The organism is Flavobacterium tagetis, assembly GCF_016735615.1.
Taxonomy (GTDB): Bacteria; Bacteroidota; Bacteroidia; order Flavobacteriales; family Flavobacteriaceae; genus Flavobacterium; species Flavobacterium tagetis.
Window position 1 is genome coordinate 57,672 of sequence record NZ_JAERSF010000002.1, and the last position, 57,671, is coordinate 115,342.

Sequence of the window (57,671 nt, forward strand, 5' to 3'; positions counted from 1 at the left end):
GGAGATTGAGAGTTATTTCCATTGGATTGAATAACGATATCTCCGTTTAATATTAAACTTTCGGGGATAAAGACTCTGAAATTGGCGTAAGCGATTGTCGTGTAATCTTTTCGTTGAGCTAGATAAACTGGTTTTTTATATCTGTTTTTGTATTCATCATGTGTGTATACTTCCAGTTGAGGAATTAATAACTCGCCTTTTTTTATACCGCCACCTGGCAAATTGACATCAGGTTCGTAATATTCTTTATGGAGATATACATATTGCAAAGTAGGTTTTACAGATTCATCAATATAGATTAGCTTGTTTAATCGTTTTTGCTCTGTGCTTAAGTTGGGATCGTAATTTGTATAGGGATTGAAAGCATCATTCAAAACCTTTTCTAAATAAATTATTTGTCCCGTATGTTGCATTTTATAAAGCGTTTCTTCGTAAATAGAACGAATAGGAGCAAGTAAAACATGGAGCCATTGTGCATGTGTACGCTTTCTAAGAATAGGAGGGATAAGCCATAATAATAGCTTTTCCCATTTCAAAATGGTGTATTTATTCATTGTATATAAATTAGACTATTGTTTATCTCGATAAAATGTATAAGGAATATAGTTTACCTCAATCTCGAGAGTGTCCATATCAAAATAGCCAGCTCTTGGAATGAAATATTCAATTTTGGTTACATCTGGAAGTGATGGGTTGGGCTGATCACTCGGATTTGTTGCAGGACCAGTTTGAACTTTTGTTAAAATTGGAATCTTAACTCCTTGTGCTTTTTGAACAGCATCAATTAAATAAGTTTTGACGAACGCTCCATTAAATTCGATATTTTTTAAATGATCTTTAATGGCATCTAAGACAGGAAATGCGTCGCTATTTGATATCAATGAACCATTCTTTGGGTCAAGCTTGTAAGCGGCTAATGGCATAACAGAATTTTCGTTTGAGCCGTTTAAAAGTTTTGACTGATAATATTCAATATCTTGCGGATTGATATAAATGCTCAAAGGATCAACATAAACATTCAGGCTTAATTTTAAGATGTCACCTTGATCAGAACTGATATAAACCTGATTTCCTGCATCTTTTATCTTAGCAATGTATTCCTTAAATGCAAAAAGTTCATTAGGAACATCAATTCTAGAGATTTTTTTGTCTTTTACAGTGGCAACTTTAATAAAAACAACTCCAACTTTATTATGAAAATAATCAGAGAATATTTCTTCTATTTTTGATTCAGGTTTAAGAACCGTTTCAAGATCAATTTCACTAACAGCGCAATGTTTTATAATTTTAGATTCTTCGATCTCCGATTCCGTAAGTCCCGTGGTATCAAATTGATACGAACCGTTTTGCCACGTAAGAGACATTCCGTTGTTCGAATCTGAATTTAAAGGAGTGCCGTAATGAAAATTTAATGCTTGTTCTCTGTACCAGTTTAAAGTATGCGGTCTCGAGACCAGAGCATTTTTTTCTACTATTTTTTCATGAATCCAAATCGCAGTAGCCACTATGTTGGTCCAAAGTTTCCAAATCGCAGTTTTTGAATCTGTTAAGCCGCTTAGGGAATCGTAATTTTCTTTTTCATCCAGAATTTCTTTCTGTATTTCAGCAATTGTACGTGCCATATTTTTATTTTTAGATATAGATTAGCCTGTAAGACATGTGTAATATGCTTATAGTTAGTTTTTTTATGTTTTGTTGTGTATTACTACAGAGCTGTAGTTTTCCTCTCAGAGATTTCTAAAGCAGATAGAAATTATAGAATTCGGGTAAGTATAATTATTCAAAAGTGAATAATTTTGATAAATGAGAAGAAAGCTTTTTATTAGTAAATGATAAAATCATCTTCAATAATCATATAGTCAATTCCAGAGAAATTATCTAGTAGAAATTGTTCTTCTTCAGTAAGTTCGGTTGCGGGTTTTAAGTTTCGAGAAGTATAATATTCTACAATATCTTTTTTAAAAGCCTCTCTGCCAACTTTTAAATCCTCATATACCGAAATATCTTCAGTAAGATTAAACTGGTCATTGTCTTCCAAAAGATCAAATACCGTTTCTATGCTTCCATACTCTTGCAAAGAGATGTCTAAAATGTTCTGATTTTGTTGTGGTCTAATAGTTCCCATCGATTTTAATGTTTTGTAAATCGTTGACATCTAGTGTTTTTACATAAAAGTTGTCATACGATAATTGTTTATCTATTTCGTTTTCTAGTCTTAGTCTAGATGTAGCATCTGGACTGTTAATGTATTTTTCAATTCCTACTCCAAGTATCGGAAACTCTTTATAACTTCCTTTTTGACTTAACAGTAAATGCTCGATGTTTTGCTGATCTGCTACATTAATGGCAAAATCACCATTTCCAGAAGCATCTGTTACAATTAACAAGTCGTCATCCATGATAAAATCTTTCATATGTTGTTATTATTTAAATTGATTTTTTCTTTTGAATTTGCGCGCCATACCCAAAAGATTTCCTTTTATTTGATACTGTAAAAATACGCTATGCTTATTCTTTAAACAAGATTTTGAAGCTTAGGAATCAGTAGTTTCAGTAAGTTTAAAATGTTTTTAATTTGCTTTAAATCAATTGGTTGGTTGTAGTTTTATTTTGAAAATTAATTCATTTTATCTCGTTGGAATAATCAGCCCGATAATCACATTAAAAATGATTTTGATAATGTTATTTTTAATCGTGTTCAATTTTATTTTTGATATTCCAGCAGTTTGAAGTCCTTGTAAAGACACCAAATCCAATTGACTTTTTAAGAGCCATTCTAACTCTTCTTCGGTTAAATCTCCAGAAGAAAAAAGAAAGAGCCAACGTTCCAATTTTGTTTTAGATTTTTCTAAAAATGTATTTAAATCTTTCTCCAATTGGGGCTTAATTTCCTTGTAATTTTCGGTTATTAAGGTTTTTAATTTGCTTTCTAACTCTTTTAATAATTTGTCGTTGTTCATGATTTTTAGCTATTATTGGTTGATTAAGTCTAAAAGAGCATCTTTAGATTCTTTGTCTTTTTTAATTTCATATTGTATCAATAAATCCAAAGCCTCTAAAACTTGTTTTTTTGATTCCTCAAGAAAAGCTGGAGATAGTGTTTCTTTGGTTTCCCAACTTTTAAAGAATGCGGCTAAAAGATTTTTTTCTTTATCAGTCAACATCTTCCACATTGCTAAAGTGATTTCGTTATTCGGTTTATTTTTTTCATATTCCACCAATTTTTCTATTTCAAGCAACAAGATTGTAACTTCTTTTTGATGAAGTACATAAGGACTAGTAGCTTCACTCATTAATTTTTCAGTTTCAACTTTTATTTCGGTAGTTTTTTGGTAAGAGTATTGGTCGTAAAGAGCCGTTTTTGTTGAAGAACATGAAGCAAATAGAAATGAAATGATGATTAAAAATGCTGTAAGTTTTAATTTTAAATGATTCATCAGTTTATTTGTATAAGATTACATAATTCTTTCTGTCTCGTTTGAGTTTACTTAGCACTTTCCAGTCGCTATATCCCTTTTTATCAAAATGAGGAAGATCTTTAAAGGTTTTCCAATCTCCGCCCCAATTCCAGCCATTTTTCTTGAAGATTTCTACACATTCCTGCCAATCAGAAATTTGATCGTTGTCCCAATCTTTTGCTGTGTCCCATGAAGCCGTTTTACCATCTATAATCAAACAGATATCTACTGCAAAACCATAATTATGAATAGATTGTCCGCCTTTGGCATTAGTTACTTTTTTTCCTGGTTTGGTTCTGCCAAAAGCATACAGATCTTCCTGTTCTTGAAAGGTTCTAAGACCTTGTGTAATGCGAACTTTTGCTCTTCCGCTCAAAGCGATATCGCATTGTTCGATAATTTTGGTAACTTCTTCTCTGACTGAGGGATGAAGCAAATCAATGTGTTTTTTTGTTGTTTGATCCATATTGTATGTATTAATGATTAAAGAATAGAAGACTTTCTCGGTTATTAAAAAACACCAAGGGAATTGATAATGAGATAAGATAAATTTGTGTTTTGAAATTATTTTGGAAACTGAAATTAGTTCCAAAATAAAATCGTGAAAGGTTCTTTTTTGAACTTGTTATTTTAGCTAAAACAGATGCTTCTAAGAACAGTGTAAAGATATGTCCAAATGATGGTTTTGAAAAACAATATAACTTTGTAAATCAGTAGTTTCAGTAGGAAAATATAAGCTTTTTATTTTGGTTTGTAGTTTTAAAATGCTATAAATTCAAAAAAAAACACCCATTTCTATGAAAGAAAAACGAGTGTTTTAATGCACTAATAACAGCTGTCAAATTAAAAATCAACTTTTGTTTTCATTCTAGAAAATTGTCAAAGTACAAAAACATTTTACTTAAAAATATTAAATTGATTATCAATAAAATTAGCGAGAAAATCAGATAGACTTTATTTTTAAAAGTTCTAAGAAATAAATAAGATAACCATCCAAAAATAATGCTAGTGATAGCATAAAGCAATTTTAGAAATCCGACAACATCTGCGTCAATTACGATGTCGTTTCCATCGTGGACAGTATAGGGATCAATAAAATAGCTGAATAGAAAGAGAAAAAGTCCAACAAAAAATAATATTCGTATTAAAATTTTCATAGTATTGGTTAATAATTGTTATTAAAGTAAAATGCAAGTTATTTTTTAAGTTGTTAAGTAAAACAGACTATGTCAAATATAAAATAATATTGAATAAGATTTTTTTAATAGTTTTAAACTTTTGAATTTTAGGAAAAAAGATGGTGGTTTAGAATAATTAATTCTGATCTCGTTAATGTATTATTAGTTCAAAGCATTATTAATTTCTTTTTGATGTTTGTAAATTGATCTTCCGTACGAAGTATCTTTCTTAATATTTTCTTTTGACAATTCTAATCCTCTATTATAGCGGCTGGCAATAATTTCTATATCTGGTTGTGTTAATTTATCTACTGGAGTATTTTTAAAATCTACATTTTTTAGCCTTTTTACGTGCATAGCAGCAATATAGATTCCAATTACAGGATCTAATAAAGACTCTTGTATGGCGTCTCTATCTGTTTTATTTATGCTTTCGTAACCTAACTCTTTGCCAGCTCTGCCTAATTGAATTGCCATGTCTCCAAAAGATGTTTTGTCTGGATGATTTGTTGTTGTTAGATTTCTATCTATGATATCTGGTCCACTCCAATCCAGCTCTCTAAGAGATCGAACTCCCTTTTTTAGCCAATCAGGTTTTCCTCCAAATTCTGTAAACGCAATACCTGCTAGTAAAAATGGTGGTATTCCATTCATTTTAGCAGCATGTTTTATTACTGCACTATAATACTTAACAAACTCTGCCTTTCTTTTAAATAAATAATCATTGTTTCCCGATTTTTTCCATTTTATTATATCGCTGTTTGTCCAGGCAACGGTGTCACGGTCGTATCTCCACAATTTAGAAAGATTATTAGTTTGAACATGTAAAGGTGTAATTGATTCTTTTGTGTCAGAATCATTAGAATATAAATTTAGTTGACTCAAATCTTTCCGATTTGTTTGAGAATTTTCAATATATTTAAGCATTTCTGCGCTATTTTTGTCGTCTTCAATCTGCTGACGCCAAATGCTCAGCATAATTTGTCTAAACCGAGCCATTTCTGAAGCACTGGTGTCTTTTAATTCTATATTATGGTTTTTAACAATCATGATGCTTGATGTTTTAAAAGAAATGTGTTTAGTTTTTTTAAAGTATTTCTACCTTAACGGGTTTAGGCTGAATATGATCTGAGAAAGCGGTTGTGATATTAAGACGTAAATCATCTTCTTGTTCGATTTTGCCATCACCTCCCAAATAGCAGTTTTTGAATAAGACTTCTAAAGCCTTGAATTCATCCATTTTAGAAGCTTGCAAAACAGCAGCACGAATGCTCATGTCTGGTTTTTTGAAATAAGCAAAAAGGGTTGTGTCGTCATCATCTTTAATGGTAAGCTTTACTACTTTTTTATGCTTATATTTCCATTGGTTTAATTGTGCTTGGGTAATATTTCCGTCTAAAACTTCGGTAGTTTCTGGTGTTGCTGTTTTCATGTTTAAAATCTTTTTGTTTTTAAAAAAAGAGGCTGCTCGAGCTTTATTTCAGGACGAAAATGCTCAGAGCAGCCTTCTGAAGTAAATAAGCTGTTTTAAACGGACTCCTAAAGAGCGGTTAAAATAGTTTGCTTGCAAAAATCATGTTGCTCAGAACTTCTTTTTTGCGTAACGCATGATAAAATTGGTTTTCTCTTCGGAGTCGGTTTTTAAACAATTTATAGTTTAGGTAAGTTGGTTTTTTGTACTAGATTAGTTCCACTCAATGTGTGAACAGATCAAGTCGAAAGAAACAGCAATTTTAGTATCTCCCTGACTGATTCCTCTACTGTTTGAATTGAATTCGCAGTTTCTCATAGTATGTGTGATAACTTCATTGCTGTCATCTAAATAACTTACAATGATGCTGAAAGGATTAATATCCTGCAGTCTTTGCCCTTTTGGTAAAGCAGCCAAAATCGCTTCTACTTCGTAGTTATATAAAGTAAGAGAAGCTTTAGCCTCATATTTTCCTCTTCCTCTATGTACTGGCATGTCTCCAGCTCCATAATGGTTTTCTTTAGATACCGAGTCACTGTAATTTACAGCTGTAATACCTGTTACGATATTACCTGCAATGCTTACTTCAATTGATGACCAGCTGTGTTGTTGTCCGTTAATTAATGGCAATTTATTCATAGTGTAGCTTTTGTTTGTTTTTTAATAATCCCGATAACGTTCAGGGGCTATCATCTGTTATTATTTGCTTTTCTAAGAAAAGAGTTAGGATGATAACATTTTGTGAATTTTTATTGTCTGTGAATTTTAAATTACGCTTTGTCGATTCCAAAAGGATTTTTGAATCCTAAATCAACCGTAATTTTGCGAGCAGTTCCAATTGGAGTAATTTCGGCTTTAATTTTTAGTTCAGAAGTTGCTAAAATATTTTGTTTTGGGTCTACATAAACATCAAAAACAGAAACCTCTTGGTTAGCCACCATTCCTTCTAAAGCAGATCTGCATAAGCCTTCAAAACTTTTTGAAACAGATTGCGGTAATTTACCATCAATATCAACTAAAACAGGAGATGCCAATTTTGGCAATAAGGCAGTACGCAATAAACGAGTTGCTTTGTTGATAGTACGGTTATTTTCGATATAAGCAAAGTCTGATGTATCTGTTGTACAAGTAGAGCTGTCGTTAAAATAAATACCTGCTAAACCTGTGTGTGTTCTTGCAAAAATGAATCTATTGTCATTTAGTTCTCTTAGTTGGGTAAGAGTTTTAATTTCTTCTCCACCAACAAATCCAGCTTGTGAAAAACCTTCACCAGCTAAGTTGAATTTTTCAATCCAGGCAATGTTTTCTGATACTTTTGCTTTTGAAACGGCACCTAATGCTAATCCAACCGCTGCCGAATTTGGATATTTCTCAGCTTTTTTAACATCCATAGCTACAACAACAGATACATTTGCTGATTTTCCAGCTAAAGATGGCACGTCTGTTCTATCAAAACCTTTTCCTTCAAGAATTACTTCAAATGGCATATAATCTGCAAAAGCAAGTTCTGCCTGAGTTTGCGCTACAGCAACTGCATCCTGAGTATCTTCAAAAGTGGTTGCTCCAGAATAGATAATTGCCATTTGGCGAATATTTCCATTTGCTTTTTGCTGCATATCAAAAGCTTTACCCGCAATATCTTCATAAGAATTGGCAGCTGTTTTCATGATGTACAAATCACCAGAAGGATTTAATCTGAAAAATTGCTGAACTTGATAATAAACAGATTGATCATTTAGATCATTATCTTCTGTAATGCCAAATTCTTTAGCATCTTCCAATGAAGCTAGGCGTTCAACCTTATCTGCTTCAAATTCTACCGTAGTTTCTCCATCAAAAAGTAATCCTGAAACCATGTCTTGTTCTGGAGTTCTTCTTCCTAATCCGCCAGATAGTTTGTTAATTACTACATCGTTTAATGTACTCATAATATAAAATGTTTAAATGTTTAAAATTTGTTTTTGGTTTTTGCTTGAAAAAAGGCAAAAAGGGGGCTGTAGCAAGTAGTTAAACTTGTTATAGTCAATGATTTATTTTTTTAAATGATATTTGTAATCAGGAATCCAAAAAAGGGAGAATTACTATTTTTGGACGATTTGCAAAACTGGTTTTTTATTGAACTTTACTCTTGGCCAAGAGATAAATTTGCTTTTGATATCGAGTACAAATTTAAAGTTTAATATCGTTTTTTACAATTTTAGTGATTGCTAAAACCAGTAGTTTCAGTAGGTTAAGCTTTAGCTTCTGTTGCCAATCCTTCGTTTATAATGGTATAAATAGTGCGCTCTGTTAAGAACAAAGTATCAGAAAGTTCGGCAACAACAACTTTCATTTGTTTAGCCTGATTGTTGTTAAGATAATTAATAACGTAATCTCTTCTTTTGTCTAGTAGTGTTCTGCTTCTTTTCATATGTGGTATTTATAGTAGGAGTTAATTTTGCCTAGGTTTGTTTTTGGCTTGTAATGTTTTAATTTTTTATGAGATCTGGGTAATACTCATATTTTGAAGATTACGAATTAGAGTTTAAATCGATATCTCCTTGAACTTGATTTGGGTTTATTTCGATTATTCCAGATGTTAAATCGTATCCTAATTCTTCTAGATCTTCATTGCTTAATCCGTTATTAAAGAGGATATATTTCTTTTTCAATGTATTTTCAACCAATGTTGTTTTATAAGTAATCTCCCAGATAAAGTAATCATTTATATTCCAGTAAGTGTGTTCATTGGTATATTGTTTTTCTCTTACCTTAAAGATCGAATTGCTATCTATAAGAGTATTATTATTGCTTCTAGACAATACAGCTTTGTCAACTCTTTGTGCAATGTCGAATGCATTTGCATAACTTGTTGAAGAAATCGTGTCTACAGGCAGCACGATATATAAACAAAAGGCAACATCTGCTTTGTAATTTTTCTCAGAAGAGGTCTCCCAAGAAATATTATCGTATTTAAACATCACAATTGGTTCTTCTATTGAAGATTTAAAAATAGCGTCACTATAAAGATGAACAGCTGGCGCACTAGAAGAAAACTCTGTTTCAATAGCGCTCTTTTTTTCGGTATAAAATTCTTTTAAAATCATATGTTGGATTATTTTTTAGCAAATATAAAACATATGTTTTGTTTTTGCAAACATATTACATATAAATATGCAGTAATTTCAGTAATATGATTTAACTATTTGACAGCTAATATGTATGATAATTCATATTTTTGTTAATTGTTAAGTGTTGATAATCAATGTATTTTGAAAAATTTAATATAAAATTGTGATTATTAGCCATATATTGTGTAGTTTTGCAACATATACTTGAAGTTTTGCTTTAAGTAAAACATATTACATAAAACCACAAACGATTTGCAACATGGAAATACATGATAAAATAAAACGTATTATAGATGAAATGAAGTTGAATAATAACTCATTTGCAAAATTAATAGGAGTTACCAGTACAACTATAGATAGTATCACAATTGGAAGATTACAAGCCGATGGAGAAAGAAAAAGAACCAAACCAGGTTTTGATCTACTTCAGAGTATTATTACACATTGTCATGTAAACCCTGAATATTTTTTTGGAGACAGTGAAGATATTTTTGCCAGTAAATCTAGTAATGCAGTTAGTTTGCATGTGCCAAAAATTATAACAGTAAATGAAGAGGGAGATGAAAATATCAATTTTGTGGGAGTAAAGGCTCGAGCAGGATATTTAGACGGATATGCTGATCCTGAATATATGGAAAGTCTTCCTTCTTTCAGCATGCCGATGCTTAAAAACGGCACTTACAGATGTTTTGAAATTAAAGGGAATTCGATGTCTACCACAATACATGATGGAGATTATCTTTTTGGAAAATATGTGGATAATTTTGATGATATATTAGACGGAAGAATTTATGTAATTGTGAGTAAGAATGATGGAGTAGTAGTAAAAAGGGTTTTGAATAGGATTAGAGAAAGCGGAAAATTGATATTAAAATCCGATAACCGAGACGGAAATTATCCAATGTATTCTATTTATGCCGAAGATATTCTGGAAGTTTGGTATGCGAGTATGTACGCGTCGAGACAAATGCCTGATCCAATTAATATTTATGAAAAGCTGCATGCACTAGAAAGTAAATATTTCGAATTGGAGGAAACGCTGAAAAAGAAACTGAATTAATATCATTTTCTAAAAAGTTTTAAAGTAAAAAAATGCCTCTTGTAATTTGTTACAAAAGGCATTTTAATTTTAGATTACATAGATTTAAGAAATATATCCTGTTCCAGTTCCTGTTTGTGCCGATGCTGAACCTGTTGTGGCTACCGTCGTAGTTACAAGTCCAGATCTAACAAAGGTATCAATGGCTTCGGCTAATTTTGATGCAATATTGTCTATAGAGGTACTGCCATCATCTGTTTTTGCTTTTTCCTTAATTAATAGATCTTTTATGGCTAGTTCTAAAGCTGATTTATTTAAAGGCATAATTTATTGTTTTAAGATTTCGTTTAAGTTTTGTTTTGTCTCTAAAAATTTACCTGCATTTATAGGTATTCCTGATGGACCAACTGGTGTAGTAACTGTTATTTTAGCAATTTCTTCAAGTAATTTCTCTAATTCGGTCCATAAATTTTTTCCTCCAGCACTAATTTTAAATTTATCATCCATTTCAAAAGTTAATTTGTCTTTTACTATTGAAACTTTTTTGTCTGTAATCGAGGCTTCAAAACCATCTTTGATACTTACTTTTACTTCTTTGTCTTTTAAATTGAAAATAGTATTTCCTTCATTAATGCTAATTTTCTGCTCATCGATGCTAAAACTGTTTTTAGAAATTTCTTTTCCATCTGCATCATAAAAAGCAATATTTATATTTGGAGCAGAATCGTTATTGGTGAATTCTAATTGAGCAATATTTCTGTAAGAAGGAGCAGAAGCTGAAGAAGTTCCATTATCCTTTTTTTCTTTAAATAGCATTTTAAATTTATCCACATCAGTATCAATTTCCAGATATCGATTTTGTTCATTTTTGAAGCGGATAAAAGTACGTTCGACTTCAGATAATTGCGAAATGAATGCTCTAGTTTCAATTCCATCAATAATTGTAGCCAAAACCCAACTGTCTTTTTTAGGAATAGAAATAATTCCTTGTTCCAAATCTTGAATTGAAGCTTTTAATCGTACATTTTTAATAATTGCTCCATCAGCGCGCATAACATTTACGCTATAAGCATCTTCGGGATCATGGAGCGAAGTTTTTTCGGTATTAATTTCGATGACTTTTGCCGCAAAGGTTTCAATGATTCTATTTTTGCTGGCGACATCTTTTATTAGGTTTGTTATATTCCCCATTTTTTTCTTTTTAAATTTCTACTCTTCTTCCAATATAAATGCGTTGTCTATAGCCGTTTTCACCATAACTTCGTTCTACTTTCTCTACCTGAAAAGTTCCATTTTTTTCTTTGTCCTTTGCGTTTTCAAGTATTACTTTATCTGTTGGTCTTACAAATGGTTCTCCAAAAGTGAGAAAAGAACCTTCAAATCCGCTTGGTTTACATTCCATGGCTCTTAGAGCACCATATTGATACAATTCTGAGGCAGTTTTTGTCACTGCATTTTTGAAAGCTTCGGGATTATTTGGTAAATCTTCACTATCATCATGTAAAATATGCGTTTTGATTAATTGACCATTCGGATCCCCTAATTCAACATACACGGGAGTGTTGGAGTTCTTAAAATACTTTTCAATTCTAATGCGTGTGTTTTTTGTTGACTCTTTAACAACAATTAGTTTGTCTTCTATAATATTATATCGAAATCTAAAATGAACCTGTCCTAAAAAACGGTCAGAAACAGATTTACTTAATTTATTAAGCTGAGAACCTAAAAGACTTAAACCTTGATTTATTAGTTTTTTGACTAATGTTCCTGCGAGCGGACTTTTAATAAAATTTCTATCTATAAAACTACCTAGTTCGCTTACAGTATGCTGCTGCGGGTTATTGGTAATGGTTAATACCGGACCAGCTTCTTCGGTTTTAAAATACGTATAGATTCCTTTGTCTTTTAGCATCTCAAAAACTTGTGCCAAACTGTGACTTCGATTGATTATTATGTTTCCTAATTCTTCATCAAGAGCATTTATTTTAAAAGGAAATTTTAGCTCTTTCATTCTTTTCTCAAAAAAAGTTTTAGGATTAAAACTGTCAACATTTGTGGTCGGATTTGTAGCAACAGCATTAAGAATGTCTTTTGAATTTTGAACGTCGTCATCTTTTACCGCTTTTACTTTTTTGAAGGCATACATTGTATCTTCACAAGAAATGGTTGCAGTTACATCAGATTGGACTCCTGTGATATAACCTCTAAAAGCGGGTTTGTAATCTCCATCATATCCTAAAAATATCTCGATGTAATTTTCTATTTTAAAGAAATCATGGATCGTTTTTTCTTCTCCATTGGCGTTTTTAAATAGGCTTTGATCAAATCCTTTCGTATCAGTATATACTTTTTTGGGCATCACAATAGTTGCTGTATCAGTCAACGATTTATACGAACTATTTATTTCTACATTTTTTACATAAGTAAATTCATAAAATTTAGGAGTGGGTATAAGGCTTACTGTTTCGTATACTTTAATTTTAGCATTTAGTTTAAGCATTGTCTCTAATTATTAGTTCTACAGTTTCATCTGATGTGGCGCTGGCCGTAAACTTTTGGATATTTTTTGTTCCAGAAATTGAGGGTATTGAATATGAATCGATAACGAGTTCATAAATTCCAAATCGATTCAGAATGGCATGGGTAACTCGTAAAGAATAAGGCGCGTTTAAGAATTGTTTCAATAAAAAAAGCTTTTCTTTTGGATATTCATCTCCAGTTTCATTAGCAATTAATCCTTCTATGGAGATGCTAAAATCGCCATTTGTAATATGTTCTTTGATTGTTGAATCTCTTCCTTCGATTCCTTCTTTTTTGATAATTTTTGAACGATTGATATTTACAGTCACCGCATCTATTCGTAAACTCGGCAAATTGAGATCATTTTTTACAAGAGGTTCAAAAACTAAAGGAGCAAAAACTCTAAGATTAAATTCGCCCCCAGTTTTATCTATAATAAAATCTTTTGATTCAGATTCGTTATAGTTTAGGCCGCTATATTCAATGTCTTTGTTTTCTAAAATTTCATTTACATTAAAATTGAATTTCATAATAATTTATTTTTTTTGTTTTTAATTTGAAAATGTTTGCGCAAAAGCTGTCATAAGTGTGTTTTCCATTCTTTTCTCATTATGCTTTTGCAGCCAGAGAGCTTCTTCCAAAAGTTTGTAAAACTCATCCATTGATAACTGGTAAGGATCTACTTGAAAAGCGTATCTGATAAGTGCAGCCGATTTTTTGAATTCGTCTTTTTGCGGTGTTGCATCTATAATGAATTCACTGTCTTTTTTGATTATTTCGACGATTGAGTTTCCTGAAGAAAGCATGAACTCGTCATTATAATTTTCTTTCTCAAGTAAACATTCTTTAAATAAAAATAGAATCGCTTCATGTGGATTGTCTTTGTAAATATTTTGATAATTTAGAAATGTATTGAAAGAAGGTTTTTTGCAATAAACGGTAACTAATTGATCATCAGAAGTGATTTTAAGCAAAGAGCCGTGTTTTTCTTTTAAGTTTTGAATTGTTATTTCGTCAAGCATTTTTTTATGATTTTGATAATAATTAAATATTGCTGTCTCTGAATTCTTTTTTGACTGCTTCTTCTAGGCTTTCGTTTTTTGAAGAAACGTTTAATGGAGTGATTGTAAACTGTTCGATAAAAATGTTTCCTTCAGAAGTCTGAGCCAAAGGATTTTTAAAATTGCTCATGTCTGGTGCAGGAGGTGTTTCTCCTAAATCTTTTGGTGTAAAATCCATGATTAGTGATTGTTTAATTGTTAATGTGAATAGTTGAGTTAAGGGTACAGTTGAGGTATCTGCTTTCTAAAATGTTTTGAATGCAGAAGTTTTTTATGCTGTTTAAGTAAACTAATATCCGGAATTAGAGTATGTAAAAATAAGGCTTAAAGAGGTGAAAAGCGAAAAATAAGAAGCTCGTTTTCAGTAGTTTCAGTAAGAAAAAAGTAAGCTGAGTTATGAATTTTTTGAGATTCATTTCAATAAGTAAATGTTTTATTCTTTAGGAATATAAAAAACCAGAATTAAAGATTCTTAATCTTTTGATTCTGGTTTTGAATTATCTTTAATTATAAGAGCAAAATAGATTTTTAATACTTAGCTTTATATTTGGTTTTTATTCGCATTAAGGTTTCCCATTCTCCAAACCAGTTGCTTTGTAAATCAGTTTCTCTATAAATGCCATTATTGCTGTATTCTATTAATCTGTAAGATGATTCGAAGGCATCAAATTGATTTGTTAAACTACCTCCTAAATATAATCTTGGCCTTAATGTAGCAGGTGATTCTCCAGCAGTAACATTCATTGTGAGTTGAAATAATAAAGATGGATTTTCAGATAATATGTTATTTACAGTATTTGAATTCATTATCATAAATTCAGCTAATTTCAAACCGCTTTGTCTACGAGTAACTGAATTGTATGGAGAAGGTAATGCACCTTGAAAGATTGGGTCTAAGTATCCATAATCTGGATTAAGATATCGGACAGTATTTTCAATTATACCATTTCGATTCTCAATGTTGTTATAAAATAAATTAGTGCCATTATAACTATTTATATCTGATAAAGTTATATTTTCTATAATTGCTTCTGTAAGTGGTTCGAAACTGCTTATCAAATTCGTATCCCCACCATAATAGGTTGCTTCTGCTAGGAAATTTCCTTCGCAATAGCCAATTACACTGTCGCCAATTTCTAGTTTATCTGTTGCATTGGGGTCAACTTTAAAAATTAGAAATTCTCCCGATGGAATAATCTTTTGGCTATTTTTTAATTGGTCAATATTCTCAATATCTTCTGCAGGAATTTTGTCATATTTATGCCAAAAAGAATCCCAAGTATCCCAAAACTGAGTTTGCGTTGGTTTTAAACCCGTTCTAAACCAGTTTTTGATTGTTTTTAATGTTTGTATTGCCATGTTTTTGTTTTTTAGTTTATTGTATTGATGAGTGTAATGGGCTTAAAAATGCACCAAAGTCCAAGAAAGATTTAAGATCTTTGATAGGGCTTTGATGCATTGGATTAAAGAGAAGTTGTTTTTTTTGAATGCTTTTTAAATAGAAATGTTAAAACTAGAATTCTTAAAGAATTACATAAGCCAAACTATTATTATAGAATTCTTTCGTACTGCCACTTATTACAGTCGTTGATGTTTCATTTGTGCCTGAATTCCAAATAGTTCCTTGTATTGTTATTGTGCCAGATCCTGCATTTATAATTTGAAACTTTATTTTATCATTTCCAAATACAGGAGGTAAATTCCAAGTTGCTGGGGCATTCCCTGTATAGGTATAATAAATTGTGAGAGCATTGGTATCTAGAGTTATCGTATCACTTGAATTAATGATGACATTACTGTTTATTGCATTTAAGGTGTATTCTAAATAGTCTTTGGTAACAATAGCTTTTCCAGTGCTTTCAGATTTAATATCTAAAGGCAACGCACTTGGTAAATAACCTAGTCCTCTGGAATCAGTATAAAAATCTGGATTAGAAATTACATTACCAGATTGGTCAACTATTAAAGAGTTTCTATAAGTTGGGCGGCTAAATTTTGTGTAAACTTTATCTGTTCTACTGGCAACATAAACGGCTCCATCGCCTCCAACTGCAAGACATTGTGGCCCTGCAGCAGTAGCACCTAGTACAGTTGAAACTCCATTAGGAGAAGTTTTTGTAACACCATTACTGCCAATTGTATAAACATTACTTTGATTATCTACCTTAAGATCCCAGCCTCCTGTAACAGTGTCCGATAGTATGGTAGTAGTTCCATCAGGAGCAATTTTATAAAGATTGGTGGTTCCTGAATAAAAGCCATACGCGTATATATATCCGGTATTTTGGTCAGTTGCCAAACAAATTGCACCGTTTAAAGAACCTGACCTTAGCTGCGACATAGTACCATTTGGAGATATTTTTCTAATCATACCATTATCATGAAGTATATACATCATGCCAGAAGCTTTGTGCCTAGTAAAAGCATATACTGAAGGGGCTATAGGTTGGGGTTCGGATGCTAATAATTTAATAATACCGTCTGGAGTTATGGTGTAAATTTCTCTTAGTGAAGTTAGAATACCTAAGACATACATATTATCATGCTCATCAATCTCAATTCCAACATAAGTTCTGTTGGGTAGAGTTGCCCATGTAGTAGTAACTGTACCATTTTTATCTATTTTGGTTATAGTTGATGCAGATCTATTTACAGTAAAAAGATTTCCTTTACTGTCCATAACAATTCCAGAGGGATATGCTCCTGTATCAGCAATAATAGTTGTCACACCGTCGATGGTAGTTTTCCTTACATTACTATCGACTCTATCTGTTAGATAAGTATTACCAAAATTATCAACAAGCATATCCCATGGATATGAACCGGTTGTTCCAAACATTATTGGCTTGCTTTCTATTGCTTTAGCTGGAATATTAGGTAGTTTTAAACCAGAATAATCAGCGACTGTACTGCTAATTCTCGTTGACGGTCTCAAAATTGTAACTTCATCTGGAGTATCAAGTATACCACTGTCTACAATTCCGCTTCCAGAGTTGTTAAATTTGGAGATGTAGTTTGGAGTTCCTGAAATAGATTCACCCCCTAGAGATTCAAGATCTGATGTGGTAGCTAATGTATAAGTGCCTGATTCCTTGTCAGGGAATTTATAATGTAAACCTCTTCCAATTGTATAACTGCTATCATTTAAGGTTACTTTTGTATAGCATCCTTCTCCTCCTGATCCGATTGATCTGCTGATAAAATCAGCATTGTAAGTGGTATTTGCAAACTCGTTTGACGCTCCTGATTTGCTATCTGAAGCAAATAAACCAGTCCCGTTTAGATTTATATAAGTGGGTGATTCATAATAATTAAACATAGCAATGTTAGAGTACCCTATATTGCCGTTATCCAATACACTTTGTAAATTTTGATTGTCTCCTGTAATGTCGTCTGTCGTTGCTAGCGTATAATTGCCATTAGGCTTATCAATTGGTAAACTATAAGAGGTTTGAGTTGTGGTGTTATAAGGAACTTTAAGAATATTATACCATCCATTAGTTCCATTATCATTATTTAATAAAGTGATGCCTTCATTTGTTAGAGATATATTGCTGTTGACATGTCCTGGTGCAGGTTCTGAATGACTTAAACTAGCATATCTATTGCCTAGAGCCATAGATGATCTAGTATTACCATCACCTGTAACTAATTCAATGGTTCTTGAATCAGGATCTCCATTCAATAATTTTACTTTACTATTTCCTCCTTCAAATTGGGCAGTATCTCCAGTTTCCAATGTCTGTTGTAATCCCTGAGGATCTCCTCCAAACTCACTTCTAGGAACAGATTTCACTTCATTATCTGCACCATGAACCAAAACATTGTCGGTTGCTTCTCCTTCATTTACAGTATTTAGTTGTAAAGGCTTATTAACTATTTGTGTTCCTTTTGATGATGGTTTTTCATCAGGCTTTGGTGCTATATTTTCTTTCATTTTTTTGCTTTTTTAATTAATATTTGCTGTACACTAACTCTTTATAGAAAGCACTCAGGATTATTAGAAAATCTACATCTTTAAATAATCCTGAGTGCTTCATTAAGTGATTTAAGAGTTTAAAAATGTTTAGGCGTTTTTTTATGATTTTCTCTTTATGAAACTATAAATTCCTCCGAATCTTCAAAGTCACCAAGAGTATCTGTTAATTTCATAATTGTACCAGAAGGTAAATCAAGCCAATACACATATAATTTAGGATAATAGCCTGTTGGCCATGAAGTAGAAAACTCAAGTTCTCCTGGTCTTTTATACTTAATAGCAATTCCATTGTAAGCGCCACAGGTATAAGATCTTAAAAGTATTTCGTCATGAAGCTCGTAAGTGATAGAGTTAGTGTCAAATGATAAAATTTTTCCAACCAAATTATTGGGTTTAGTAAAACTGCTCATCAAACTCGTATCTCCGCCGTAATAGGTTGCTTCGGCAAGGAAATTTCCTTCGCAGTAGCCAATTACACTATCACCGATTTCTAATTCGTCAGCTGTGTTAGGAGCTACTTTAAAAATTAAAAATTCTCCAGATGGAATAATTTTTTGTCCCGTTATTTGATCAATGTTTTCAATATCTTCTAAAGGGATTTTATCATCCTTATGTCGAAAAGAATCCCATGTATCCCAAAATTGGGTTTGTGTTGGTTTTGAGCCAGTTCTAAACCAGTTTTTAATTGTTTTTAAAGGTTGAATTGCCATATTCTTTAGTTTAAAATTATTTAGTTATAAATATTGTTAGTTCGGTTTTGTTTTTTTTTTTAATTGTTCATTTAGTACATCGAAAAATGTCCTTTATTATTAAAAAACGATTTCTGCAATAAGTTTGTATGATGGATTTAATCACATCAGTTTGATCAATTATAGATTCTAAATTCAATCATGTTTTCTCCAAGTAATTGGTCTTGCTGATCCATGGTTACTAACGTAGTTCGTACTTCAATCTGATTGTCATTTATTTTCTGAACACTCATTGCGCCATAAGAATCACAGCAACTTTGATAAACAAGAGTTCCATTTTGAGGAGAAAGAAAATTACCCTTAAATGCTCCTCCCAATGTAAATCTATAGGTGCCTACATCTACTCTAGATGCTACAACGGTTCCTCCAAAATCGTTTTGAAATACTGCATTTATTATTGGCGCATCAGTATAAGCTTGGCTAATTACAGCTGTCCATACTTTGTAAGGTTTTAAATTTTGAGATGAATTAGCAATAGCATTGTTTACAAAAGCTGTAGATGCTATTTGGGTATTATTAGTGGTTGGTCCAGCAGTTGGTACAGAGGGAGTTCCTGTAAAAATTGGAGAATCGATTGGTGCTTTCCCATTTGTTTGAGCATCAACATATCGTTTTGTTGTTAAATCATCTAATTTTAATGGATCACCCGCTTGAGCCGTGCAAAGAGAAAAAATACCATCTACATATTTTCTAAAGGAAATCTCAGGAAGATTGCCATAGCCACCTCCATATACTTCTATAGAAGCACTGCCACTAGTGCCATCTGTTGCATGTTGTATTAATCCTAAATTTCCTGGTTTTAATTCTACGAAGCCTGTAATTCTTCCTGAATAATGGTTTTGTAGAAAAGTATTTCCCGTAGATGCAAAAAGTTTTAGTCCTTGATAATATTCTGGACTAACGTAATAATCGGAAAGTATTATTGGATAATTGGCATGATTTTGTGCGGCGAGTGTCGACTCTAAGCCTTTGAAATCATCGGTAGTAGCCAATGTTATTTCTTTACCGTCAGTAATTGGTAAGTTAATTACACCATTTACTACAGATGATCTGTTGTTTCGTAGATAGGCTTCGATTCCATCGGTATTAAAAAAGATGCCCTGAGGATTTAATGTTGTCTGCTGATCTCCTTCTCTAGTACTTACTCCTGCAGAATCGATACCTACCAACATGTCTGCATTATTATCAGTTAACCGAATGTACCTAGAATTTATTTCTGTTTCTAACCAATTGTAATAGGTATCATTAAACAATATGCGATTAGTAGTCATATGGCCATTCTCAAGTACCTGATCCAAATTTTGCGGTCCTCCTCCGAATTCGTTTCTTGAAATAGATTTTACTTCATTATCAATGCTATGAACCAAAATATTGTCAGTCGGTTCTCCTTTGTTTACGGTATTTAATTTTAAAGGTTTATTGATATGTTGAGTGCTTGATGATGGAACATTTTTATTAGATTGTGCGTTTTCTTTCATTTTTTTGGATTTTAAAAAAAGTAGTGTGTTTTAATGTGATACTTTTCTCCTTTTCTTTAGAAATTAGTTCTCCTTTTTTGAAAATAAAGGAGTAATGCTCGGCAATACGGCCGATAAAAACAAACCAATCAATTTGATCCGATTAATTGTGATCAATGAAAGTCCTGCTTGTTGTAAAAGATCAAATTTTGTATCAATAATTCCAGTTATTACAATTAAAATGCTAGCTAGTACGGCAATAGTTTTCTGATTCATCTGTGTAAGTTTTTAGTTTGTTTATGGTTTTTGAAGAATGTGCTTTCGTTCTTATAAGTGAAAATTAAATTTTGCAAAGAAAATTTCAGGAAAATTTTGATTGATAAAAAAGGAAGTTCTTATCGGGTATTTTAGGCATTTTACTAATGCCAAATGCGAATCTGTAATCCATAATGGTTATCGTTTAAATTGATTAATAAATAAAGTTGTAATTGCTCTTTTTGAAGAAAATAATATTGGAGCACTGACAGATAAATACTGTTCAGAGACATGGCTCCATTGGATAATTTGAGGGTGTAAAAGTAAGTCAGAAGAGTAGAAAATGAGCAAAAAAAAGAGCTCTGTTTTCAGTAGTTTCAGTAGAAATAGAATTTGCTGAAACTACTGAATACAAGTGGTTTAAAATTTAGAAATGATAAATGTTGATGGTACTTTTACACCCTGAAAAAATACCAAAGCGATGAGTAAAAATACAATTCACAATTTCAATCTTTCCATACAAAATAGTGCTGAAATTCAAAACTCAGAACACTTAACCGAAACTATTATCAAAGAGTTGGCTAAAGTTTCAAACGAATTGAGCCAGCAAAAAGACATAGCCCAATTATGGCAGGAGCAACAAGATAAAAATGCCAGTTTAAACGTTTCTAATTTCTCAACCGAAGGCGGCGCTACTGAAACATTTGCTAAAAACAAAGAAGCAGCACAATCAGTTAGCAATACTCCTTCGGTTTCAGGGAAAGCTATAGAAAATACAACTAATAATGGATCGAAATTCATCGAAAAAGCTTCTTTAACAACAACATCAACTTTTAGCGCTCCAATCGGAGAAGGCGTTATTGATACTATAGGAGGAACAATTTTCGGTTCTTCTGCATCAGTTAGCACTACTTCTCCGATTTTGGGAGTAGAAAATGATTTAAATAGCGAATTATCGTCGCAAGTTTATTCCAATGTCGCGTCACAAGCGGTGTTATCAGTTCCACAAGCATTTCATGCAAATAGTAATGAGCCAACAATAGAAGCGGTAAAAGCCGAAATCAAAAAGAAATTGGAAGAGGCGACGAAGGCAAATGATACAGAGATGATTACATATTGGACTCGTATCGATAAAGCTTTTGATGGAGAAGCAAAGATAACTGATTTTGAAAATGAACTGCCTTTTGCAGAAATGTATAAAGCATTGAAAAATTTAGGATTATCGTCAATTGAAATCAAAAACTTTAATTGGGAAATAGTTCGTGAAAAAATGATTGAAGCAATTAATGCTAATATATTGAAAGGTGCTATTTCAAAAGAAAATAAAATCCGTTGGGGAATAATCAAAAACAAATTGGCAGATGATAAAACAAATGTTGCTAATCTTTTTGCGCAATATGACGAATTATTTTTATTACTAAAAGAAGTTGAAGGACTTGATGCTTTACCTAATTCTATTACGATAACAACAAAAACGAAAATATATCCTAATTTAAGCAATCCTTATGCGAATATTGGAAAAGAAGATGTTTATGTATTTCTAAAAAGAAGTAATAACGTTGATGTTCCTGGAAGTTCTGTAAAATCTGGAGCAGTAAAAATTAAAAATAGTACTGAAACTTCATTTATTGTAGGCGAAAGTTTGGAATTTTTACTTGATGAAACCTTATTAAAAGAAGGAAAAAATAAAAAAGAAAACATCAATTGGATTATTTACAAAGATTTAAAAAAATTAGGAACAGAATTTATAGATAAGGGTACATCTTTTACTTACAACTTTGATGCTCCAGGAACTTATATTGTAGAAGCATACGGATCAAGACCTGGCGCAAATAAAAAGGCAACAGCGAGTACATCGGCATTTATAAAACTAAGTATAATTGCTCAAGAAATTGTAATTACGCCACCTGTAAGCATCAAAAATAAATTGGGAAGAACTTCTGTAGAAGAGCACTTGTTCAGAGTATCTTTAAAAAATCCACAAATAAAAACTCTAAATCCAGTAAAACTTTATTATCAAGTAGTATACACAAATGAAGATAAAGCAACTGTAGTTTCGAAGGAACAAGAGCTTGATTCGACAGGAATTGTTAAGCTAGCGATGCAAAATTTTGGAGAATATGCTATTAAAATTGCCAGTAAAGATCAATATGGTCTAATTCAGAATCAAACATTTAGCGCGATTAAAAACTCTGTTGACAGTATAGAAATCCTCACGCAAGCTGATATTAGCAATGATGTTTATTTTTGGAATGAAACAAGCCGAGATGCCATATTTGCTGCCAAAAGCTTTAAAATTGAAGCTACTTCGCAAGAAAGAGAAAATGTAAAATGGTTGGTTTATGAAGAAAATGGCAAAACTTATATACCAGATGGTTTTAAACTGCAAATAGAAAATAATGAAGCGGGGAAACAATATCTCGCTAAAGGAGAAACGTTTGTTTTTCCAATTCCTAAAAAAGAAGGTGTATTTATTGTTGAGGCGTACAGCAATATTATGAAAGGTTTGAAATCAAAAATAATCAAAAAAATATATGTCAAATATCCAAAAGTAACTGAGGCTTCTTGGACTTACACCGATGGAAGTACAAAGAAAACCTCTGGTTTTGCGGGAGAAATGAATACTATAAAAGCAAGTATTCCAGGCTATGGAAATCAGCCGGTAAGAATTAAATTCTTTTTAAATGATAGTAGAGAGGTTAATTATTACAATGACACCAAAACAGACGAAAATGGAGAAATAAACAAAAAATTAAAATTTGATAACGTCTTACAAAAGCATTTCGGAATTCAGAAAGGCAAAACAGCCAAAATTAGATTTGAGCTTGAAGGAATAAAAAATGGAAAATCATACCCTTTTAAGAAAGACAGCAATGTGTATGATGATGCATTATTAAATGTCATTACCGCTGCTAAAATAACAGATGCATATTTTGTTTATGAAGGAAACCGAGTTTCTCCTTTTACACAAGTGCCATATGGATCAAAAGTAACAGGAGTGGTTAAAACTTTAAATATGGTAGGGAAGGAAGTAGTATTAAAAGTTTATAAGGATTTCCGCTATCCTAAACATAGTGTAAAAGTTATTGTAGATAACGAAGGAACTGCAACAATTGATTTTACTTTGAATGAAAAATGGCAGGAAATAAATTTTATGCAAGGTGTAATGGATATGTTTTATATCGCGATGGTAGGGGTAGAATCAAAACTTTATTCTGAGAATGGATTGAATGCTGTTTTGAGTAATGATACAAAAGTGAAAAATGGTAATTCAGTAATTACTAATAATGGATCTGGCATTATGTGGGGAGCAAAAGTTACTCCAGAATTCCGTAAAAAAGTGGTTCAGATATGTAAAGAACTTTGGGGAGAAGAAAATAAACTGAGAATGGCAAACCATTTAATGATTTGTATGAATGTGGAAACCAAAGGAAAATTTACCTCAAGTGTGGGTTATCCAGAAGCGACAGGGTTGATACAATTTACTGGAACTGCTATAAGTGAAATGAATAGAGTACAAAATGGAATAAAGTATACTGGTCCTGATTACAAAGACAAACTGCTAACTAGATCTGATTTAAGAGATATGACAGAGATTAGACAGTTAGATTTTGTTAAGCTATATTTTAAAATGCATATAGAGCGTTATAAAAGAGTTATTGATAATGCTGAAGATATGTACATGGCAATTTTTGCACCAATTGGCGTAGGAAAAGATGGAAATGAAGTTCTTTATGATAAGGCATTGAGTCCTAAAAATTATCATGATAACAGGAGTGCAGATGGAGAATATTGGGATGAAAAACAACACCAGATAATTAAAGGGAAAAAAGATGAAAAACTAACAAAAAATGAATTGACACCTAGAATAAAGCAATCGATTCACCTTGGGAAAATGTATGCAATAGAAATTGATGAAACTAGAAACTTGGACGTTGTTTTAGCAGACAAAATAATAAAAGAAAAGAGAATTACATTTAGTTCAATTCATCCATATTTATCTACAAATGACAGAGCTAATGCAGATGATAATATCAAAGATGCTTCTGAAGGAAATAAAGTGTATACAAGTGAATATGGACATGCAAGAGGTAAACAGGTTAAACTTTCTGTTGGAGTGCTATATGTTCTTCATGAATTAAGCAAAAAATATAAATTTAATGTTCAAGAGCTTGCAGGTGCCTCTCACTCTTCAGGTAGTCAGCATTATAAAGGAACAGCTATAGATATTAACACAATTGACGGTAAGCATGTCGACGATAAAAACTATACTGAAGAATTTTATGTAGAATTAACTAAAGCTGTTAAAGAAATGGGGGCTGTAAATGTTTATCATCCGTATTATTCTGCTACTCGTGCAGATAGAACTACTACAGAAGAAAGAAGAAAAAGACTTAGAAATGGAGAGAAATTAATTCCAAAATCGGATCACTGGAATCATATTCATATTCAATTTTAGTATATTCGCTTAAATATTTTAAATAATGAAAAAAATAATTTTAATAATAGCTGTACTGTTTCTTTCTTGTAAAAAGAAAGAAACAGTAACCGAAAGCAAAGTAGGTAATGAATTAGAAAAAGGGGAGTATTTTACTTCTTACAACAAAAAGCAAAGTTCTGCTCTACAACAAAAAACAGACACTTTAAATTTGTTCTATATTGATAATCAATTAAATAGAGTTGAGATCAAAGTTTTTAATGAAAGTTTTGGTGGAGATACTCCTTCGGGTTATGTGAGATACGGATATCATATTAATAAAAATAATATTTTGGATGCTACTGTTACGATCAATGACACTTTAGAAGTCAATAACGGTTCAGATTATCCAAGAAAATATGAAGAGTACTATAATTTTTATAGAAACACCTACATTTTTAGTTACGTATCTCCAGATGGGAAAAAACTTGAAAATTACTTTAAGAGCACTGAAGATCCATCTAAGGGATATTTTAGCAGTCTTTTATCTCTAGATATTGTACTAAGTAAAATAAATTTCCCTCTGGAAAAAATGCCTAAATCTTTGTATGATATTAAAAATAATAAGGAGGATTTGTATGCAGGTCAAGATTCTTTAAAAGTATATGAAACAAATGATACAGGTCGTTTTAAAGTAATTTCTTCAAGTATACCTTTTAATTATTTAAGAGATATTAAAATAAAAAAAGATGGAAATTCATTTAAATATTTTGCTAAAGTTTCCATAAAGAAAGAAGGTTTAAAATACGTAGACCTAAAAGAAATAGAAAGAATACAAGTCATAAATCCTCATTTAGACGAAGAAAGATTTGTCACATCATCAAATGGATTAGAATTGTATGACAACTCACAAGAAAGCGATTGTTTTGGAAAGGAAGAATTTCTGATTGTAAAAATACCTAAGGGAGAACGAGTTGAAATGAAAGGTGGGTCTGATGATTATTTTTATATAGATGGTAAAAAAGGTAGTTTGGTAAATGTAATTTACCAAGATAAAGAAGGGGAAACCAAAGAAGGTATTGCATTTAGTGGATACCTTTCGATAAATAAGCCTTAAGGAAATAAAAAAATTATGATAGATTTCAACTATTAGCTGCATTAAACAAATTTTAAAAGTAATTAAGATTTCAAGCAAAAAAGCCTATAAACATTGAGTTTGCAGGCTTTTTTGTAAAAACAAACTAAGGTGAAAACTAGAACCCAAAGCTTTCAACACGATTTTCTAGAAAGAAAAGGAATCTTTTGTATTGATAATCAATGCCCTATCATTCAATAAACCTCAAATCATATCGCTCCTCATAAAACGTTTTTCCCCATTCTTGAACTTGTTCCGATTTTGTGAGCTCGAATCCCATCATTTTATACATTTGAAGCGCTTTGTCTTGCATGTTTGTGGTAAGCAGAAAAACATTTTTGAAATTTTTCTCTTTGCAAAAATCTACAGCATCAGTCAATAATCTTTTACCAATTCCAAGACCTCTAAAAGCAGGATCTAGAAGAAACCATCTCAATTGCGCTTCTTCGTTGGATTGATGTACGATTGCAACACAACCTACAATTTTGTTGTTGTATTGGGCCATCCAAATTCGGTCATTTTCTGGGGAATATTTTTCTAAGAAATCGTAAAAAGTCTTGATGACATACTTTTCAAAATCGGTCGAAAAATTGTATTCTTTGCAATAAATCGTGCCGTGTAAATGAATAATATAGCCAACATCTCCAGGCGTAATTTCATGACGATACGTAATAGCTTCTCGAGCTATTTTATTTTCTGTCAGCAGGTTTCTAACCGTTTTCATTGCATCAACCAAAATTTCTTTTTGCGAAGAATTCAGATTCTCAATTTTACCTTCAATCTTGTTTTCAGATTTAGTATTTAAAACACTTAATAATTCATTGCCAGAATCGGTCAGTTTAATGTTTAAAGCGCGTTTGTCTTCTTCTGAAGCGATTTTCACAATTAAATTTTCCTTTAAAAAACGTTTTAAAATTCGGCTTAAATATCCTTTATCCAGATTTAAAATTTCAGTGATTTTTTGAGCTGTTATAGTTTTGCTTTCGCTGATTTCATAAAGGATTCGTATTTCAGTCAAAGAATATTCGCTGTCTAAATAATGCTGACTTAAAATATCTAAATGCGCAGTATAAAATCTATTGAAACTTCTAATTTTTGAAGTCGTACTAGTCATGATTTGAAATTGTATTGTTGAGGTACAAATATATAAAATTAGTTGCTTTTGTCAACTAGTTTTGATTTTTGATTTTTTTGAAAAGAATTTTCAATAGAATAAAACTCATTTTAAGGCATTCCTATTAATTATTTGTTAAGCACTTTTTCGCTCCAATTCTGCTTTTTATAAGAGAAAGACTGTTTATCTCAGACAAAGTTTCTGAGTTTTTGCTCCAAATGCTGTAAAGCTTTATTTCGTGGCTAATTTTCGACTTCAAATGTTAATAATATGTTTCGTTTTACAGGGGTTTTATTAATGTAAACGTAACCTAATCAACCTACCCCTAGGTTTAATTTTGGAGACATATAAGAAGAACCCAATACTTTGTATATGCCAATTTTTAAACAGCAGGATCATTATCAAAACGAAATCAGAAAAAGTGTTTTGGCTCACGCTTTTCATTTGATTAATCATAAAATAATGAATCATGTATAAGAAGTTTACAGACGAAGAACTTGTCGAATTATTAAAATCGGGCAAGGATAAAGCTTTTGATGAACTTTATTTTAGATATCGAGATCTGTTAGTTCGATTCGTATATCTCCGAATGAAATCGATTGCCATTTCAGAAGAAATTGTGCAGGAAGTTTTTACCACTATTTGGGAAAGACGCAAAACAATTGTGATCCAAAAAAGTTTTGCGGCCTACATCTACACTTCGGTTCGCTACATGACTTTAGATTACATCAAATCACATGAGGTTACTGACCAATACATTCAGGAAGTTTTAGATAAAAATACTGTTTCGCAAACCAGTTATAATGCGATCGAGGATTCTATTTATTATGACGAGTTGAAAAAAGCGGTTGATGAAGCGGCATCGTTACTTCCTAAAAAATCAAAAGAGGTTTTCATTCTTAGCCGCGTAAAACATTACACCAATAAAGAAATCGCTGAAGAATTAAACGTCTCAATCGAAACCGTAAAATACCATATTACATATTCGCTGAAGTTCATGCGCACTTATTTGGGCGAATTCAATTAAAAGTAAACTTCAGATTAAGAACTCAGCTTTTTTCTTAACAGAAGCGTAACCTTTTGCGCCTACCTAAAATTACAATTCCCAAGACATACTATTAAAGACATAAAGAAATTATAATGCCTGAAAATTCAAATAACGAAATCAAAAATTTTTTAGAAGGAAAGTATTCTCCGAAAGGACAAGAAATGTGGAATAAATGGTACGATCGTACAGATGATTTTTTTGATAATATGGAAATGGTTCAATCAGACCGTTCCAAACTTAAAAAGGAATTAAGACAAATAAAGAATGCTCATAAAGTTATTGCCCTTCCATACAAAAACTGGGCTATTGCGGCTTCATTGGTTTTGTTAATCGGATTATCGGTGTTTTTTTATCAAACATCAAATGCAGTCGAAAGCAAACAATTTGCAGTAAAACTAGGAGAGCATGCTAAAATAGAATTAAGTGACGGAACACAAATCTGGCTAAATGCAGGAAGTGTACTTAAATACCCAAAAGAATTTAAAGGAGATACCAGAGAAGTGTATTTAAGTGGCGAAGCTTTTTTTGATGTAGCCAAAGACAAAAAGCATCCGTTTATCATTCATACCAATAAAATGGATACCAAAGTTCTCGGAACCAGTTTTAATGTTCAAGCGTATCCAGATCAAACTACGCAAGAAGTTTCGGTTGCTACAGGAAGAGTAAATGTAAAATCGACTGTGACAGAAGAAAATGTGTATGTAACTCCAGGACAGAAAGTGGTTTTTAAATCTCAAGACAATAAGCTTCAGGCTTTTAAAGATATTCCAGTAAATACTATTTCGCTGTGGCGAAAAAATATTATGGTTTTTGAAGAAACACCTCTTTCTGAAGTTGTAGCCACAATCAATCGTAATTACAATGTTGCGATTGAAGTCAAAAACAAGAATTTAAACGATTTAAAGATTAGCGCCTATTTTAAAGAACTGCCTGCCGATCAGGTAATTGGATTGGTATGTAATATAATCAATGCCCAATACAAAATGGACTCAGGGGTTTACAAAATCGAGTAATTCTTTAAACAATAAAAATAAAAACTACGTAGCAAACTAATAAACAAAACAATTACACTAAATCTAAAAACTATGAATGAAAAACAAATGCGGTATGCCGCAAAATGGCAGAGCATAAGGACAATAGGAACAAAATTATTCCTGTTTATGACTTTGTTTTTTGCTGCACTAACAGTAAAAGCCGGGAATGTTGACATTAACAAAAGAGTGACTTTAAAAGTTGACAATGAGAGTATAAAAAATATATTTCAAAAAATTGAAAATCAGGTTGATGTGCATTTTATGTACGAAAGCAGCCAAGTAAATGCCAATCAGAAATTAAGTTTAAAACTGAATAATGTAACATTAGAACAAGCGCTGGATAAAATTTGCGGAAATGCGCTTCGATATGAGATTGTGAGCAACAATATTGTAATCAAGAAAAATCAGAAAGTTGCTTCTGCCGATCAAAATAAAATTATTGTTTCGGGAACTGTTTTTGGCGGAGACGATAATATGCCTTTGCCAGGAGTTGGAATTAAAGATAAAGGTTCAGATGCAGCAACAGCAACAGATTTTGACGGAACATTCAAATTAGAAATAAACGCTTCAGAAGCGACACTTGTTTTTTCTTACGTGGGTTATATAACGCAAGAAGTGAAAGTTACTAGTTCGCAAAACATCACGGTAAAATTAGCAGCTGACGTAAAACAGCTTCAAGAAGTTGTGGTAATGGGGTACGGAAGTGTAAAAAAGAATGAAGTTTTAGGAGCTGTTGGTTCTGTTTCCATGAAAGAAACTTCTAGCAGAACATACAACAACGCTGCCGAATTACTGCAAGGAACAGTTGCCGGAGTTACCGTAATTAATGATGGTGGTGATCCGACTGCATCGCCAACAATCAACATTCGTGGTATTGGATCTTTGAATGCTGAAACGCCTTTAATCGTTTTGGACGGAATCATATACAGCGGATCATTAAACACTATAAATCCAAATGATATTGCATCGATAAACGTTTTAAAAGATGCGGCTTCTGCTGCAATTTATGGGGCAAGAGCTTCTGGTGGAGTAATTTTAATTACTTCTAAAAAAGGAGTTTCAGATAAAATTAATGTAAATGTAAACTATCAAGGAGGTTTTCAGAATGTAGCGAAAAAATTAGAAGTTTTAAATGCTGCAGAGTATGCTGATGCAATGAATCTTGCAAGAGATAATGCAGGTTTGCCGAGAATTCCTGCTTTCGATCCTGCATTTGAACCAACAGCAAGAACAACAAAAACAAACTGGATGGATGAAATTTTCCGTACAGGAGAAATTCAAGATTTGTCGCTTTCTGTTAACGGAAAAACAGAAAAATCTAATTTCTTTCTTTCTGGAAGTTATAGAAAAAACGAAGGTATTTTGCTAAATACTTATGGAGAACGTTATACGGTAAGAGCAAATTCTTCTTTTAAATTGGCTGACAATTTCACAATTGGAGAAAATATTTCATACTCTTTGACTGATGGTCAGACTGCTAATACGTCAAGTTCGTATACAGGAGCAATTCAAGCTGCGATTTTGTATCCGCCAAATGCAACGATTTACAGAGAAGATGGTTCAGGTCAGTTTGGTGGTGTTCCAGAAAAATATATTGGTTCTTATGGAGACGTTATCAATCCCGTAGCGTATTTAAAAAGATTAGACAATAAAAATCCTATTTCAACAATTTTGATCAATCCTTATGCAGAATGGGAAATTGTTCCAGGTTTAAAAGTAAAATCGAACTGGGGTTACACCAGAATTCAAGATAATGCATCGGACTTTACAGTAAAAGTTACAGAGCCAGGAAAGATCTTTGATTTTAACAGATTGACGCTAAAAAACATAACTACTACAGATTTATTGAGCGAGCAGACTATTTCTTATGAGAAATCATTTGGAAAACATAATTTGAAAGCTTTGGCTGGATATACGTATCAAGAAACTAAAAGAGATTTTTATACTGTTGAAGGAACTGGTTTTGATAACGAAGATCCATCGCAGCGTTATTTATTGAATGCAAAATTGATTCAGCAGACGGCAGCAGGAAGATCAGATGAAATTATTTCTTCTTATGTAGGGAGAATCAATTACGATTTCAGTCAGAAATATTTAATCTCTGGAATTGTTCGTCGCGACGGAACTTCAAAATTATTAGAAAATAACCGCTGGAAAGTGTATCCTTCTGTTTCTGCAGGTTGGTTAATTTCTGAAGAAAATTTCATGAAAGGTATTGAACCAATCATCAGCAATTTAAAACTTCGTGCAAGTTGGGGACAAATTGGAAACTTAGGAAACCTTGGGCCATATCAATTTAGTGTGCCTTTAGTTCAAACTCAAGCTTTAATTGGAGCAGTGCCATCAATTAATTATGGTTATGCTGAAAGCGAATTGTCAAACCCGAATTTAAAATGGGAAAGCTCTGAACAGACTAATATTGGTTTAGACTTCACGATGCTAAATAATAGTTTAGTAGGATCTGTTGATGCTTATGTAAAGAAAAACAAAGACATGTTGGTTCGTGACCAATTGCCTGGAGTTTCTGGAACACCACAAGGAAGAATTGTAAACTCGGGAGATGTTGAAAATAAAGGAATCGAGGTGAGTTTAACCTACCAAAAAACTCGCGGAGAATTTAAATTTGATGTTACGGCAAACGCTGGATTTTTAAGCAATAGAATTGTTTCTATTAAAGACGATTTGAATTCATTAGAACCACTTGGTTTAAGCAGAGTTCGTAGTTTACCATTAGCTAATATTTATCAAGTTGGAAGTCCAGTTGGAGCTTTCTACGGATATCAGACAAACGGATTATTTCAAAGTAATGATGAGGTGAAAGCGTATGTAAACAAAGATGGTGTAATGTATCAGCCAAATGCAGTTGCTGGAGATATTAAATTTAAAGATGAAAATGGAGACGGCGTAATCAACAATAGCGATAGAGTAGTGTTAGGAAGTCCTTTCCCAAAAACAACGTACAGTTTGAATGCCAATTTCAGATACAAAGGATTTGATATGAATATCTTTTTTAACGGAGCTGCAGGAAATAGCGTTTTCAATGCTGTAAAACATACAGGTTTAAATGCTTCTTTCCCAGGTTATAACTTATTGTCTGAATCTAAAGATGCTTGGACTCCAACCAATACGGATACAAATGTTCCAGTTCTTTCATCAACAGATAACAATAATAACTTCGGTCGTATTTCTAATCTTTTTATTGAAGACGCTTCTTTCTTAAGATTGAAAAACGTTTCGATTGGTTATACCGTTAAAGAAAGCTGGTTGAACGGAAAAGCGAAACTGAGATTCTTTATTTCGGGACAAAACTTATTTACAATCACAAAATATTCTGGAATGGATCCTGAAGTTGGACTTAAAAACTTCGGAATGGATTTAGGGCGTTATCCGCTTTCTCGTATTTACATGACAGGTGTTAACGCAACTTTTTAAAAAATAAAAAACAATTAAAATGAAAAAAATAAGTCTTTTATTATTGAGTTTCGTGCTTTTGGTAAGCACTTCGGCTTGCGAAAGTGAACTTGATGTTGTGCCACAAGGAGCTCCGTCAAGCGGAAATTTCTGGAAAACGCCAGCAGATGCAAAAGCGGGAGTAAATGCAATTTATGCTTTATATTCTGATGATAATATGTACGGTCGTGGTTTCTTCTGGCTAAATAATGCCAGCGATGATATTGGAACAAAACCAAGACAAAATGCAGAAAGAATCAAAAATTTTATTGTAGACGGATCAGAATCGGATACTAAGGATATTTGGAGAATTCACTACGAAATTATGAAACGTTGTAACGACGTGATTCGAAATATTCCAAAGATTGCATTAGACGAAAGTACAAGAAACGGAATGTTGGGAGAAGCTTATTTTAACCATGCTGTAATGCATTTAGAATTAGCGTACCACTATGGAGACGATCGCGCTGGAATTCCGATTCAAGATAGAGAAGATCCAACAAATGTTTTTGTGCCTCGTGCTAAAAATGTAGCCGAAAATTACGCTTATATTGAAGCAGATTTAATCAAAGCGGCAGATTTGTTGCCTTATTTTGATCAGCTTACGCCAGACAATTACGGACGTGCGCACAAAACTGCGGCTTGGGCTTATTTGGTTCGTACCTATTTGTATGCAAAAGATTGGGACAACGCCATCAAATATGCAAACATGATCGTGGCTAGTGGAAAACACAAATTATTAGACAATTTTGAAGATGTATTTAAAATCAGCAACAACTGGTCTTCAGAATATATTTGGTCGGTAACTTCAAGTGCAGAAAACACTTCTTTAGGTTCTATTTTTCCTGGAGTTTGTTTAGAAGATAAAGGTTGGGGAGTTTACAACGGATGGGGAAATTTTTATCCAACAAAAGAATTATTTGATACTTACGCTGCCAACGATAAAAGACGAAGCGCTACGATTTTACAAAAAGGAGACAAATTTGTTTATTTTGGAGAAACAGTAACTTTTAATGAAGGAAATCATATAGTAAGTTCAAGTAACAGAACGGGTTATCAGTTTAAAAAATATATGGAGCCGTTCAGTTATCCAAAAACAACTTCGGGCGGAGTTGATATTCGTTATGTCAATGCAAACGGAGACAAACCTTCAACAGCTTTAAATGTGCCTCTTTTACGTTATGCAGATGTCATTTTGATGTTGGCGGAAGCGAAATTAATGAAAGGGCAAAATGCAGATACAGAAATCAATATGATTCGTCACCGTGCAGGTCTTGCAGATATTTCTGGTGCGACAATGGTCGATTTAAAAAGAGAAAGAAGATGTGAATTAGCAGGAGAGTGGACAGACCGTCATTTTGATTTAGTGCGTTGGGGAGATGCAAAAGAAACTTATGCGAAACCATTGCACCATTATGACGGAAGCGTCATTTATCCAGCACGTAATTTTAACCCAGCAATTCATCACGTTTGGCCAATACCACCAGATGAAATCGCAGTAAGTAAAGGAGCTTTGACTCAAAACCAAGGCTGGTAATCTATAATTTCATTGTGTTTTTTTAGTTTTTTATACTGCAGTCTTAGTCAGGGGCTGCAGTTGTAAAAAAACAGAGTAAAGTTTGTTATTTCGAGGAATGGCAAGTCGTACGCATTCACACAATCTTGTCATTTCGACGAAGGAGAAATCCTCACAAGAAGCTCCGCAATCTAAAACCCCAATCTTTGCCGAGTTATTTACGAAGATTTGCTGCGCCAGTTCGCTATCGCTCGAGTCTCCTTCGTCGAAATGACAAGATTACTTTTTATTATGTGGATTTAAAAAAGTGAAACGCCTTTACACATAAAGAAAAGCTATGTTTCTATGTGTTAAAAAATAAATAGCATAAACCAAATTCTAATAAAGTTACCTACAGCTTTAAAAGATTAAAAATAATTTTCAATGAAAAAAATAATCACCCTTTTTTGCCTTCAATTTTGCTTGTTCGCCCAAGCGCAAGAATACACTTCTTCTAACATTCATTCTCATAACGATTACGAAAGTAAATTGCCATTTTATGGTGCCTATTCTAACGAAACAGGAGTTATAGAAGCCGATGTTTTTTTAGTGAATAACGAGTTGTTTGTGGCTCACACTTCTAAAGAAATTGCTACTCACAATACACTAAAAAGTCTGTATTTAGAACCGCTTTCTGCTAAATTAAAAACGTTGGGAGGTAAAGCTTATCCAAGCAATAAACCTTTGATTTTAATGATTGATATTAAGTCTGATGCCGATTCGACTCTAAAGGCAATTACGCAACAGTTAAAGACTTTTCCAGATATTATTTCGAATAAAAACATAAAAGTGGTTATTTCTGGAAACAGGCCATTGTCATCATTGTGGAAAGAGTATCCAGATTTTATTTATTTTGACGGAAGACTGAATGAAAACTATACTTCAGATCAATTGGCTAGAGTTGAAATGATTAGTGAAGACTTACATGAAATTACAGTTTGGAACGGAAAAGGTGTTTTGACGCAGCCAGATTCTGAAAAAATTCAGGCAATTATTAAAAAAGTCCACGATCAAAACAAAAAGATAAGATTCTGGGCTACGCAAGACAACGTGAATACGTATATGACTTTAATGAATTTAAAAGTTGATTTCATCGGAACGGATAAAGTTCCCGAGCTGACTCAATTTATAAATAACATTAAAACGACATTTTACCAGAATACAGAATTTCACCAAGCTTATGTTCCTAAAAATGTTTTTAAGAATAAGCGTCCAAAAAACGTTATTCTCTTAATTGGAGACGGAATGGGATTAGCGCAAATCTATTCTGGTTATACAGCAAACAAAGGGCAATTGAGTTTATTTAATATTCCTACACAGGGATTCTCGATTACAAAAGCTTCTGATAGTTATATTACAGATTCTGCTGCAGGAGCAACAGCAATGGCAACAGGACATAAAACCAATAATCGTTTTATAAGTGTTGATGAACAAGGAAAACCGCTTCAGACAATTGCAGAACAATTGGCAAAGAAAAACTATAAAACTACCATTATTTCTGCCGGAAATATTACAGACGCGACTCCGGCGGCATTTTATGCGCATCAGCCAGAAAGAAGTTTAAGCGAACCAATTGCGAACGATTTTCTTTTGAATCCGTCAGATATTTTGATAGGAGGAGGGCAGAAAGAATTTATTTCTAGAAAAGATGGTAAAGATTTGTCTAAAACTTTAATCGAAAAAGGATACACTTTCTCAGACAAATTCTCCAGTTTAGATACGATTAAAAACAGCAAATTTGTTGTTTTAGAAGACGTAGCGGTGGTTTCTATGAAAAATGGGAGAGGAGATTTTCTAACGAAATCTTTAGCGAAAGCGACAACTACTTTTTCAAAAACAAAGAATCCATTTTTTATAATGGCTGAAGGCGCTCAAATCGATTACGGAGGACACCAAAATAACGTGGAATATGTTGTGAGGGAAATGCTTGATTTTGACAAATTGGTTGGCCAGGCAATGGAATTTGTAGATAAAAATCCGGAGACATTATTAATCGTAACCGCAGATCACGAAACAGGAGGATTGTCTCTAATTAATGGAAGTATTGAAAAAGGTTATGTTCACGGAAGTTTCAGTACAAACGATCATACCGCAATTCCAGTTCCCGTTTTTGCCTACGGTCCAGGTTCAGAAAAATTCATGGGAGTTTATCAGAATACAGCAATTTATGATAAGATTATGGAGTTGATTGGAGGGAAATAATTTCTTTTCGATTAATAAAATGCAATAAAAAAAGCCTCTATTTGGAGGCTTTTTTATTTCAGAACTATTTTCCTTTTAACAAATTAATGCTCACCGTTGCCGTATCCGCATCAGGAAAACGTTTAAAAATTGCTTTGTCTGGAAATAATCCTGCTTCAGCTGCAATTGCATTAAAAACGTCAATTTCAACAATGTATTGGTCAGAAAAACCGTGAGTAGCATCATAAGCTGTTGCAGGAGTTCTGCCTAAATTGTTGGCAGTAAGTTTTGGACTTATAGTGTGAAGTTCAATCAGAAGCAGACCAAATTTGTGTACATATGGTGACCATTTTTGTAAATGTTCTAAAAGATTATCTTCAACCAGATTATTGCTGATTCTTTTTCCTCTGTAAGCAAATGCACCAGTTGAGGTACTAGCTCTATTTTCATTAATCTGTTTCGGATCTTGCCAAATTCTGTTATGATCTAGAAACGTTCTTACATTGAGAAGATCTTTCAAATCAATATTATAATTTTCTTTCAAATCATTGGCAAGTAAATCAGGACGTCCGATATCGCCCCAAATTACTTTTGCCCAAATATCTGCATTGATAAGATTAGCTCTGGTTACTTTCAAAGCAGTTTGGTTATAATCAACTCCAACTATAAACAGCGGATATTCGTCGAGCATTTTTCCTCTTAAAGTTTGTCTGTCGATTACTTCAAAAATATGTTGTAGAAAAGCGCCATTTCCGCAACCCATATCGAGAATTCCTTTTGGCTGTTCTTCAATAGGAAGATTAAAAAGCTTGATCAGGATTTCATCAACCACTTTAAAATAAGTATCATGAGCGCCACCGCTTCCCCAAACATTCATTTCACGATCTACATGAAGTTCGTTTTCACCTTCAGCCGTTCTTAAAATATCTGGATTTCCAAAAATCAATTCTTCGATTTTGGCAAAAGTTGGCAGATAAGAAACCGTAACGCCGTAAGCGCTGGCTCTTTTAGCAAAAAATAAACCTGCTTCGGTAAATTGATAATTACCGTTTTTTTCCAGAAACCAACCCAGATGGACAAAAAAGTCTAAAATCTTTTTAAAATTTTCTGGTGATTTATGAAACTCTTCGGGTCTGAAAGAAGTTTCCATAAAATACTTGTGAAACATTCCGTTCATTGCCAAACGTACAATGGTCGGGCCAATCAAATAACCTTCAATATGTTTTAGAATCTGTTCTTGGATACTGTTTTTCAGAGGGTCTTCTGAAGGTTCAATTCCATACCTTTTTTTGTATTTTTCAAAAATAATATTGAGTTTTTCAAACGGCGTATCTTCAAATAAACGTGGATGAAAATGGATAGATAACTGAAGCAATTCAACAACATCTTCGTAGAGATAAAATAATGAAAATGCTGTTTTTGTTTTTTCGTTTACCGAAATCGTGATTTCCTGCGTTTTATTATCAACGTCATAATCCAGAAATCCCTGAGAAGCCAAAACTCGCAAACCCACATTCAGATAGCCTTCGTTGGCTTTAAAAGTAGTAGTAAGCTCATATAATGTTAGCTTTTCTTTGCTTAATATAAATTCTAAAACTGATTTGTTTTTGAATGTAACTGCTACAGGAGCAGTAACTAATCCGTCAAGATGTCTGAAAATTGAACCTAAAAGCTGTGATTTATCGTTCATAATACAAAGAGTGAAGATTAGTTTAAAAATAGTGATTTTTTTCTTACTAACACTTCTTGATTTATTTGTACTGGAGTTTTTTTTGTTTTTCTGAAAACAGCGTTTCTAGAGAAATTTTGGATTTTTTTGAACTTTTTTTTTCGAAAAATGATATTAAAAAAAGGTTGTTAAATGTCTAATATTTCAATTAAAACGGCATAAAAATCATTAAATCGATATTAAAAGTCAAAATGACAATAACTCAGATAAATCTAGTATTTGCTAAATTTTTCATTTTATTTCGCATATAAAAAAGAGATTTATTGAAAAAAAATTTTACTAAAACGTTTTTGTAAGTTTCACTTGCATATATTTGCGATGTACTAAAATATGTAACTATAAATTTTTTGCTAGATGAAAAAGATTACAATTAGAGATATTGCTAAACAGGCAGAAGTTTCTATTTCGACTGTGTCTTTTGTTATCAATGGGAAAGGCGAAAAAATGGCAATTAGTCCTACGGTAATCAAAAAGGTTCAAGATGTAGCGCAAAAGCTGCAGTATAAACCAAGCATGATTGCGAGCAGTTTACGAACAGGAAAAACGAGATCAATCGGACTTATTGTTGAAGATATATCCAATCAGTTTTTTGCTGATCTGGCTAGAGTGATAGAAGACGAAGCCAAAAACATAAACTATAGAGTTTTTTATTGCAGTACAGGCGATGATAATGAGCGTTCTGAAGAATTAGTTCAGAGCCTTTTACAAGCAAATGTAGAAGGGTTTATTATTACACCAACTCGAAATCTGGAAAAAACAATCGGACAGCTTTTAAAAATGCAAAAGCCAGTGGTGCTAATAGACAGATATTTTGCCAATCAAAAAGTAAGTCATGTCGTGATGGACAATTACGAAGGATCTTATTCGGCTGTTAAGTTTTTGATTGATAAAGGAAGAAAAAATATTGCGGTTGTGAATAATGAGTCTGGAATGATTCAGATGAAATTGAGAGAAAAAGGATATGTTGAAGCGCTAAAAGAAGAAGGGATTTATAACGAAAATTTTACGCTTCATTTAGATTATCATGCAAATGAACAAAGCAGAGTAGAAGCTATTATACATTTCTTTGAAAAAAATAAAGAGATAGATGCCGTCCTTTTTTTAGCAAACTACCTCGGTTTGGCAGGACTCCAGGCTTTTAGATATTTGAAGTACAAAATTCCAGATGACATTTCAGTTATCAGTTTTGATGATCATGACAGCTTTAAACTGCATACACCAACGATATCTGTAATTGCCCAACCCATAGAAGACATAGCAGTTAAGTCCATACAGTTGCTGATGAGCCAGATGACAAACTTTGAAGATTATAAAATTGAAAAAATTCTAAAAAAGGGCTCTTTAATAATAAGAGAATCAGTTTAAAAATTTTTTAACCATTCCACTAAAACGTTTTAGTTAAACAGAAAAACAGCTATGCTTGCAAAAGCATCTTGCTGTGATATTGCAAACAGAGTACAATTTTTTATTAATTATTTTAAAAACAAACACTTAACAACAAAACACAAACGAAATCAAAACCAATAACCAAAAAAAGCTTATGAGACGAATATTAGTAGTGTTAGGAGTGATATTGCTTAGCAGTTTAAGTGCTGCCGCGCAAAATCGATTAATAACCGGTATAGTTACAGATGCAGAGAACAAGGGAGTTGTTGCTGCATCAATCGAAGTTCAAGGAAAACCATTTAGCGCTGTTACAGATGCTGAAGGGAGATTTAAAATGAATGTTCCTGAAGGTAAAGTTACGCTTAATGTGTCTTCGATCGGGTTTCAATCGCAGTCAATAGTACTTCAGGGAAAAGAAACTAGAGTTGCTGTTGCACTGGTTGAATCTAAACAGGAATTGAAAGATGTTGTTGTAACTTCATTTGGAGTTAAAAAACAAAAGAAAAGTTTAGGTTATGCCGTTGGAGAATTAAAAGGCGATGATCTGACAAAAAATAAAGAAATCAATTTAGGAAATGCTTTGCAGGGTAAAATTGCCGGTGTAAACGTTTCGGCTCCAGTTACAGGGCCATCAGGTTCAAGCCGTGTGGTAATTCGTGGTGCGACTTCTGCATCAGGATTAAACCAGCCTTTGTATGTTGTAGATGGAATTCCGATTGACAATACACAGCAAGGAAATGCTGGTATGTGGGGAGGTGCAGATAAAGGAGATGGTATGTCTTCTTTCAATCCAGATGACATTGCTTCGCTGTCTGTACTTAAAGGTAGTGCCGCTTCTGCTCTTTATGGGTACAGAGGATCAAATGGTGTTATCTTAATTACAACTAAAAAGGGTAAAAATGGAACAGGAATAGGAGTAGATTTTAGTACAAATTCTTCTTTTAACACACCTGCAAGTCTTTTAAAATGGCAAGATCAATATGGTGCAGGAGCTCCAAATGCGAACGGTGTGCCAACTAGATTTAACAATTTACAGGAACTTAGAGATTCTTATTATTTTGCTTGGGGAGATAAATACGACGGAACGCCTTCATTATCACTTGATGGAAAAACAAGACCGTATCAAGCTTATGGAAAAGATAATGTGGAGAATTTCTATAGAACTGGATATTCTTTCAGCAATACTTTAGCAATTTCTGGCGGAAATGAATCAACAAACTTTAGATTATCTTTCGGAAATACAAAAGACGAATCTATCTTGCCAGAAACTACTTTTGGAAGAAACAATGTGGCTTTGAGTTTAAATTCGGCTCCAAATAAAAGAATCAGTATAGAAAGTAATGCTCAGTATATTTCTGAGAAAAGCCATAATCGTCCGTACTTAAATGATTCGCCAAGAAACCCATCTTTCCCAACGACTTTTATGACTCCGGGAACAGATATCAGATGGATAAGCAATCCGTATGATGCAAATGGAGGTGAAGAAGACTTTTTTGGAGCAAACGTATATCATACAAATCCTTATTTTGCTACTAAATCTCCATTAAATGATGATCTTAGAAAACGTTTCATCGGATCGGCAAAAGTGAATTACAACATTACAGATAAAATTTATGCTAAAGCTGTTATTGGTATTGATGATATTAATTATGAATATACTGAAATTGAGCCTACAGGAATAAATTACAGCCCAGGCGGATCTATCGAAAACAGAATTGAAACTCGTTCTGAAGTAAATGCTTCTGGTTACTTAGGTTACAAAGGAGATATTGCTAAAGATTTTTCATTGGATGCTTTTATTGGTGCAAACCGTCAGCATAATAGATACAGCGGTATCAAGATGAAAGGAAACAATTTTATTGTTCCGTTCAAATATTTCTACGGAAATACACAGCCTGATAAAACAGAAAAATTATTCTCAGAAAGTGAAGTAAACTCTCTTTTTTATTCAGCAGATCTTGGATACAAAGATTATTTGTTTCTTAGTTTAACAGGTCGTGAAGATTGGTTCTCAACTTTAGATCCGTCAAATAATAGTACTTTTTATCCTTCTGTAAGTTCAAGTTTTATTTACTCTGAAGTTATCGGTCTTCCAGAATGGATTTCTTATGGTAAAGTTAGAGCAGGTTGGGGTAACGTTGGAGGTGCATTGCCAGAAGCTTATGCTTTAGCATTGACTTATACTACGCCAGATGGACAAACAGATTCGTTAGGACAGCCTATTTTGGGTGTAAATGGAGAAACAATTCCAAACAGAACTTTAAAGCCTTACAAGGTAAGCACAATTGAGTTTGGTTTTGAAAACACCTTCTTCAATAATAGAGTGAGTACAGATTTGACTTTCTACAGCAAAAAAACTACAAATGATATTACTGATGCCGATGTTTCTCAAGCTTCAGGATATAGAACTACAAAAATCAACGTTGGAGAAATCCTAAATAAAGGGGTTGAGTTTGCTATTAATGTTAAAGCCGTTAAGACGCCAAGTTTTTCTTGGAACGTAGGTTACAATTTTGCTTATAACCATAGTGAAGTTTTAAATCTTTCTGATAAAATTACGACGAAAACATTAGAAGGAAACAGAGACGGAAGAGCTAATGTAGTTTTAGAAAAAGGACAGCCATTTGGAGTGATCAAAGCTTATGATTATTTAAGAGATGCTAATGGAAATATAGTGCTTGGCACAGACGGAAAATTCTTAAGAGGAAATTTAATTATTGCAGGACAAGGTGTTGCGCCAACATCTATGGGACTTTCAAATGATTTTTCATATAAAAACTTCACTCTTTCTGTTTTTGTTGATGCTAAATTTGGAGGTGAGATCTATTCGGCTACAAACCAGTTAGGAACACGTTACGGATTATCTGAAATTACACTTCCAGGTCGTGAAGGCGGTGTAGCAGTAAGCGGTACAGATGTTAACGGAAATCCTGTAAACACAACAGTTTCGGCTTACGATTACTGGAGAAGTTACAGTGATGTAACATCAAACTTTGTTTACGATGCTGATTTTGTTAAGCTTAGAGCAATTTCATTTGCTTATAATTTTCCAAAAGCATATTTGCAAAAAACGCCATTCCAGTCTGTTAGTTTAGCATTCTCAGCTCACAATTTATGGACTATTTATGACAAAGTTCCAAACATCGATCCTGAGTCAAATTACTCAAACAGTAATGCACAAGGTATGGAAAGAGCTTCAATGCCTTTGACAAGAAACTATGGTTTTGCACTTAATGTCAAATTCTAATTCTAAAAAAGATGAAAAATAGATATATCAAAATATTTTGTGTCGCAATTGTTGGTGCTTTGACATTAGCTTCATGCGATAAAGGATTCGAAGAAATGAATAAGAATCCAAATGCTTTAACAGATCCAGCTGTAAAATCTATGTTTACGCTTGCTGAGATTTATGTAGACGGACAGGATTTTTCTAACACAAGAGGAAACAACTTATACGCAGCACAAATTGTGCAGCAGTTTTCTTCGCTTGGAGGACCAGGTTCAAAATACACTTACTCTTCTGAGTATTCTGCAGCGCTTTTTGGAGAAACTTACGGAAAAGGATTAAATCAGATTTTCCAGTTATTGTCTGTAGTAGAAAATACGCCAGAAAACTCAAATATGATTCAAGCATGTAGAATCATGAAAGTTTTCTTGTTCCAAAAATTAACGGATACTTATGGTGAAGTTCCTTATTTTGAAGCTGGAAAAGGATACAACGGAAACGTATTTTCTCCAAAATATGATACGCAAGAAGCTATCTACAATGACCTTTTGAAAGAATTGGACGAAGCTGGAACTGCACTTGATGCAGGAAAACCATTTGTTGGAAATGCCGATTTGTATTACCAAAGTGATGTTGCAAGATGGAAAAAACTGGCAAACTCTTTAATGTTAAGAGTTGCAATGCGTCTGTCTAAAGTAAATCCTGCAAAAGCAAAAGAATTTGTAGAAAAAGCTTATGCAAAAGGAGTTTTCACTTCAAACGATGACAGTTTGGTTTTAAAACATGATGCAGGTCCTGCTGGAGTTAAAACCAATCCAATTACATCATCTTGGGTTAGAAACGATTTGAACGGAGGAGAATCTAACATTAAATTCAGTAAAACGTTTATCGATATGTTGAAAAACACCAACGATCCTCGTTTAAGAATTTATGCAAAACTGGAAGCAACAGGAGACAATAATCCGGCAAGCCAGCAAGGTTTGGCAAATGATGCAAAAGAATTTCCTGGTGGAGATAAAAAATTGTTCTCAGATCCAAATACTTCTACAGTATTGCGTTTAGATGCTCCAACATTAATTATGTCTTATGCTGAGGTTCAGTTTTTATTGGCAGAAGCAGCAGTAAAAGGATGGAATGTAGGCGGGTCGGCTCAGACTTATTATGAAAATGGAGTAAGAGCGGCGATGAATATTTTAACCATTTTTGGAGATAAAGTGCCAGCAGTTTCATTAGCAGAATACAACACTTACATTACAACATATCCATTTAAATCTGCAGGAACAGAAGCGCAGAAAATCGAACAGATTATCACGCAAAAATGGATTGTGTTATTATTCAACGGTTTTGAAGCATTCTCAGAATACAGAAGAACAGGTTATCCAGTTTTAGTTCCGGTTAATGACCCAACGGGAGAAACTCAAGGAACAATTCCAAGAAGATTAATTTATGATCAGTCAGAACTTATTACAAATGAGGCTAATTATAAAGCAGCAATTCAACGTCAAGGTTTAGATTTAATGACCACAAGAATCTGGTGGGATAAATAATTTTTAAATTGGTTGGTTAGTTTAAATAAGTCGGGTAATGAGCATACCCGGCTTATTTTTAAAATCTGCAATTGATTGATCTGAAAAGCAAATATTTGAAAAGTTATTTTACAGATTCAAATACCCTTTTTTTCGCATAAAACAAATTTGGTTCTGCTGAAAAAGATGGATTTTATTTTCTGTATTTAAAATTTCAAAATACTATACTTAAAGTTTATTTCAATTATTTGAGTTTAAAAACAATCCACATCAAAATCAAAATAAAGCATAAGGCAGTGGTAAAGAAGATATTTCTAGTTGTATTTTAGAGTTACTAACAAAGAATAAATTTTCAAGAGAAGGAATAGTGCGGTCAGTCTTTCCTTCTCTAAAACTGCCAAATTACTTACCTTTTTTAGTAATTTTAGAAGGTATTAAAATAGTACTCCGTAAAATGAATTATCAAAAAAAACTTCATTGGCTAATATGTCTACTTGTGGCAACTTTTACATCAATTGCTTTTGCACAAAGTGTTGATTTAAAAAATAATTGGACGTATCGTGAAGAGAAAACACAAAAATGGTATCCAGCCAATGTTCCAGGAGAAATTCATACCGATTTGCTAAACAGTAAATTAATACCCGATCCATTTTACAGAGATAACGAGAAAAAATTGCAATGGATTGAACGCAAAAACTGGGAATATAAAACGGCTTTTCAGGTTTCGGCAAATATGCTGAAAAAGAAAAATACAGAATTAGTTTTTGACGGATTAGATACTTACGCATCAGTTTACGTAAATAATCAGCTAGTTTTAAAAGCCGATAATATGTTCCGTCAATGGCGAGTTGACGTTAAAAAAGTCTTGAAATCTGGAAATAACGATTTGCGAATCGTATTTCAATCGGCACAAAATGTAGTCGATTCGTTGGCTAAAAAAGATTATCCATTTGTAATTCCAGACAATCCGCGCGCCTATGTTCGCAAAGCGCAATACCATTTTGGCTGGGATTGGGGACCAAAATTCACCACTTGCGGAATCTGGAAAACGCCAAGATTTGAAGCTTACGACAAAAAAGAACCTGAGAAACCGTATGTTTTAAATCGAAAAATTGAGTTGATACAAGACAAAGACAGTCTCGGACGCTCTTTCTATTTTAAAATTGATGGAAAACCAGTTTACATGAAAGGGGCCAATTATATTCCATCAGACGCTTTTCTTTCGAGAGTGACCAAAAAAGAATATGAAAAAATAGTTTTATCTGCCAAAGAAGCCAATATGAATATGCTTCGCGTTTGGGGTGGAGGAATTTATGAAGATGATTATTTCTACGATTTATGCGATAAATACGGAATAAATGTCTGGCAGGATTTTATGTTCGCGGGCACAATGGTTCCTGGAGACGACGCTTTTTTTGATAATGTAAAAAAAGAAGTTCAGTATCAAGTTAAAAGATTACGTCATCATCCGAGCATCGTTTTATGGTGTGGAAACAACGAATCTGATGAAGCTTTTAAAAATTGGGGCTGGATGAAAAGTTTCAAAATTTCAAAACAAGATTCAATTCGTTTGTGGAAAGATTATACGCGTTTATTTCATGACAGTATTCCAAAATGGGTAAAAGAAGTCGATGGTAAACGTCCGTATTTAAGCTCTTCGCCATTATACCATTGGTCAAAAGCAAAAAGCGTGACCGAAGGAGACAGTCATTATTGGGGAATTTGGTGGGGATTGGAAGATATTGAAGCCGTTCATAAAAAAACTGGACGTTTTGTGAGCGAATATGGAATGTTGTCTTTACCAAATTATAATTCAATTGAAGCTTTTACTTCGCCAGAAGATCGACATTTATATTCAGATATACTAAAAGTACATTTAAAAGCAGGTAAAGGTTTTGAAAAATTAGATTCCTATCTCGGCAGATATTTCATCGATGCTTCGAAAATTAAAAAAATGAATCTGGAAGATTATGCATACTTGAGTCAGTGTATGCATTATTATTCAATAAAAAATATTGTCGGTACACATCGAGCTAAAGCACCTTATAATATGGGAACTTTAGTCTGGCAGTTAAATGATTGTTGGCCTGTTGCAAGTTGGAGTATTACCGATTACAACAACCGACAGCCAAAAGCGGCTTGGTATGCCATAAAAGAAGCCTAGAGAGATGACATAAAACCAGAAACTGATTTTACGCATCCAAAAGATTTGGCATTAGAAGATCCAAAAATCAGCTGGGAGATAAAAGGAAATAACATAATTGTAAAAGCTCAGAAAATGGCAAAATATGTTTGCATTTCGATGAAAGGCTATAATGGAAAATGGAGCGATAATTATTTTGATCTAAAGGCAGGAGAAGAAAAAACAATTTCGTTTGAAGGTAAAATTGCGAAACCTGAAATTAAGATTTATTCTTTGTATGAGGTTTTGAAAAGGTACTAAGATGCTAAGGTTTTTTGTAGAGACGCACCGCATTGACTCTAACAAACAGATTAAAAAATAAAAATATATGAGAATAGTATTTAGTGGTTTCTTGGCTTTGAGTTTACTTTTTGCCAATCCGATAATTTCACAGCAGAAAAAGGAAAAACAAACAGATATAAATTACACGCAATATGTAGATCCGCTTATTGGTTCGGCTGGGCATGGTCACGTATTCGTGGGCGCAAATGTTCCTTTTGGAGCCGTACAGTTGGGACCAGTAAATATTTTTGAAGGTTGGGATTGGTGCAGCGGTTACAACTATGCCAGCAATACCATTTTGGGCTTCACTCACACGCATTTAAGCGGAACCGGAATTGGAGATTTAAATGATATTCTCGTTTTGCCTGTCAGCGGAAAAGTCAGTTTGACCAAAGGCACAAAAGAAGATATGGTAAACGGTTACGGTTCGTATTTCTCTCATAAAAACGAAGTGGTAAAACCAGGATATTACAGCGTTTTATTGGATAAATATAAAGTCAAAGCCGAATTAACAGCCAGCGAAAGAGTTGGTTTTCATAAATATACTTTTGAAAATGCTAATGATTCTCACATTTTAATTGATCTAGCAGACGGAATCGGCTGGGACAGACCAGTAAAAACGTTCATTAAAAAAGTTAGCGAAACCAAAATTGAAGGCTATCGATATTCTGCAGGATGGGCGGCAGATCAGCGCATTTATTTTGCTATGGAATTCTCTGAGCCAATCGCAAATATGATGGTTTACGACAGTACAGCCGTAGTTAAAGGAACTGAAGGAGAAGGCTTGAAAATAAAAGCGGTTTTAGATTTTAAAACTTTAAAAAACAAACAGATTCTGGTAAAAGTTGGGATTTCTCCAGTTAGCACAGAAAACGCATCTGCTAATATAAAAGCAGAAATTCCGAATTGGGATTTTAATGCGATTGTAAAACTGGCAGATTCAAAATGGAATAAGGAACTGAATAAAGTTCAGATAAAAGCAGACGACAAAACAATGAAGGTTTTTTATACTTCATTGTATCACACGATGTTTGCGCCTTCCATTTTTAATGATGCGAATGGAGATTATTTAGGAACAGATAAAAAGGTTTATGAAAAAGCCAATTTTACCAATTACACGACTTTTTCACTTTGGGATACTTATCGTGGACTGCATCCATTATATACCATTACACAGCCTGAAAAAATCAATGATATCGTAAAATCGTTTTTAGCGATTTATCAGCAGCAAGGACGATTGCCAGTTTGGCATTTAATGGGCAACGAAACCAATACGATGAACGGAAATCATTCTATAGCCGTTATTGTTGATGCGTATTTAAAAGGATACCGTGATTATGATGTCAACTTAGCATACGAAGCCATTAAAAAAACGGCAATGCAGACCCGCGATGGAATGGATTATGTTCAGAAATTGGAATATATTCCAGCTGATAAACTATTAGAATCTGTTGGAAATGCTTTAGAATATGCCATAGATGATTACTGTATCGCTTTGATGGCAAAAGCTTTAAACAAAACAGACGATTATAATTATTTCACCAAAAGAGCCAATTTATACAAACTGTATTTTGATAAAGAAACCACGTTTATGCGTGGTAAATTAACAAACGGAAATTGGAGAACACCATTTAACCCGCTTTCATCTGCACATCGTAAAGACGATTATGTTGAAGGAAATGCATGGCAGTACACTTGGCTGGTTCCGCAAGATCCGTACGGTTTAATTGATTTGTTTGGAAGCGAAGAGAAATTTATCGCAAAATTGGATTCTTTGTTTTTAATAACTGATAAAGTAGAAGGCGAGGATGTTTCGCCAGATATCAGCGGTTTAATCGGCCAATATGCGCACGGAAATGAACCTAACCATCATATTCCGTATTTATATGCGTTTGCTGGACAACCTTGGAAAACAGCAGAATTAATTCGCGAAATCGACGAAAAATTCTACTCAACAAAACCAGATGGATTATGCGGTAATGAAGATCTAGGACAAATGTCGGCTTGGTACGTTTTATCGTCTATGGGATTCTATTCGGTTAATCCTGCAAACGGAATTTATGTTTTAGGAAGTCCGTTGGTAAACACGGCTGTCATTCATCATAAAAAAGACATTTCGTTTACGATAATTGCGGTTAATAACAGCGCATCAAATATCTATATTCAAAAAGCAGAATATAACGGAAAACCCTATACAAAATCGTATATCACACATGATATGATCGTAAAAGGCGGTGAACTGAAATTATATATGGAAAACAGGCCATCAACGACATTTGGAGTTAAGAAAGAAGATAGACCGTTTTAATAGTGAAAAGTAAAATGTGAGATGCAATTAAACATATCACACTTTACATTTCACATCTTACAAAATACAATTCACAAGAATATGAAAATAAAAAGTTTAATTTTTTTAGGAATAGTACAGTCCTGTCTTTTTTTAAATGCACAGGTAAAAGCCTTAGATCCTGTGGAATATGTAAACCCGTTAATGGGAACGCAATCACTGCATAATCTTTCAAACGGAAATACGTATCCCGCAATTTGCAGACCGTGGGGAATGAATTTCTGGACGCCTCAAACGGGTAAAATGGGCGACGGATGGGCTTATACGTATAACGCAGAAAAAATTAAAGGGTTTAAACAAACACATCAGCCTTCGCCTTGGATGAACGATTACGGTCAGTTTTCGATTATGCCGGTTACAGGTAAATTGGCCTTCGCTGAAGATGAACGCGCGAGCTGGTTCAGTCATAAAGCTGAGGTTTCAAAGCCATATTATTACAGCGTTTATCTTGCTGATCATGATGTTACAACCGAAATTACAACAACAGAAAGAGCGGCGCATTTTCAGATTACATTTCCAGAAAATGAAAAATCTTCTATTGTAATTGATGCATTCGATAAAGGTTCTTACATCAAAATAATTCCGTCAGAAAATAAAATAATAGGTTATACAACGCGCAACAGTGGTGGAGTTCCTCAAAATTTTAAGAACTATTTTGTGCTCGTATTTGATAAGAAATTTGAAACCAATTCAACTTGGATTGACAAAGTTTTGACTGTTGAAAAATTGGAAGCAGAAGGAAATCATGTAGGAGCAGTTGTTGGATTTCAAACCAAAAAAGGAGAAAAAGTAAATGTTAGAGTAGCATCTTCTTTTATAAGTCAGGAGCAGGCCGAATTGAATCTGAAAAACGAACTGGGAAAAGTAACTTTTGAAGAAACGGTTTCGCAATCTAAAGCGGAATGGAATAAAGTTCTAGGGAAAATCGCTGTTGAAGATAATAATGCAGATCAACTAAAGACTTTTTATTCATGTTTGTATAGAACAGTCTGCTTTCCTCAGAAACAATACGAAATTGATAAAGATGGAAAAATTGTGCACTACAGCCCATACAACGGAAAAATTCTTCCGGGATACATGTATGCAGGAACTGGATTTTGGGATACTTTTCGTGCCTTATATCCTTTGTTGAATCTGGTTTATCCTTCTATAAACAAAGAAATGCAGGAAGGATTAATCAACGATTATAAAGAAGGCGGATTTCTGCCAGAATGGTCAAGTCCAGGTTTTAGAAATGTAATGGTTGGAAATAATTCGGCTTCTGTAGTTTCTGATGCCTACGTGAAAGGATTACGTGGTTATGACATCAATACTTTGTATGAAGCTTTATTGCACGGAGCGAATAACGAAGGACCTTTGGAAGCTGTTGGCAGAAAAGGAGTTCAGTATTACAATACTTTAGGATATGTTCCGTACGATGTGAAAATCAACGAAAATGCAGCGCGAACTCTAGAATATGCTTATGATGATTTTACGATTTGGAAACTGGCAAAAGCATTAAATCGTCCGAAAAAAGAAATCAGTTTGTATGAAAAACGAATGATGAATTATAAAAATCTTTATAATCCATCAGTAGGATTAATGAGCGGACGAAATAAAGACGGTAGTTTTCCAGCCAATTTTAATCCGTTTAAATGGGGAGATGCTTTTACCGAGGGAAACAGCTGGCATTACAGTTGGAGCGTTTTTCACGACATTCAAGGTTTGATTAATTTGATGGGAGGAGATAAAAATTTCACGGCAAAATTAGACGCTGTATTTACAATGCCGCCGCTTTTTGATGACAGTTATTATGGAGCTGTCATTCATGAAATCCGCGAAATGCAGATTATGAATATGGGACAATATGCTCACGGAAATCAGCCAATTCAGCACATGATTTATCTGTACAATTATGCTGGCGAACCTTGGAAAACGCAATATTGGTCAAGAGAGGTCATGAATCGTTTGTACAAACCAACTCCAGATGGCTATTGCGGAGATGAAGATAACGGACAGACTTCTGCATGGTATATTTTCTCAGCCATGGGATTTTATCCTGTTTGTCCAGGAACAGACGAATATGTTTTGGGAGCGCCTTTGTTTAAGAAAACGACTTTACAGTTAGAAAACGGAAAACAGCTTATTATCAATGCGCCGAGTAATTCAGAAACTAACAAATATGTAAACGAATTAAAATGGGATAATGTTCTTCATTCTAAAAATTACATCAATCATTTTGATGTATTAAAAGGAGGCGAATTAAATTTTGATATGACCAGTTCTCCTAATTATAAAAGAGGCACAACAAAAGAAGCATACCCATATTCTTATTCAACTTCAAAATAAAAAGATATGCAGTCACGTAGAAAATTTATAAAAAATGCAGGCATTTTTTCAGCAGGATTATTGGCACTTCAAACAGAAGCTTTTGGGTTTAATTCAGATACTTTTCAGTTTCCATTAAAAGATTTTGTTTCGAAAAGGCCTCCTGTTGCCGAAAGAAAATTTACAAGCAAAGCAATTGAAGCTGCTATCGTACGCATTAAAAAACAAATCGGCAATCCTGAATTGGCATGGATATTCGAAAACTGTTTTCCAAATACATTAGATACAACGGTCGATTTTGAAATTATCGACGGAAAACCAGATACGTATGTAATTACGGGAGACATCGATGCCATGTGGCTTAGAGACAGTACAGCGCAGATTTGGCCTTATATTCCGTTTGTAAAAGAAGATCCGAAATTGGCAGAACTGGTAAAAGGTGTAATTAATCGTCAAGCGAAATGTATTCTGCTAGATCCATACGCAAATGCTTTTTATAAAGATTTTACGAAGGAAAGCGAATGGAAAAATGACCTTACCAAAATGCAGCCCGGAATTCATGAAAGAAAATGGGAAATTGACAGTTTGTGCTATCCCGTTAGACTAGCGCACGGATATTGGAAAGAAACGGGAGATATCAGTTTATTTGATGCCAAGTGGAAAGAAGCCATGCTCTTAGTTCTACAGACTTTTAAAGAGCAACAGCGAATGGATGGAAAAGGCGGTCCTTATAGTTTTCAGCGTCAGACGGCTTGGGCAACAGATGGCGTTCCGTTAGGCGGTTACGGCTATCCAGTAAAACCTTGCGGATTAATTGTTTCGACTTTTAGACCAAGTGACGATTCTACATTATTTGGCTATCTAATTCCGAGTAATATGTTCGCTATTGAAATATTAGGTTATCTGATTGAAATTTTCTCTCTCCCAGCTTTAAAAGACAATGATTTAGTAGCTAAAGCCACAAAATTAAGAGATGAGGTTCAGAATGGCCTTAAAGAACACGGAATTATCAATCATCCTAAATTCGGAAAAATTATTGCTTTTGAAGTAAACGGATACGGCAGTTTCCACATGATGGATGATGCCAATGTACCGTCTCTATTGTCATTGCCTTATTTAGGCGCGATTGCTCCAAATGATCCATTATATCTAAATACAAGAAAAATAGTGTTGTCAGAGAATAATCCGTTTTTCTACAAAGGAAAAGCAGGAGAAGGAATTGGAGGTCCGCATACAGGAGTTGATACCATTTGGCCAATGAGTATTGTTTTGAGAGCCATTACAAGTGTAGACGAAAAAGAAATAAAGGCCTGTATAAGTAATTTAATTAAAACAAACGCCGATACTGGATTCATGCACGAATCGTTCCATAAAGATGACGTGAATAAATTTACTCGTAAATGGTTTGCTTGGGCGAATACATTATTTGGCGAAATGATTGTACACACCAGTATTCATTATCCTCAAATTTTAAAAGACAAAAATATCTAGTACTAAAAAGCTAAATAAACATAAATGAATACATCTCATGCCATTGGGCTAGATATAGGAGGAACGCATATTACAGCTGCGGTTATTAATAAAACAGAAATGAAAGTTCTTGACCATTCGCTCTGTAAAGAATCTTTTGATTCAAATCTGCCAGTAGATCAGGTTATGAATATCTGGAAAAAAGTAATCAGCGCCTCAATTGAAAATTCAAAAATTAAAGATGTTACAGGAATTGCGATTTGTATGCCCGGACCATTTGATTATAAAACTGGCATTTGCTGGATTAAAGACCAGTCTAAATACGAACATTTTTACGGATTAAACATTCGAGAATTGCTTTTGGAAACTCTTGGTTTTCCTTCAGATTTTCCAGTTCTTTTTGAAAATGATGCAGTTTGTTTTGGGAAAGGAGAGGTTTTTAAACAGCAGGAAAATCTTTCTAAGAAAGTAATGGCCGTAACGTTAGGAACAGGCTTAGGAGCTTGTTTTATTGATAAAGGAACATCAATAAGTTCGGGAAATACTGTTCCACCTGATGGCGAAATATACAATCTGACTTATAAAGACGGAATAGCAGAAGATTATGTGTCAGTTAGGGGTCTTTTATCACATTATAAATCTTTAAGCAATACAGGTCTTAATAATGGCTTAGAATTATATAATCTAGCAAAAAACGGAGATCAGCAGGCAATTCGTGTATTCGAAAGAATGGGAGAGGATTTAGCGACAGTTGCAATTCCGTGGATTAAAAACTTTACAGCAGATCATATTATTATTGGAGGAAAAATTGCCAATGCAAGCGATTTGTTTTTACTCTCATTTAATAAAACAATTCAGGAATCTGGTTTAAATATCGAAGTTTCCATTTCAAATGATAATGAAATTGCGGCCTTATTGGGAGCGGTCAGTTTTCTTTGCGATTAAAAATAGAAAGGATGAGGTTTAAACTCATCCTTTTTTGTTTTACTTATATACTGCATAATATTTCAAATCCTTTTTCTGTATCAGGAGCTGTTAAGAAGCCTTTAGATATCTGTATTTAAAGGCTTTTTTATGTTTGAGATTTCAGAGCTATTACATTCAGCTCACTCCTAAGATAGTAGAGATGTGGCTTTATTGAAAATTTGTTTAAAGTTTTTAAGGTGTTGATTTTTAGTGATAAAACAGGTGTAAATACTTGTGAAAAGATACTTTTTTTTGATTAAAATTGTATTGTATTTGTCGTAGGAGATATTGATAAATTATAATCTGTAACAGATGCCTTTTGGTAAATTTGAAAGACTTTTTGATAATCTATTTTCAGTAAATAATAATTAATAACTTAAAAAGATGAGAACATCAAATATAAATGACGGTCTAAAAGTAAATGCCATTGCAGGAACATATGTTGTAACTCTTGGGTTTAATCTGCCTAAAATAAAATGTGATGGACTATTAGGTTTTTCGATTTTGCGTACAGATGAAACTGGTAGAGCAAAATTTTTGGAAGGAATGAAATGTTTTGAGGAAACTGATCCTGGTTTTCCTGCAGGTTCGTTATATTCTTCCAATGAACATCCGATACAAATATTTCAATGGGCAGATTACAGTGCTGAACCTAATAAAACTTACACATACAAAGTTACAGCATTAAAAGGAAAACCTACTGAGCTTAAATCTTTTGCCGAATGTACTGTTGAAGTTACAACTGAAGATCCCAAAGTTGATAATCAGATTGTCTATTTTAATAGAGGTACAGCTGCTTCGCAAGAGTATATTAGAAGATTTGGAAATTTACCTCCTGATAAAGTTCCAAATAATCGTGCTTATGATTGGCTGTCTAGAGGAGTGTATGAAGCATTAGTTGAATTTATAACTTCGAGCGAACCAAATAAACATAAATTAAGAATTGCAGCTTATGAATTAAATTATGAGCCATTATTAGAAGTGATTAAAGATACTTATGGAAATGGTGTTGACATAAAAATAGTATATGACGCAAAAAAAGAGTATCCTGGAGATGTAAATAAAGCTTTAATAACTACATATGGTTTAAATGATGTTAGCACTCCTAGAACAACTTATCCTTCGGGTATTTCTCATAACAAATTTATAGTTAAACTTGAAGGTGACATACCAATAGAGGTATGGACAGGCGGAACTAATTTTTCTGATGGAGGAATTTTCGGGCATTCAAATGTTGCTCACATTGTTAGAGATAAAGATATAGCAGAGTTATTTTTGAAATATTGGATTGCTCTCGAAAATGATTATGATATCGAGAAGCTGAAGTCTTCAACTGAAGAAATAAGTTCTGTGCCGCCTGCTGAGCTCCCTATCGGTACATCAGTATTGTTCAGTCCTAGAAAAAATCTTGATGCTTTAAAATATTATGGAAATCTTGCATTGACGGCAAAAGATGCTTTATTTATGACTTTTGCCTTTGGTATGAACAAAATTTTTAAAGATGTATATAAGAATTCATCGGCCACCTTTCGTTTGGCACTAATGGAAAAAAAGACACGTCCATATAGAAAAACTCAGATAGAAGAACAGCTTATTGACGAGAATCAAATACAGGAACTTAGAAATATGCCTGAAAATATTTTTGCTGTAGGGAATTTTATAAAAACAAATAAATTTGACGGCTGGCTAAAAGAAAGGCTCACTGGATTAAATAGCAATGTAAATTATATACACAATAAATTTATGCTTATAGATCCGTTGAGTGACAATCCTATAGTTATAGCTGGTTCTGCAAATTTTAGTGATGCTTCTACGGTCAAAAATGATGAAAACATGTTATTGGTGAGAGGGAATATGAGAATAGCTGATATATATTTTGGAGAGTACATGCGTTTGTTTTCGCATTTTTCTTTCCGAGAATCATTGGAATGGAGAAAGATTGATGAAGCGCCTAAGCCATTACGAACTGATGATTGGTGGAAATCAAGTTTTGGAAATACACCAAATTCAGCAAAGAGAAAATATTTTGCTCAGGTTGATTCTTAAATGCGGGTTAATTTGAAAACAATCAATAAGACATTAATCCCATTTTAAGAACTCTACGATTCTTGCTATTAAAGTTTTGATTGTTTTGTTAACACCGAAAATGCATATAAAAGAAAAACCCTTAACATAAGTTAAGGGTTTTAAATTTCAGCGGAGAAAGAGGGATTCGAACCCCCGGACCTGTTACAGTCAACAGTTTTCAAGACTGCCGCATTCGACCGCTCTGCCATTTCTCCAGTATGTCGCTATCATTTTGTGATTGCGAGTGCAAAGATAAGCTGTTTTTTCAATTGTGAAAACTTTTTCGCAACTATTTACAAAGAAAATGATTGATGCGTAAAAAAAGAAAATCCTTGATAAGGTAAAGGTTTTAAAGTGAGGTAGAAACGAAACAATGTAATTAGATAGCCTTAATTTGAAGATATCTTAATTATTTCTGAGATTCAGATGATTTTACTTTATGGTAAGATTTTAAGTAACAAATTATAAGATTTTCGACAAATAAGTAAAACAAATGTATGATGACACTTATAGCTATATTTTTTCCGTGTATTTCCTTTCTTTTAAGAGGTAAAATTTTGACGGCGTTACTCTGTTTAATTTTACAGCTTACTTTAATTGGCTGGTTGCCTGCTGCAATTTGGGCTGTAATATCGCTTCAGAATTCTAGAGCCGACAGACGTAATGCTAGGTTAATAAAGGCAATGCCAAACAGATAATTACTTTTTTAATTGGTTGTTTTTTTGAACAACTTTATATTAGGGTAGGAGAGTTTTACTTAAAATCTGCATGAATGGGTAGTGAAAATTTAAATGCTATTTTAAAATATTAAAGCAAAAAGAAAAACCCTTAACAAAGTTAAGGGTTTTAAATTTCAGCGGAGAAAGAGGGATTCGAACCCCCGGACCTGTTACAGTCAACAGTTTTCAAGACTGCCGCATTCGACCGCTCTGCCATTTCTCCAGTATGTCGCTATCATTGCCTGATTGCGGGTGCAAATATAAGACGGTTTTTCGGTTCTCAAAACTTTTTTTAGACTTTTTTTTTGAAGATTTTTAAAATAATTTTCAAGTATCTAATTATCAGTATTTCTAAAAATGATATTTTTTGAAAAACTAATCTAAATCGTCTAAAATTGGTGTTGGTTTTTTGTGCTCATCAACAGCAACAAACGAAAAAGTTCCTGAAACTACCGTTTCGCGAAGTTCAGAATACATTTGTTCCATAAAAATATCAACATGAATTTTACAGCTCGTTCTTCCAACGCTGTCCACTTTTGCGACTAACTCGATTAAAGTACCAGCTGGAATTGCTTTTTTAAAATCAATTTGCCCCGTAGAAATTGTAACTACTTTTTTACGGCTAAAACGTGTAGCGCAGATAAAAGCAACTTCATCCATTAAATGAAGAGCAGTTCCTCCAAATAAAGTGTCGTAATGATTAGTTGTACTAGGGAAAACCGCTTTGAAAATTCGAGTTTCTGATTTTTGAATTCTTTCTTCTACTGTTCCCATATTAGTAATTAACGTATTCTGTAATTTCAAGTCCGTATCCAATCATACCAACTCTTTTTGTTTGTTCTGTGTTCGAAACCAATCTGATTTTAGAAATATCTAAATCATGGAGAATTTGAGCTCCAATGCCATAATCCTTACTGTCAATAATAACTTTTGGAGCTTTTAAAGTTCCGTTAGCTTGTAATGATTTTAGCTCAGAAATTCTGTTTAAAAGATTGACAGCTGTCATGTCTTGATTGATGAAAATAACAGCGCCTTTTCCGTTTTCGTTAATCACTTTAAACATATCGTCTAACTGCTGTTCCGCATTATTAGTCAAAGTTCCTAATAAATCGTTATTCACCTGAGAAGAGTGGATTCTGGTTAAGATTGGTTCGCCAAGATTCCATGTTCCTTTGGTTAATGCAATATGAATTTGTTTGTTTGTAGTTTGTTCGTAAGCTCTAAGTCTGAAAGTTCCAAAACGAGTTTCGATA

Annotated in this window: 47 protein-coding genes and 2 tRNA genes (2 of these 49 cut by a window edge); 19 read left to right on the top strand and 30 right to left on the bottom strand. The window is 33.3% G+C overall.

What is annotated here, in order from left to right:
• From JI750_RS07620 to JI750_RS07680, 13 genes are all read right to left on the bottom strand, one after another.
• A protein-coding gene (locus tag JI750_RS07620) for a hypothetical protein (protein WP_201999877.1) crosses the window boundary here: on the bottom strand, nt 1-554 show its 5' portion. The gene continues 109 nt to the left of window position 1, outside the view; 554 of the gene's 663 nt are visible here — the first part of the coding sequence; it begins with the start codon at nt 552-554; its stop codon lies off the left edge, out of view.
• A gap of 15 nt (nt 555-569) precedes the next feature.
• Nucleotides 570-1,622 (bottom strand): hypothetical protein, encoded by a 1,053-nt coding sequence (locus tag JI750_RS07625; protein WP_201999879.1) that lies wholly within the window; start codon nt 1,620-1,622, stop codon nt 570-572.
• Between the two features lie 200 nt (nt 1,623-1,822).
• Entirely contained in the window at nt 1,823-2,125 is a 303-nt protein-coding gene (locus JI750_RS07630; protein ID WP_201999881.1) for a hypothetical protein, read from the bottom strand.
• Nucleotides 2,112-2,414 (bottom strand): hypothetical protein, encoded by a 303-nt coding sequence (locus JI750_RS07635; protein WP_201999883.1) that lies wholly within the window; start codon nt 2,412-2,414, stop codon nt 2,112-2,114. Before JI750_RS07635 ends, JI750_RS07630 begins: the two co-directional genes overlap by 14 nt.
• A gap of 213 nt (nt 2,415-2,627) precedes the next feature.
• The gene (locus JI750_RS07640; protein ID WP_201999885.1) at nt 2,628-2,960 is read right to left on the bottom strand and encodes a hypothetical protein; all 333 of its coding nucleotides are present in this window, start codon (nt 2,958-2,960) and stop codon (nt 2,628-2,630) included.
• Nucleotides 2,961-2,972: 12 nt separating this feature from the next.
• Nucleotides 2,973-3,437: a hypothetical protein gene (locus tag JI750_RS07645; protein ID WP_201999887.1), complete on the bottom strand. Its 465-nt coding sequence runs from the start codon at nt 3,435-3,437 to the stop codon at nt 2,973-2,975.
• A gap of 4 nt (nt 3,438-3,441) precedes the next feature.
• The gene (locus JI750_RS07650; RefSeq protein ID WP_201999889.1) at nt 3,442-3,924 is read right to left on the bottom strand and encodes a M15 family metallopeptidase; all 483 of its coding nucleotides are present in this window, start codon (nt 3,922-3,924) and stop codon (nt 3,442-3,444) included.
• Nucleotides 3,925-4,798: 874 nt separating this feature from the next.
• Nucleotides 4,799-5,686, bottom strand: coding sequence for a hypothetical protein (locus tag JI750_RS07655; protein ID WP_201999891.1), 888 nt, complete (start codon nt 5,684-5,686; stop codon nt 4,799-4,801).
• 37 nt (nt 5,687-5,723) lie between these two features.
• Nucleotides 5,724-6,068: a hypothetical protein gene (locus JI750_RS07660; protein ID WP_201999893.1), complete on the bottom strand. Its 345-nt coding sequence runs from the start codon at nt 6,066-6,068 to the stop codon at nt 5,724-5,726.
• Nucleotides 6,069-6,320: 252 nt separating this feature from the next.
• Complete coding sequence (locus JI750_RS07665) at nt 6,321-6,746, bottom strand: hypothetical protein (RefSeq protein ID WP_201999895.1); 426 nt, start codon at nt 6,744-6,746, stop codon at nt 6,321-6,323.
• A 131-nt stretch (nt 6,747-6,877) separates the two neighbouring features.
• Nucleotides 6,878-8,035 carry a DUF2586 domain-containing protein gene (locus tag JI750_RS07670; RefSeq protein WP_201999898.1) on the bottom strand — a complete coding sequence of 386 codons (1,158 nt, stop codon included), beginning with the start codon at nt 8,033-8,035 and terminating at the stop codon, nt 6,878-6,880.
• Between the two features lie 302 nt (nt 8,036-8,337).
• Complete coding sequence (locus JI750_RS07675; protein ID WP_201999900.1) at nt 8,338-8,517, bottom strand: hypothetical protein; 180 nt, start codon at nt 8,515-8,517, stop codon at nt 8,338-8,340.
• 100 nt (nt 8,518-8,617) lie between these two features.
• Nucleotides 8,618-9,193, bottom strand: a complete 576-nt coding sequence (locus JI750_RS07680; protein ID WP_201999902.1) for a hypothetical protein — start codon at nt 9,191-9,193, stop codon at nt 8,618-8,620.
• A gap of 283 nt (nt 9,194-9,476) precedes the next feature.
• On the opposite strand from JI750_RS07680, the gene JI750_RS07685 reads away from it, so the two are divergent.
• Nucleotides 9,477-10,277 (top strand): XRE family transcriptional regulator, encoded by an 801-nt coding sequence (locus JI750_RS07685; RefSeq protein WP_201999904.1) that lies wholly within the window; start codon nt 9,477-9,479, stop codon nt 10,275-10,277.
• A gap of 84 nt (nt 10,278-10,361) precedes the next feature.
• On the opposite strand, the gene JI750_RS07690 is transcribed toward JI750_RS07685, so the two are convergent.
• The 11 genes from JI750_RS07690 to JI750_RS07740 form a co-directional block, all read right to left on the bottom strand.
• Nucleotides 10,362-10,580: a hypothetical protein gene (locus JI750_RS07690; protein WP_201999906.1), complete on the bottom strand. Its 219-nt coding sequence runs from the start codon at nt 10,578-10,580 to the stop codon at nt 10,362-10,364.
• Between the two features lie 3 nt (nt 10,581-10,583).
• Nucleotides 10,584-11,447: a hypothetical protein gene (locus tag JI750_RS07695; RefSeq protein WP_201999908.1), complete on the bottom strand. Its 864-nt coding sequence runs from the start codon at nt 11,445-11,447 to the stop codon at nt 10,584-10,586.
• 10 nt (nt 11,448-11,457) lie between these two features.
• Complete coding sequence (locus JI750_RS07700; protein WP_201999910.1) at nt 11,458-12,756, bottom strand: hypothetical protein; 1,299 nt, start codon at nt 12,754-12,756, stop codon at nt 11,458-11,460.
• A complete protein-coding gene (locus JI750_RS07705; RefSeq protein ID WP_201999912.1) occupies nt 12,749-13,306 on the bottom strand; it encodes a DUF6046 domain-containing protein in 558 nt (185 codons plus the stop codon). The genes JI750_RS07700 and JI750_RS07705 overlap by 8 nt, the downstream gene beginning before the upstream one ends.
• A 21-nt stretch (nt 13,307-13,327) precedes the next feature.
• On the bottom strand, nt 13,328-13,798 hold the full coding sequence (locus tag JI750_RS07710) for a hypothetical protein (RefSeq protein ID WP_201999915.1): 471 nt from the start codon (nt 13,796-13,798) through the stop codon (nt 13,328-13,330).
• A gap of 22 nt (nt 13,799-13,820) precedes the next feature.
• Entirely contained in the window at nt 13,821-14,015 is a 195-nt protein-coding gene (locus tag JI750_RS07715) for a hypothetical protein (protein ID WP_201999917.1), read from the bottom strand.
• Between the two features lie 350 nt (nt 14,016-14,365).
• Complete coding sequence (locus JI750_RS07720; protein ID WP_201999920.1) at nt 14,366-15,196, bottom strand: hypothetical protein; 831 nt, start codon at nt 15,194-15,196, stop codon at nt 14,366-14,368.
• A 163-nt stretch (nt 15,197-15,359) separates the two neighbouring features.
• Complete coding sequence (locus tag JI750_RS07725; RefSeq protein WP_201999922.1) at nt 15,360-17,774, bottom strand: NHL repeat-containing protein; 2,415 nt, start codon at nt 17,772-17,774, stop codon at nt 15,360-15,362.
• 155 nt (nt 17,775-17,929) lie between these two features.
• A complete protein-coding gene (locus JI750_RS07730; RefSeq protein WP_201999924.1) occupies nt 17,930-18,526 on the bottom strand; it encodes a hypothetical protein in 597 nt (198 codons plus the stop codon).
• Between the two features lie 155 nt (nt 18,527-18,681).
• Nucleotides 18,682-20,043, bottom strand: coding sequence for a hypothetical protein (locus tag JI750_RS07735; RefSeq protein ID WP_201999925.1), 1,362 nt, complete (start codon nt 20,041-20,043; stop codon nt 18,682-18,684).
• A 63-nt stretch (nt 20,044-20,106) separates the two neighbouring features.
• Complete coding sequence (locus tag JI750_RS07740; protein ID WP_201999927.1) at nt 20,107-20,298, bottom strand: hypothetical protein; 192 nt, start codon at nt 20,296-20,298, stop codon at nt 20,107-20,109.
• A 460-nt stretch (nt 20,299-20,758) separates the two neighbouring features.
• Between JI750_RS07740 and JI750_RS07745 the strand changes: the two genes are divergently transcribed.
• The gene (locus JI750_RS07745; protein WP_201999930.1) at nt 20,759-24,736 is read left to right on the top strand and encodes a hypothetical protein; all 3,978 of its coding nucleotides are present in this window, start codon (nt 20,759-20,761) and stop codon (nt 24,734-24,736) included.
• Between the two features lie 25 nt (nt 24,737-24,761).
• Nucleotides 24,762-25,811 carry a hypothetical protein gene (locus JI750_RS07750; RefSeq protein ID WP_201999933.1) on the top strand — a complete coding sequence of 350 codons (1,050 nt, stop codon included), beginning with the start codon at nt 24,762-24,764 and terminating at the stop codon, nt 25,809-25,811.
• A gap of 208 nt (nt 25,812-26,019) precedes the next feature.
• Here JI750_RS07750 and JI750_RS07755 read toward each other — a convergent pair whose 3' ends face one another.
• Nucleotides 26,020-26,943, bottom strand: a complete 924-nt coding sequence (locus tag JI750_RS07755; RefSeq protein ID WP_201999936.1) for a bifunctional helix-turn-helix transcriptional regulator/GNAT family N-acetyltransferase — start codon at nt 26,941-26,943, stop codon at nt 26,020-26,022.
• 469 nt (nt 26,944-27,412) lie between these two features.
• Between JI750_RS07755 and JI750_RS07760 the strand changes: the two genes are divergently transcribed.
• The 5 genes from JI750_RS07760 (at nt 27,413) to JI750_RS07780 (ending at nt 36,232) form a co-directional block, all read left to right on the top strand.
• Entirely contained in the window at nt 27,413-27,970 is a 558-nt protein-coding gene (locus JI750_RS07760; RefSeq protein ID WP_095931264.1) for an RNA polymerase sigma-70 factor, read from the top strand.
• Between the two features lie 113 nt (nt 27,971-28,083).
• Entirely contained in the window at nt 28,084-29,004 is a 921-nt protein-coding gene (locus tag JI750_RS07765; RefSeq protein ID WP_201999939.1) for a FecR family protein, read from the top strand.
• A 72-nt stretch (nt 29,005-29,076) separates the two neighbouring features.
• The gene (locus tag JI750_RS07770) at nt 29,077-32,457 is read left to right on the top strand and encodes a TonB-dependent receptor (RefSeq protein ID WP_201999942.1); all 3,381 of its coding nucleotides are present in this window, start codon (nt 29,077-29,079) and stop codon (nt 32,455-32,457) included.
• Between the two features lie 19 nt (nt 32,458-32,476).
• Entirely contained in the window at nt 32,477-34,012 is a 1,536-nt protein-coding gene (locus JI750_RS07775) for a RagB/SusD family nutrient uptake outer membrane protein (protein WP_201999945.1), read from the top strand.
• Nucleotides 34,013-34,414: 402 nt separating this feature from the next.
• The gene (locus JI750_RS07780; protein ID WP_201999947.1) at nt 34,415-36,232 is read left to right on the top strand and encodes an alkaline phosphatase; all 1,818 of its coding nucleotides are present in this window, start codon (nt 34,415-34,417) and stop codon (nt 36,230-36,232) included.
• Nucleotides 36,233-36,296: 64 nt separating this feature from the next.
• On the opposite strand, the gene JI750_RS07785 is transcribed toward JI750_RS07780, so the two are convergent.
• Nucleotides 36,297-37,901, bottom strand: coding sequence for a class I SAM-dependent methyltransferase (locus JI750_RS07785; RefSeq protein ID WP_201999950.1), 1,605 nt, complete (start codon nt 37,899-37,901; stop codon nt 36,297-36,299).
• A 393-nt stretch (nt 37,902-38,294) separates the two neighbouring features.
• Between JI750_RS07785 and JI750_RS07790 the strand changes: the two genes are divergently transcribed.
• The 10 genes from JI750_RS07790 to JI750_RS07830 all read left to right on the top strand — a co-directional run bounded on the left by JI750_RS07790 (nt 38,295) and on the right by JI750_RS07830 (nt 55,678).
• The gene (locus JI750_RS07790) at nt 38,295-39,305 is read left to right on the top strand and encodes a LacI family DNA-binding transcriptional regulator (protein WP_201999953.1); all 1,011 of its coding nucleotides are present in this window, start codon (nt 38,295-38,297) and stop codon (nt 39,303-39,305) included.
• 175 nt (nt 39,306-39,480) lie between these two features.
• Nucleotides 39,481-42,573 carry a SusC/RagA family TonB-linked outer membrane protein gene (locus JI750_RS07795; protein ID WP_201999956.1) on the top strand — a complete coding sequence of 1,031 codons (3,093 nt, stop codon included), beginning with the start codon at nt 39,481-39,483 and terminating at the stop codon, nt 42,571-42,573.
• Nucleotides 42,574-42,584: 11 nt separating this feature from the next.
• Nucleotides 42,585-44,099 (top strand): SusD/RagB family nutrient-binding outer membrane lipoprotein, encoded by a 1,515-nt coding sequence (locus tag JI750_RS07800; protein WP_201999959.1) that lies wholly within the window; start codon nt 42,585-42,587, stop codon nt 44,097-44,099.
• A 433-nt stretch (nt 44,100-44,532) separates the two neighbouring features.
• A complete protein-coding gene (locus tag JI750_RS07805; protein WP_236672998.1) occupies nt 44,533-46,242 on the top strand; it encodes a glycoside hydrolase family 2 protein in 1,710 nt (569 codons plus the stop codon).
• A 45-nt stretch (nt 46,243-46,287) separates the two neighbouring features.
• The gene (locus tag JI750_RS21995; protein ID WP_236672999.1) at nt 46,288-46,521 is read left to right on the top strand and encodes a glycoside hydrolase family 2 protein; all 234 of its coding nucleotides are present in this window, start codon (nt 46,288-46,290) and stop codon (nt 46,519-46,521) included.
• Nucleotides 46,522-46,588: 67 nt separating this feature from the next.
• Nucleotides 46,589-48,850 carry a GH92 family glycosyl hydrolase gene (locus JI750_RS07810; RefSeq protein ID WP_201999962.1) on the top strand — a complete coding sequence of 754 codons (2,262 nt, stop codon included), beginning with the start codon at nt 46,589-46,591 and terminating at the stop codon, nt 48,848-48,850.
• 81 nt (nt 48,851-48,931) lie between these two features.
• Nucleotides 48,932-51,217 (top strand): GH92 family glycosyl hydrolase, encoded by a 2,286-nt coding sequence (locus JI750_RS07815; RefSeq protein ID WP_201999965.1) that lies wholly within the window; start codon nt 48,932-48,934, stop codon nt 51,215-51,217.
• A 6-nt stretch (nt 51,218-51,223) separates the two neighbouring features.
• Nucleotides 51,224-52,687, top strand: coding sequence for a glycoside hydrolase family 125 protein (locus JI750_RS07820; protein WP_201999968.1), 1,464 nt, complete (start codon nt 51,224-51,226; stop codon nt 52,685-52,687).
• A 24-nt stretch (nt 52,688-52,711) separates the two neighbouring features.
• A complete protein-coding gene (locus JI750_RS07825) occupies nt 52,712-53,611 on the top strand; it encodes an ROK family protein (protein ID WP_201999972.1) in 900 nt (299 codons plus the stop codon).
• 405 nt (nt 53,612-54,016) lie between these two features.
• Nucleotides 54,017-55,678: a phospholipase D-like domain-containing protein gene (locus tag JI750_RS07830; RefSeq protein ID WP_201999975.1), complete on the top strand. Its 1,662-nt coding sequence runs from the start codon at nt 54,017-54,019 to the stop codon at nt 55,676-55,678.
• A gap of 151 nt (nt 55,679-55,829) precedes the next feature.
• Here the strand turns inward: JI750_RS07830 and JI750_RS07835 are convergent.
• A tRNA-Ser gene (locus JI750_RS07835) sits at nt 55,830-55,914 on the bottom strand.
• 282 nt (nt 55,915-56,196) lie between these two features.
• Between JI750_RS07835 and JI750_RS07840 the strand changes: the two genes are divergently transcribed.
• Nucleotides 56,197-56,397 (top strand): YqaE/Pmp3 family membrane protein, encoded by a 201-nt coding sequence (locus tag JI750_RS07840; RefSeq protein WP_201999978.1) that lies wholly within the window; start codon nt 56,197-56,199, stop codon nt 56,395-56,397.
• A 159-nt stretch (nt 56,398-56,556) separates the two neighbouring features.
• Here JI750_RS07840 and JI750_RS07845 read toward each other — a convergent pair.
• The 3 genes from JI750_RS07845 to ribB all read right to left on the bottom strand — a co-directional run.
• Nucleotides 56,557-56,641: transfer RNA gene (locus tag JI750_RS07845), tRNA-Ser, on the bottom strand.
• 152 nt (nt 56,642-56,793) lie between these two features.
• Nucleotides 56,794-57,192, bottom strand: coding sequence for an acyl-CoA thioesterase (locus tag JI750_RS07850; RefSeq protein WP_095931760.1), 399 nt, complete (start codon nt 57,190-57,192; stop codon nt 56,794-56,796).
• A gap of 1 nt (nt 57,193) precedes the next feature.
• Nucleotides 57,194-57,671: the 3' end of a 3,4-dihydroxy-2-butanone-4-phosphate synthase gene (gene ribB / locus JI750_RS07855; protein ID WP_201999981.1), read on the bottom strand. 656 nt of this gene lie beyond the right edge of the window; the window shows 478 of its 1,134 coding nt (coding positions 657-1,134); its start codon lies beyond the right edge, outside the window — the gene reads right to left on this strand; its stop codon occupies nt 57,194-57,196.

Coding starts and splice junctions, on each gene's coding strand:
- JI750_RS07625 (WP_201999879.1), bottom strand. CDS start 1,622: ATGGCACGTACAATTGCTGAAATACAGAAAGAAATTCTGGATGAAAAA.
- JI750_RS07630 (WP_201999881.1), bottom strand. CDS start 2,125: ATGGGAACTATTAGACCACAACAAAATCAGAACATTTTAGACATCTCT.
- JI750_RS07635 (WP_201999883.1), bottom strand. CDS start 2,414: ATGAAAGATTTTATCATGGATGACGACTTGTTAATTGTAACAGATGCT.
- JI750_RS07640 (WP_201999885.1), bottom strand. CDS start 2,960: ATGAACAACGACAAATTATTAAAAGAGTTAGAAAGCAAATTAAAAACC.
- JI750_RS07645 (WP_201999887.1), bottom strand. CDS start 3,437: ATGAATCATTTAAAATTAAAACTTACAGCATTTTTAATCATCATTTCA.
- JI750_RS07650 (WP_201999889.1), bottom strand. CDS start 3,924: ATGGATCAAACAACAAAAAAACACATTGATTTGCTTCATCCCTCAGTC.
- JI750_RS07655 (WP_201999891.1), bottom strand. CDS start 5,686: ATGATTGTTAAAAACCATAATATAGAATTAAAAGACACCAGTGCTTCA.
- JI750_RS07660 (WP_201999893.1), bottom strand. CDS start 6,068: ATGAAAACAGCAACACCAGAAACTACCGAAGTTTTAGACGGAAATATT.
- JI750_RS07665 (WP_201999895.1), bottom strand. CDS start 6,746: ATGAATAAATTGCCATTAATTAACGGACAACAACACAGCTGGTCATCA.
- JI750_RS07670 (WP_201999898.1), bottom strand. CDS start 8,035: ATGAGTACATTAAACGATGTAGTAATTAACAAACTATCTGGCGGATTA.
- JI750_RS07675 (WP_201999900.1), bottom strand. CDS start 8,517: ATGAAAAGAAGCAGAACACTACTAGACAAAAGAAGAGATTACGTTATT.
- JI750_RS07680 (WP_201999902.1), bottom strand. CDS start 9,193: ATGATTTTAAAAGAATTTTATACCGAAAAAAAGAGCGCTATTGAAACA.
- JI750_RS07685 (WP_201999904.1), top strand. CDS start 9,477: ATGGAAATACATGATAAAATAAAACGTATTATAGATGAAATGAAGTTG.
- JI750_RS07690 (WP_201999906.1), bottom strand. CDS start 10,580: ATGCCTTTAAATAAATCAGCTTTAGAACTAGCCATAAAAGATCTATTA.
- JI750_RS07695 (WP_201999908.1), bottom strand. CDS start 11,447: ATGGGGAATATAACAAACCTAATAAAAGATGTCGCCAGCAAAAATAGA.
- JI750_RS07700 (WP_201999910.1), bottom strand. CDS start 12,756: ATGCTTAAACTAAATGCTAAAATTAAAGTATACGAAACAGTAAGCCTT.
- JI750_RS07705 (WP_201999912.1), bottom strand. CDS start 13,306: ATGAAATTCAATTTTAATGTAAATGAAATTTTAGAAAACAAAGACATT.
- JI750_RS07710 (WP_201999915.1), bottom strand. CDS start 13,798: ATGCTTGACGAAATAACAATTCAAAACTTAAAAGAAAAACACGGCTCT.
- JI750_RS07715 (WP_201999917.1), bottom strand. CDS start 14,015: ATGGATTTTACACCAAAAGATTTAGGAGAAACACCTCCTGCACCAGAC.
- JI750_RS07720 (WP_201999920.1), bottom strand. CDS start 15,196: ATGGCAATACAAACATTAAAAACAATCAAAAACTGGTTTAGAACGGGT.
- JI750_RS07725 (WP_201999922.1), bottom strand. CDS start 17,774: ATGAAAGAAAATATAGCACCAAAGCCTGATGAAAAACCATCATCAAAA.
- JI750_RS07730 (WP_201999924.1), bottom strand. CDS start 18,526: ATGGCAATTCAACCTTTAAAAACAATTAAAAACTGGTTTAGAACTGGC.
- JI750_RS07735 (WP_201999925.1), bottom strand. CDS start 20,043: ATGAAAGAAAACGCACAATCTAATAAAAATGTTCCATCATCAAGCACT.
- JI750_RS07740 (WP_201999927.1), bottom strand. CDS start 20,298: ATGAATCAGAAAACTATTGCCGTACTAGCTAGCATTTTAATTGTAATA.
- JI750_RS07745 (WP_201999930.1), top strand. CDS start 20,759: ATGAGTAAAAATACAATTCACAATTTCAATCTTTCCATACAAAATAGT.
- JI750_RS07750 (WP_201999933.1), top strand. CDS start 24,762: ATGAAAAAAATAATTTTAATAATAGCTGTACTGTTTCTTTCTTGTAAA.
- JI750_RS07755 (WP_201999936.1), bottom strand. CDS start 26,943: ATGACTAGTACGACTTCAAAAATTAGAAGTTTCAATAGATTTTATACT.
- JI750_RS07760 (WP_095931264.1), top strand. CDS start 27,413: ATGTATAAGAAGTTTACAGACGAAGAACTTGTCGAATTATTAAAATCG.
- JI750_RS07765 (WP_201999939.1), top strand. CDS start 28,084: ATGCCTGAAAATTCAAATAACGAAATCAAAAATTTTTTAGAAGGAAAG.
- JI750_RS07770 (WP_201999942.1), top strand. CDS start 29,077: ATGAATGAAAAACAAATGCGGTATGCCGCAAAATGGCAGAGCATAAGG.
- JI750_RS07775 (WP_201999945.1), top strand. CDS start 32,477: ATGAAAAAAATAAGTCTTTTATTATTGAGTTTCGTGCTTTTGGTAAGC.
- JI750_RS07780 (WP_201999947.1), top strand. CDS start 34,415: ATGAAAAAAATAATCACCCTTTTTTGCCTTCAATTTTGCTTGTTCGCC.
- JI750_RS07785 (WP_201999950.1), bottom strand. CDS start 37,901: ATGAACGATAAATCACAGCTTTTAGGTTCAATTTTCAGACATCTTGAC.
- JI750_RS07790 (WP_201999953.1), top strand. CDS start 38,295: ATGAAAAAGATTACAATTAGAGATATTGCTAAACAGGCAGAAGTTTCT.
- JI750_RS07795 (WP_201999956.1), top strand. CDS start 39,481: ATGAGACGAATATTAGTAGTGTTAGGAGTGATATTGCTTAGCAGTTTA.
- JI750_RS07800 (WP_201999959.1), top strand. CDS start 42,585: ATGAAAAATAGATATATCAAAATATTTTGTGTCGCAATTGTTGGTGCT.
- JI750_RS07805 (WP_236672998.1), top strand. CDS start 44,533: ATGAATTATCAAAAAAAACTTCATTGGCTAATATGTCTACTTGTGGCA.
- JI750_RS07810 (WP_201999962.1), top strand. CDS start 46,589: ATGAGAATAGTATTTAGTGGTTTCTTGGCTTTGAGTTTACTTTTTGCC.
- JI750_RS07815 (WP_201999965.1), top strand. CDS start 48,932: ATGAAAATAAAAAGTTTAATTTTTTTAGGAATAGTACAGTCCTGTCTT.
- JI750_RS07820 (WP_201999968.1), top strand. CDS start 51,224: ATGCAGTCACGTAGAAAATTTATAAAAAATGCAGGCATTTTTTCAGCA.
- JI750_RS07825 (WP_201999972.1), top strand. CDS start 52,712: ATGAATACATCTCATGCCATTGGGCTAGATATAGGAGGAACGCATATT.
- JI750_RS07830 (WP_201999975.1), top strand. CDS start 54,017: ATGAGAACATCAAATATAAATGACGGTCTAAAAGTAAATGCCATTGCA.
- JI750_RS07840 (WP_201999978.1), top strand. CDS start 56,197: ATGATGACACTTATAGCTATATTTTTTCCGTGTATTTCCTTTCTTTTA.
- JI750_RS07850 (WP_095931760.1), bottom strand. CDS start 57,192: ATGGGAACAGTAGAAGAAAGAATTCAAAAATCAGAAACTCGAATTTTC.